Origin of the sequence: Tenacibaculum sp. E3R01 (assembly GCF_003318185.1) — a bacterium.
Classification (GTDB): domain Bacteria; phylum Bacteroidota; class Bacteroidia; order Flavobacteriales; family Flavobacteriaceae; genus Polaribacter; species Polaribacter halocynthiae.
On the sequence record NZ_QOCC01000019.1, the window covers coordinates 115,344 to 163,793 of the forward strand.

The window sequence follows — 48,450 nt, forward strand, 5'->3', positions numbered from 1 at the left end:
AGGCAAACAATAACATATTCCTTGAATTACCCCATAAACAGGAAGAAAAATTAACTTTTCAGTAGTTGTAAACTTATGAATATCAAAAGGCTCAGCAAAAAACAAGAAAACAAAAACCCAAAGACACAAAATTATCCCTAACAATAAATGATTTTTAATATTTTTATTTAAAGGATATTCTTTCTTCATTTTCTTTATTTATAATTTCAAAACTAACAATTAGATTATTTATTAAGATAACATCTGCCTATTTTTTATTTCATTATTTTTGCTTGACTCCATCAAAATTTAAAATTATACTCTTGATAAAATATATTACCTCTCGTTCAGAAATTTCAGAAAAATCAATTCAAAACACTATTGAACTATTAAATGAAGATTGCACTATTCCATTTATAGCAAGATATAGAAAAGAAAAAACAGGAAATTTAGATGAAGTTGAAATAGGTCAAATTGTTCAATTAAAAGAACAATATGAAACTTTAGAGAAAAGAAAAACTACAATACTAAAAGCTCTCGAAGAACAAGAGGTATTAACAAATGAGTTAAAGCTAAAAATTGAAAACACCGAGAGTCTTACCACTCTTGAAGATATTTATCTACCATATAAGAAAAAGCGTAAAACTAAAGCAGAAACTGCTCGTAAAAATGGATTAGAACCTTTGGCTAAAATGATTATGAGTCAACGTGTGAATGATTTAGAATTCACAGCATCAAAATACACTTCTAATGAAGTTGAAACCACTGAAGATGCTTTAGAAGGAGCACGCCATATTATTGCTGAATGGATAAACGAACGAAGTGATATTAGAAATAACATTCGTTACCAACTAGAGCGTTTTGCAATTATCTCAACTAAAATAATTAAATCTAAAAAAGACGAAGACGGTGCTCAAAAATTTAAAGATTATTTTTCTTGGGAAGAAAACCTAAGTCGTATCCCGTCTCATCGCTTATTAGCAATATTACGTGCAGAAAAAGAAGGCTTTATTCGTATAAAAATTGAAATAGATAACGACCGAGCACTTCAAAAAATAGAAGATCGAATAATTCGTTCTCATAATGAGTGTGCTCAACAAATAGAATTAGCAATCTCAGACTCTTATAAACGTTTATTGTTTCCTGCTCTTACTAATGAAACAATGAGTATAGCAAAAGAAAAAGCTGATGAAAATGCTATAAAAGTATTTGCTAAAAATTTACAGCAACTTTTACTTGGTTCCCCTTTAGGTGAAAAACGAATTTTAGCTATTGACCCAGGTTTTAGAACTGGATGTAAAATTGTTTGTTTAAATAAACAAGGTGATTTATTACACAACGAAACTATTTTCCCTCACGCTCCTCAAAATAAAGCTACCGAAGCTATAAAAAAAATTAGTACACTAGTAGATGCTTATAAAATAGAGGCTATAGCTATAGGAAATGGAACAGCTTCAAGAGAAAGTGAGCAATTAATAAAACGAATTCATTTTAAAAACAACATAGAAGTTTTTGTAGTAAGTGAAGCTGGTGCATCTATTTATTCTGCTTCAAAAATTGCTCGTGATGAGTTTCCTAATTACGATGTTACTGTTAGAGGGGCAATTTCTATTGGCCGTAGATTAGCAGACCCATTAGCTGAGTTAGTAAAAATTGACGCAAAATCAATTGGTGTAGGACAATATCAGCATGATGTTGACCAATCTAAACTTAACAAATCATTAGACACTATTGTGCAACATTGTGTTAATAAAGTTGGTGTAAATATAAACACAGCAAGTGCATCGTTATTAAGTTATGTATCTGGTATAGGTACCAAATTAGCAGAAAACATTGTAAACTATAGAAATGAAAATGGTGCATTTAGCAATAGAACTGCTATAAAAAAGGTACCTCGTTTAGGAGGGAAAGCTTTTGAACAATCTGCTGGATTTTTACGAATTAAAAATGGAGATAATGTTTTAGACGATTCAGCGGTTCACCCAGAACAATATTCTTTGGTTAAAAAAATAGCTAAAGATTCTGGAAATAATATAACAGAATTAATAGGAAATACTTCTGCATTAAAACAAATAAAATTACAACAGTACGTTACTGACTCTTTTGGGTTACCAACACTACAAGATATTATTAAAGAGTTAGAAAAACCGGGATTAGATCCAAGAAAAAAAGCTAAAGCTTTTAGCTTTAACGAATATATAAAAACTATTAATGACCTTAAAACAGGGCAAATTTTACCTGGTATTGTAAATAATATTACAAATTTTGGTTGCTTTGTAGATATAGGCATTAAAGAAAGTGGTTTAGTTCACGTATCAAACCTATCAAATACCTTTGTACAAGATATTAATGAGCATGTTAACTTACAACAACATGTTCAAGTTAAAGTTTTAGAAGTAGACATTCAAAGAAAACGTATTCAATTGAGCATGAATTTTTAGTAAAACTGTAAATCTTATTCTATAAATATATTTTTAATCAAAAAGTAAGACGCAACCTGTCTTACTTTTTGATTTACTTGCTCCTCTTTTTTTATCTAATCATTTAAAAATCTTCAAAATAACTGTAATGAAATTGATAAATTATATAATAATTTATTAAATTTAGTACTTAAGTTAAAAACCCCCATGTGTACATTAAAAATAATAGTTTAATAGTACCATTTTATTTACAAAAAAATGGATGAAAAGAAAATACAGTTATTAGAAGAATCTCTTGCACTTGAACGAAAAGCCCGTAAAGAGGCTGAAGCAATAATGAAGCAAAGATCATTAGATTTACATGATAAGAATCAAGAGTTAGAAGAAACTAACCAAACCCTTTCTAAAGTTATTAATGAAAAACAAATTGAGTTAAACAATTTGTTTAAAACAATTATTGATCCATACATTTTAATGGATTTGTATGGTAATGTTTTAAAAATGAACGATGCTTCTATCGATTTTTTTGGAATTGATAATGAAAAGAATCCTTTCAATGTAATGGACACCCTATATGAGGAAGACATTGAATATGCTATGAATTCATTTCAAGAATTTTTAGAAACTGGGATTTTTAGAAATTTTCAAGCAAGAATTTACAACAATCTAAAAGAAATAAAATGGGTGGATATTAATTGTAATGTAGTGTATGATACTGAAGGAAATCCAACTTTCGCTCAAGGAATAATTAGAGATATTACTCAACAAAAAATCCAACAACAAGTTTTTGACGAACAAAAAAATCAATTAAATGCTATTGTCGATTATTCTTCATTAGGTATTGTTTTAACAAAAAAAGGAGAAATTATAAAAAGCAATAGAGCTTTTCAAGAGTTACTAAATTATACTGAAGAAGAACTTTTAGCTTTATCTGTTGGTGATATTTCTTTAAAAGAAGACAAAGAAACATCTGAGTTATACATGAAAAAGCTTGATAACAATGAAATAGAACATTTTTCTATTAACAAACGTTATAGAACTAAACATGGCACTGTAATTTGGGCAAAAACAAATGTTTCAACTATAAAATCTAAACGAGAAAAAAACAGTTATCAAGTAGCTGTGGTTGAAGATATAACTGAAGAACTTCAAAATCAATCTCTCCTTAAAGCATTGAACAGCTTAATGTCTTCAATATTAGGAAAAACTGATATTTACGACATTGCATGGGAAATCTCTGAAAGAACAACTGAACTTTTAAATTTTGAAGATTTAGTAATTTACTTATTAGATTATAAAACTGGTAAATTAAAACAAATTGCTGCACACGGTGGTAAAGTTGAAAAAAGAAAAATTATACAAAACCAACTAGAAATTAGTATAGGAGAAGGAATTGCTGGTTATGTTGCCAAAACTGGTAAATCAGAAATTATTAGCGATACCTCTAAAGACAAAAGGTATTTAGTAGATGATAAAGTACGCCTTTCTGAAATTTCAGTTCCTATTATTGCAAACAACGAAATCATTGGGGTTATTGATTCTGAACACTCCAATAAAAACTTTTATACAGATTATCATTTAAAAACATTAGAAACCATAGCTAATTTAGCTGCTACTCAATTAAAAAACGCACTTAATTTACAACTTCGAATTGAGGCAGATATTGAAAATAAAGCATTGCTAAAAAGTTTAACTAAAAGCAACCAAGAATTAAAAGATTTTGCCCATGTAGTATCACATGATCTTAAATCACCTTTAAGGAGTATGAATGCTTTAGCTAGCTGGATTAAAGAAGAAAATGCTAAAACTACCAATCAAGTAATTGATGACGATATTAATTTACTTTTAAAGAAAATTGATAAAATGGAACATTTAATCAATGGTATTTTAAAATATGCTAGTATAGATCAAGTTAAATCTACCAAACAAAAAACAGACCTTCATAATCTAGTAAAAGATATCATAGATACTATTTACATACCTAAAAACATTAAAATAAATATTTTAAACAAGCTACCTAAATTAGAAGTTGAAAAGTTTAGAATATATCAATTATTTCAAAATTTAATAAGTAATGCTGTAAAGTATAACGATAAGCAAGAAGGAATAATAAACATTACTTGTAAAGAAGAAGAAGAAACCTGGTTATTTAGCGTTCAAGACAACGGAATTGGTATTTCTGACAAATACCATAAAAAAATATTTGAAATTTTTCAAACTTTAGAAAAAAGTGAAGATTCAACAGGAGTCGGACTATCTATTGTAAAGAAAATAGTAGATATTTATGAAGGGAAAATTTGGCTTACTTCAAAAATAAATGAAGGTACTGTGTTTTATTTTACACTGCCTAAATAGTTCTTTTTTCTATTTTTACCCCCTACCATTCTATTTAATTAATAGTTTTCTTCTATTTAATTTAATAAAAATTAAATTAAAACTTTCTCTTATCATTAAACACATGCATTTGAACGAAAGTTAACTTCTCTTCATCAATATAACTTATCTAGCTCAACCTTTTTTTTTAATTTCATTATTCACAACCCTTAACTATAAGAAAGCATTTTGATTCTAAAAGTTAGTAATATACTGTTATAAAAACCTGAAGAATGGATTATCATAAAATACGATTTTTAGAAGAATCTCTTGCTCAGAAAGATGCTGCTCTTAAAAAAGCACAAGAGGATATTAAAAAGATATCTTTAGATTTAGATTACAAAACCGAAGAACTTGAAACTACTAGACAAAACCTATCTTCAATTGTAAACAAAAAACAGCTTGAAATAAATAGTTTATTTAAAAGTATTATTGATCCATATATTTTAATGGATCTTTTTGGTAATGTTATTAAAATGAACAAAGCTTCAATTGATTTTTTTGGTGCGAATAATAACATCGAATCATTTAATGTAATGGATACTCTTTTTCATGATGATTATGAATATGCCATGAAATCTTTTTATCAATTAATTGAAAAAGGTACTTTTAGAAATTTTAGAACAAGAATTTATGACAAACATAAAAATCTTAAATGGGTTGATATTAACTGTAATATTGTATATGACCACAAAGGAAACCCTACTTTGGCTCAAGGAATTATTAGAGATATTACCAAACAAAAACTACAACAAGATATTTTTGATGAACAGAAAAAACAATTAGATGCAATTGTTGAACATTCTTCTATAGGAATTGTATTAACTCAAGAAGATAAAATCATTAAATCAAATAAAGCTATTCAAAAATTATTAGGTTATACCGAAGAAGAATTAACCACACTAAGTATGTCTAGTATTATAGAAAAAAAAGAAATTGACAATGAAGAAGTTAGTAATACCTCCACTAATAAATGTTATCGTTCAAAAAGTGGAAAAACAATTTGGGCAAAAACAAACACCTCAGTTATAAAAACAACTCACAAAAACAACTATCAAGTAGCCTTAATTGATGACATTACAGAAGAATTACAAAACCAGTCTTTACTTTTAGGTTTAAATAGTTTAATGTCTTCTATTTTAGGAAAAACAAACATTCACGAAATTGCATGGGAAATAACAGCAACTTCTGCAAAGTTATTAGGTTTTGAAGATTGTGTTATTTATTTATTAAACTATAAAACGGGTAAGCTAGAACAAATTGCTGCTTTTGAAAATAAAATTGACGCTAACAACATCATAACAAATCAATTAGAAATATCAATTGGTGAAGGCATTGTTGGTAGTGTAGCAAAAGAAGGCAAATCAGAAATTATAAACGACACCTCTAAAGATAAAAGATACATTGTAGATGATAAAATTCGTTTATCCGAAATTTCTGTTCCAATAATTGCAAACAATGAAGTTATTGGTGTTATAGACTCTGAACATTCAACTAGAAATTATTTTACAACATATCATTTAAAAACATTAGAAACCATTGCTAATTTAGCTTCTTCTCAGTTAAAAAATGCTCTTAATTTACAGCTTCGAATTGAAACTGATAAAAAGAACAAAGCATTATTAAAAAACTTAACTTCAAGAAATAAAGAGTTAAAAGATTTTGCACATGTAGTATCACACGACCTTAAATCGCCTTTAAGAAGTATAAATGCTTTAGCAAATTGGATTAAAGAAGAAAACACTATTCATCCGAATAAAATCATAGATGAGAATACGAAATTACTTTTAAAAAAGGTTGACAAAATGGAATATTTAATCAACGGTATTTTAAAGTACACAAGTATTGATCAGGTAAACTCTAAAAAACAAAAAACTGATTTAAATGGCTTAGTTAAGGATATTATTGATACTATTTATGTTCCAAAAAATTTTACCGTCAACATTTTAAATAAATTACCAAAATTAAACGTAGAAAAATTTAGAGTATATCAATTATTCCAAAATTTAATAAGCAATGCTGTAAAATATAACGATAAGCAAACTGGTATCATAAATGTGAAATGTAAAGAGGAGCAATCTCATTGGCAATTTAGTATTGAAGATAATGGTATTGGTATTTCAGATAAATACCACAAAAAAATATTTGAAATCTTTCAAACTTTAGAAAACAATGAAAATTCAACAGGAGTTGGACTCTCCATAGTAAAGAAAATAATAGATATTTGTGAGGGGAAAATTTGGCTAACCTCAAAAGTTAATGAAGGTACCATCTTTTATTTTACGTTACCTAAATAAAAAAGAAACTATAAAAGCCCACAGGTATCTGTGAGCTATTTATTTACTGAAAAAATTTCTTTTAATTGTTTTACCATGTTTCCATTTCCTGAAACAGTAATCTCTCCTATTTTATCTGCTATTTTTTCTACATATTCCATTTCTTTCAACTTGTATAACATCTCATTATCTTCCATTAATTTGGCAGTGTTTAATAAACTTCTAGTAGAAGCTGTCTCTTCACGTCTTGTAATAATATTAGCTTGCGCTTTTTTCTGCGCTACTAGAACTTGATTCATAATTTCTTTCATATCACCTGGTAAAATAACATCTCTAATTCCACAATAAATCAATGTTACTCCTAAAGCCTTTGTGTTTTTAGAAACTTCCTCAAATACAGCATCACCAATATCTTCTTTTTTCTCTAATAACTCATCTAAAGTATATCTACCTACATAAGACCTTAAAGCTAGTTGCATTAAAACATACAATTGCTTTTCAAACTCCTTATTTGCTAACAATGCTTTTTCGATATCTATAATTTTATACTGTGTATAAAAATTGATTCTAATATTCGCTTTATCCTTAGTTAACAATTCTTGTCCAGAAACCTCTAATTGCAATTGTCTTGTATCAACTTTAGCTATTTTAATAGAAATATCATTTCTCCAAAATCTATATACACCACCAGTTATGGTTTTAGTATATACATCATCTATTAACAACACTGCTTTCTCATACGCAGCTACTTCAAATACTCTTATGTATTTATTTACAGCATAATTTTTAAACAACGCTTTATCTAAATTTTCAGTGATATAAATTTTACTAATATCAATGGTTTGAAAAGTTCTTTTTACTAAACCTTTCCAAAATGTATATCTCCCAGCTTCTAAAGCACGCTTAAAATTATTATTTTCATATACAAAAACTAACTCATTATCTTTTACTTCAATAACCTCTAACATCGCAACCAGCTCTTCATCTTTTAATAAAACTTCTAATGCTAGTGAAATATTAAAATCTTTAGTTAAATCATATGTATTTACATATTGATTAAAACCTAACCAATGCAAGCCACTAGTAATTACTTTTTGATAGTCTCCATTTTTAAAAACTAAGCCTACATTTCCTTGATTAATTCTTACTCTTTTCATTTTTTCTTTTGTTTTTAATTCAACTTCTTTTATAACAATTCATTCCAATAAAGGAGAAACTTGTTCTTTTTTAATGAAAAGTATTGAGTACTCATGCTTATAAAAACACGGAAACAATAATTTTAAAAAAGTCCATATTTTAATTTAACAAATGGATTACAGTTTATACTCAACAATAATTGACTTACTAAATATGAATACTTCACTTATTTAAAAGTTATTCTTTCAAGTACGTTTACAAGTGTTTATTTAAAAACTTCATTAAACACTCAATACTTTTACTTTTTCATCAGTTTTATAAGATGATGAGCTTCCTAAAAAACCTACATTATGAGTGTAGTGCTCTAACCAACTGAGCTACAAAGCCTTTTTTTTAGTGGCCTTGACAGGAATCGAACCTGTGCTAAAACAGATAGTGAAAGTATCTGAATTCACTAGAACCGAAATCTAGCGCGTCTACCGTTCCGCCATCATATATGAAATATGAGTGGGATTCGAACCCACATGAATTTTGGAGATTATTTTTTGGCTAATAATCAAACCTTCAAGTCAAGTTACACATACAAACTCAATACAAAACTGTAAAATTGTATACAATGGTGCTATACAGAAACACGCAACAAGACTTACTTGATATTTTAATGTCATTAAAATGAAGTAATGAAGAAGTTCTTTAACAGGTTACTTCATTTCACTTCGTTACATTCGTAATGACCTTTTCATTTTAATATGTTAATGAACTTCTTTAATTTGCCTCATCATACTCCATGTTATGATGAGGTCTATCATCTTTTTTCTTTTGCAATTCTCCCACTTTTAACGGCGTTCTTTTTCAATTACTATGCAAATATTTAACACAGCTACGTAGTCTTTTTGCGTAATTAAAATATTTTTGATTTTTTGTAGGAATAGCAAGATTCGAACTTGCATCTTTAGAATCGTACTCTAAAATTTTATCCAATTAAACTATACCCCCTTTTTTAATAATTACTATTTTGATTAATATTCAAATTTTGTAAACCTGATAGGATTTGAACCTATACAACAAGAATCAAAATCTTGTATGCTAACCATTACATCACAGGTTTCTCTTCTAGAGAAAGAAATAAATCTTTATTCTTTATTAGTACGGGAAGAGAGACTCGAACTCTCACATCTTTCGATACTAGATTCTAAATCTAGCGTGTTTACAAATTTCACCATTCCCGCATTTAATTTTGTCTGAGAAGTAGGGCTCGAACCTACAGCCTCCTGCATCCAAAGCAGGTAAACAACCAATCGTTATCTTCCCAGTTTTGCAGTACTGACGGGATTTGAACCCGCAACTTTCCGAGAGACAGTCGGACACACTAGCCATTGTGCTACAGTACTATTTATATAAGTGATAGAATCCAAATCTAATAAGTTGTCTAATTACTCCACACTTTCTTTTATTAAGTCATTGCGAATGAAATGAAGCTATCTTTTAATAGATTCCTTCTTCGTTCCTCATCGGAATGACACATTTTATTATTTGATCAATTCTCAAACAAGTTTCAATTACTTCAATCATCGAGACAAGGATGAGATTACTTCGTATTCTCATCTAATCTAGAATTGGATTTCCGTAATTCTCAAACAAGTTTGGATTACCTCAATCATAGAGACAAGGATGAGATTCGAACTCATAAAAAACGGAGTTGCAGTCCGCTGCCTTTGCCATTCAGCCACCTTGTCGTTTTATTCCATAAAAAAAGCATCTCCTTAACCGGAGATGCTTTACAATTATGTATGAATGTATAATTAGCTTATATCATCATAATATATCTCCTTTTTAAAATTGAACTCCTGATCATCACATAGTATACATAGGCTACTCGGTAAGCGAAACTCGAAGTAGTTTTGTTTTATATGTTGTGAATACTGTTTCATTTTATGTTCTTATTTTTATTTTTAATAGTATATCTAGTCAATATCAAAACAATAATTTCTCTTGTTTTGATGTTGCAAATATGTAACACATTTTTTAATTACACAAGGAAAAAATAAACTTAAACCACTGATCTACAAGTGTTTAATTTGATCTTATCCACTAGGAATCCTGTCCGTTATTTAACGGATAATAAACTTTCACACAATAGTCTGTCTCTCAATTGTTTGTTACTTTTTATTATTTGATTTTCTTAACTAAAACATTTTTATTTTTTTTCATAAAAAAAGCGTCCAATTGTTAATTGGACGCTTTGTATTGTTCTGTGATTAATTTAAAAGTATTAAATCACTGTTTATTTTTACATACATAACATCCTTTTCGCCAAATACTCGGGCGAAAATCAAATGAACAAAGCTGTATTTGCTCTTTAGTATGTATATATTTTAATTCCATTTCTTAATTATTACTGCAATATTACTCTTTTTTAGTTTATGATAGACCAAACCAACTCTAATTTAGCACCAAAATAAATAAGATTTCATAAAAAATGATAAACATTTTTTTGTTTCTAAACGATTGTTTAGATTTGTAATGTATTAAAACTTAATGTCTAGAAAAAAGCAATATATAGAAGAAGAGGTTATAGACAAAGCAATGCGATTGTTTTGGAGGAACGGTTATGAAAATACTTCTATGCAAATGCTTGAAAAAGAAATGGGGATAAATAAATTTTCTATTTACTCTAGTTTTGGTAATAAACATGGTGTTTTTATTAAAAGTATAGAGTTATACAAACGTAAAACAAACAAAATGTTTACTAAGTTAAAAGAGGAGAATAATGGAATAAACGACATTAAAACGTTTTTTTATGATTCTGTTGATGTTTGTTATCAAGAAGGTAATCATAAAGGTTGTTTAATGACTAACACTTACAATGAATTTTCAAATAATACTGATTCTGAAATAAACAAGTTAATTAACTTTTTTATGAATTCATTAAAAGAGATATTTATTCAAAAATTAAAAGATGAATCAAAAAGTAGTGATATTATTTTGAAAGAAGCTAATTTTTTACTCTTGGCAAAACATGGGTTAGCTGCTGCTACAAGAGTTAACAATAAAAAAGAGATATCTGATTATATTGAAATGATATTTAAAAATATTTAGACATTTTTTTTACAACAAAACTAAACGATCGTTTAGTTTTATAATTAAAAACCAATAATTATGAGTACATTAAAAATTCACACCATTGAAACAGCTCCTGAAGGAAGCATAAAACTATTAAATAAATCATTAAAAGCTTTTGGTATGGTACCCGGATTACATGGCGTATTAGCCGATTCACCAGAAACATTAGATGCCTATCAAAAACTACATGAATTATTTTCAAACTCCTCTTTTAATAATGAGGAACTAACTGTAGTTTGGCAAACCATAAATGTAGAACACGGATGTCATTATTGTGTTCCTGCACATACTGGAATAGCTCATATGATGAAAGTTGATAAAAATTTAACTGATGCGTTAAGAAACAAAACTGCTATTGCCAATGAAAAATTAGAAATACTAAGAAATACAACTTTAGCTATAGTTAGAAATAGAGGTAGAATTTCTGATGCAGATTTGAAAGCATTCTTTGATGCTGGCTATCGTCAACAGCAAGTCTTAGAAATCATTTTAGGCTTAGCACAAAAAACAATTAGTAATTACACTAATCATATTGCTAACACCCCTATAGATAAACCTTTTAAAAAGTTCGCTTGGGAAAATGAAATGCAAAAATAACACGAATAAAAAACCACATTAAAATAAATAATGTGGTTTTTAGTTTTAAATCATTTCTTCTTTTTCTTAGATTTTTTATCTTTTTTCTTAGATTTTACTTTCTTCTTTTTGGGCAATTTCCCCTTAATACGCTTTTCTTCTTCATCAATAGTATATGAAAATTCACTATTAAAACTGTGCTCTCTAGCTTTAATAACGCTTTTTAACGCCTTTTTGTATTTCTTTTTGGTCTCAAATAAAACTGCTTTTTTTAAATACAACACCGCTTTATCTGATCCCTTTACCCCCAAAGCAAAATCTATTAGCTTTTCTGCCTCTTCAAAATCTTCATTCCATAATAGCACATTGATGTAATTAGGATAAATATTAAATGCATGAATGTTTTCAGCTAAAGCCTCTGCATAATATTCTTTTGCTTTGTGATAATTGTATAATGCTTCGGCATGAATTCTCCCCATTAAACATAAGGCAATCGTGTTTTTTTCATCATATGCTAAAGCATATGTTAAAGCTTCAATTGCTTCCTCTAAATCATACGGATAAGCATCTAATGCTTTAAATATGTAATTGTTTGCTAATGTTCCCATATTATTTTCTTGTTTGTCATTTTGAAGAATCATCTAAATTTGTTAATCTATAGAGAGATTACTTCTTTACCCTTCGCTACAATCGCAATGACGTTTTATATTGTTATTCTAATTGTTTTCTTAAATCAGTTTTTAGTTGATTCCGTTTTGTTTTAAAAGATTTCAATTTCTTTTGTTGTTTAAAATCTGAACCTGTAAATGTTCTAGTAGGATTTCCTCGTTCTAAACTTAAATGATTTTCCCATTCGTTCTTTACCGATTCTTTTAACTGACCGATATTATGATCTGCTATTTTTTCTTTTAATCGTTGTATTGCAGTCTTCTTATTTTGATGTTGTGAACGACCATCAGAGACCAATACTTGAACTCCTGTTGGTATATGTTTTGCTCTAACAGCAGAACTTACCTTGTTTACATGTTGCCCACCAGCTCCTGAACTTCGAATTGCTTGAAATTGAATATCGTTTTCGTTAATTGTTTTTTCTTTATGTTGATTCAATTCATAACAACCAATAAACCAGTTTTTACGTTTATGATATTTTCTAAAAGTTGAAGTTCCAATCCATTGAATAGATCCTAACCAGTTTTTTAAAAAATCAGAAAGTAGTTTTCCTTTTAACTCAACAGTTACAGATTGTACTGTTCCATTTTCAATTCCATTAACTTTATGCAACACTGTATATTCAATGTTAGCTTCTATTAATTCTTTTAAAAATATTTTTAAAATTTTTGCAACTACCCACGCACATTCTGATGGGCCTTTAGCTGCTGTTATTTGTATTATTTTTGTGTCCATTATTTCTTATTATTTATACTAATCCCTTTATTACAATGCTTGCGTTAGGGATTGAAGCGGCATCCTTTTTATAGCTTACATAAATTAGCGCCATTGCGAGGGACGAAGCAATCTGTTTATTAATTATAAGATTGCCACAGTTTACAAAACAGTAAACTTCGCAATGACAGCTATAAAAAGATATAGCGTAAAGCGCGACCTTAAGGTAACGCTCAAAGAATGCTATTTATCCATTCTTACAATTTTCGGCGTAAAGGTTCCTAACACTTCAACCAGTTCTTGTTGATTTGCCATTACTTTTTTAATGTTTTTATATGCCATTGGTGCTTCATCTACTCCACCTCCAATAAGACTTACTCCATTCATTTTTAATTGGTGTTTGATATCGCTTTTTGTAAATTTCTCTTTACACTTTCTTCGAGAATGTTTTCTACCAGCTCCATGAGAAGCAGAATTTAAACTTTCAGTATTTCCCAAGCCACGTACTATGTACCCAGGAGCTGTCATGGAACCGGGAATGATACCTAACTCACCTTTGTTAGCGGGAGTTGCTCCTTTTCTATGAACAATTAATTCTTGTCCATTCACCTTTTCTTTCCAAGCAAAATTATGGTGATTCTCAATTTTTGCAATTGCTTTTGCTCCTAGTAATTTACCAATTCGTTTATGAATATTATCGTGACATGCTTTTGCATAATCACCCGCTAAATTCATTGCTAACCAATATTCTTGTCCGTCATGAGTATTCAAATCTAACCACGCTAAATGTTGTACATTTTTTGGTAAAGGACATTGTTTCGTTGCTAAATACGTATAATGTTTTGCAATGTTTGCTCCCAATCCACGACTTCCACTATGCGTTAATAATCCTATATATTCTCCAATAGGCAAATAAAATTCATTATTTTCATCTGTAATAGTTACCACTCCAAACTCTACAAAATGATTTCCTCCACCTGAGGTTCCTAGTTGATTATATGCTTTAATTTTTAACCGCTTTAACAACGGTATATCTTGAAACTCGGTACGTTCAAATATTTCATGATCATGCTTCATTTTGTGCGTTTCATACATTCCGAATTTAGTATGCTCAGACAATATATTTTCCAACTGATGAACTTTCCCTTTTAAATAAGATGCTTTTACTGGATATACTGTTAAACACATTCTACAACCAATATCAACTCCTACTCCATAAGGAATCACGGCATTTTCTGTGGCCAATACACCACCTATTGGTAAACCATATCCTGCATGCGCATCTGGCATTAAAGCTCCTTGTACAGCAACTGGTAATTTTAAAGCGTCATACAATTGGTATTTTGCTAAATCGTCAATTTCATTTTCTCCATAAATACTAAATGGAACCCTAGTGTTTCGTAATTTGTGCATTTGTACCTCAACAGGTTTTACCAAACCTTCTGCAACTTTACCCCAAATAGCATTTCCCTGATATTTTTCTGGTGCTAACAATACTTGCTTTGCTTCCTCTAAAATGCGTTCTTTCTTTTCTCTTTTACGATATCTATTAATTTGCCCTAAGGCTATATTTATACTATTATTTTTTGGAAACCCTAATTTTATTAAGTCCTTTCCTTTTAATTTATTTCCCATGATATGTTGTCATTTATAATATCCTGTAAAGGATACTTTTTAAGAGCATTCAACTGTTTAGTTACTTGAAATTTTTGCTTGTGTTCTTGAGGAGTTCTCCAATAATTTTTCCAATAACTCTCTTGCCAAATTTCATAATAACCACTTTTATACAATTGTTGTTCTAAAAGATCTAACTCACTTTCAAGTTGAGGATCAATTCTTTTAGAGTGTGTTATATATGCTCTTGTATATTTAATTTTATAAGCTCCTTTTGGAATTCTTATATAAAATCGTTTTTTTATTTTTTTGTTTTCGTTTCTAAAAGAGAATACCGTACACATAGCTTGCGCCTTATATGTTAATCGATTAAATTGTTTTTTAGATATGGTTGGAAATTCTTTATATATTAAGTGTTTTGAGATTTTATGAAACCACTGTTTATCAGCTTTTTCTTTTGTTCTACCCCAAAAACTTTTTTCTATACAATCGTACAACTCTAAAATAGCCGCCTTGTTTTTATAGCGTTCTACATTTTCTGTTATTACAATTTCTTTAAACCAACCATGTCGTATAGGTTCTTTTAATTTTATGTACCCTAATTCTTTAATTTTTTGATAAATCTCTCTTTGCCTCTTTCTTATAATTCGAATGGCTTTCTGTCTTTGTTCTTTGATGTGTTTTGGTTTCAATGAACATATATTTAACTATTTATCACCTATCGGAAATAATTATTAACTCGTATGTTATTTGAAAAAGAGCATAAAAAAATCCGAAACTTTTTGGCTTCGGACTTTTCATATATAGGATAATTCTTATCTATGTGTGAAGAAAGTCGCGAAGCATGTGCACACAAGAACCTGGTTCTATTAGTGTACTTATGTTTAATTGGTATTTGAACATGTTACTTCGTTTTATAATTGTTTTGTTGCATAATTGCGATGCAAACTTAGAATCTATTTTTGAGTTACACAAATAAAATTAATACTTATTTTACTAATTGTCAGATAGTTACACCTAAGTTTAAGAAATGAAAATCCTGTCCGCTCTTTGCAGATTATTTAATGAACTGATACTTTGTTATGTACATTTTGTACTACACGATTCAAAGTGGGTTTCAGGTTTTAAAATTTTTTATAAAAAAAAAGCGTCCAAAAATTAATTTTGGACGCTTTTGCTTTTATACTGTGAATTTCTACCTAAAATACAACTCACGAAGTCGCTTATTTGCGTCCTGATATGTGAATTTTAGTATTGTCATAGGTTTAAATTTATGTTTTATTCTTTAATTTATAAAATATATAAGAGAATTTTAACTCTTAGTAATCTTGTTTTTTCTAGGAATGCCTATGGCATTGTAAGTATTTCTACTACTTTTCCATACACATTTTTAGTCCATCCGTTAATTCTACCATGATTGTTACCTATTTGTAACCCTCTTTTATCATTTTTACCTTTTACAAGATGTGTAAAGCAGTTTCCACGAACTTTACAATAAACGATATCTCCAACTTCACATTGTTCCCAATTAATAGGTTTCAATTTTACTGGTTGTTTAGATTTTAAAAGAGGTAACATAGAATTACCTGGTTCTTTAGAAATAATGGTTTCACCATTAGTTAATTTTTGAATTTTCCAATTCATATTATTATATTTTATAAATTATGTAACGCATTATTGTGTTACATATCTCATAAAATGATATAAGAACCTGTCAATGAACTGATGCAAAGATGCAATAAATTTTAATAAGCTAAAAATTTAATTTAAAAACGGCTCTACAAAACCAATAAATTCTAAATTTTCTTTTTTCCAACGAGCTCCATGTCCTGACGCTATTCTTATCTCATATACTATTTCATGTTTGTAATGATAATAAACATTCCACCATGTTTTATTTTTTAACATCCCAGCTAATAAATCTCTTACTTTTTCTTCTTTTTCAGCAGGATTTCCAATAGCCTTTCCCCAAAAACTATTTGTGGTTCTTTCTGAATGCTTTTCAAAAGCTCTCACTGCTTTTGAAATCTGTGTATTATAAAACTTAAAGCTTGCATTGTACACTTCCTTGTTTATTGGCGGAATTGCTTTTTCATCTTTAATTGTTGCTGATGTAATTCTTTGCCCTAAAACTATAAGGAAATCTTTAATTTTTACTTCCTCTAATTTTTGAATTAATTCAGGTATATTCTTTTCTTCTATTAAAAACTGAAATTTATTAAAGACCAAGATTCTATCAATTTTTATTTCTTCTTCAAAGTAGGGCTGCTCATATTTTTCGAGAAAACATTCTTGAGAAAAATAATTCACAATATTTGATGCTATCGTTTCAATATGCTCATCCTTACATTTCAATAGGTAATGTTCTTCGTTTTCGCACAAAAACAACCTTTGTATTTCTTTTAACTTATATAATACATTTTCTTTTTCCATTTTTTTTTACTAATAGGTGATCAAAAAAGAATAATTTACAGGAATTAAAACATCAATAATATTAGTCCAGGATTTTGTTTTATCTAAAATCCAAGCATCAGAACTTACCCCAATAAAATTGCTGTTTACTAAGAATTTATCGGGATTGTTCTCTTGTATCACTTCCCAATTATACCCTTTTTCATTTGCATATTCCGTTAACTTTGTTTTCATGCGTCCACTATTAGAAACTGGAGCATCAAATACCCAAACAACTTTTAAAACGCTATACTTTTTAAAGAACTCAGCAAAAACTTCAATGGCTTTTTCAGTTTGACGTACACTTTTATAGGTTCCATATAAATTCGATAGATCTCTATACGCTCCATCTCTTCCTTTAAACACATAGGCTTCTGATAGTATACTTTCTAATAATATTAACTGATTAAATCCGTCAATAATTAATGTAGTTCCTTCTAAATTTTCAACGGATATTTTAGTCTTTTCTCGATGCACAACAGCATTTTCACTTGCCGCCATTCCTTTTATTGCTTGTTGTTGTCTTTTATTCAACTTATAACGATTTCCTACTAATTCACAGGAAGAAGATTCACCATAACCACGTTCTAATAAAAAAGACATGTCAAGTACCGCTTCTTTTATTTTTCGTTGCATAAATACTTTTCCAAATAAATAATCGTCTCTTCCTTCTTTTCCTCTATTTTTTGACATTAAGTGTATAGTATTTTAATTAAAAATTGAAGAAGCAAAGTCTCAAACTCTGCTTCCCCATTTTACTATAAATAAGATCTTAATATTCCCACCAAAGTGTTTTTCTATACAGTGGAAATTCTATTTCATAGCCTTCAACTTGTTTTCTTAAAACAGTTTTACATTTTGTTCTGAATTGTTGTCTCAAGAACCTTCTGTACTCCCAACTATTACTTTTCCAATAAATTTTAGCTGATTTTGTACGTTTTTTTCTCTTATGATATCTTTTGAAATTGTAATACTTCTTGTTTGTGTACGATTTCATTTTGTATTAAGTTATTAATTAAAACTTAATACAGTGTTCCTTTTTTAATTTGCATATTTGTTTATTAGATTGAATAATTTCTACAAGATTTACTTTCTAACTTTGGATTATGTTTTCTACACATTACTTCTAGATGATATTCGATGTTTTTTTTATAATTAACTTTAATACTACACAGTAAAGGGGTTAATTTATAATTATCACTATCGATTTTTTCTTTTTTATGTAGAAGAATATATACACTCGAAATTTCATTTACACATAAATCTATTTTAGCTATTTTATTTTTAAATTTTTTATTAAAACGAGTAATTAAAGGAGTAAACTTAGCATTTTCTGGTATCATTGTTTTTGCTAATAAATCAATTTTTATTTCAAAACAGTTATTTTGTATCATTAAACTATATAATTTACCGATTCCCCAATATCCATTTACATCGTTATTTCTACTTATAAAAGAGTTTAATAATCCACTTGCTATGTTTTTAAGTTTTTTTTCCATTTTTTCTAAATTCTTCTATTTGATAAATAAACTCTTTAAGTTTTATATCAAATTTTCTTTTACTCATGCTTAGTGAACTAATAATCTCATTATTGTTTAATTCTTTTTTTGCTATAACTTCCCATATCTTTGAAGCATCCATTGGATCAATCAAAAACTGAATATAAATTTCAAGCCCTTGTGAATGTTTCCATTGCATCTTCCAGTGTTCATCTTCCCACCATTCGTTTAAAGAATCGATGAGTATAATATTCCAAGTCTTAATATTTAATTGCTTTTCTACTTGTACTTTAAAGCTCATCTCTTATTATTTTGTCTTCTTTTATTCTTCCAAGGTGCATTTTTTTGCCAGTCTCCTGCCATAATACCCCCATAAGGCACCACCTCATCAATAACTTCACCTAAACCAAATTCTTCCATTTGGTTACGCACACTCTCTGCATTTTTATAAGCAGAAGGTAATTCCGTAATATCAATTTCATTAGAAAAAAAACGAGCATCTATACCTTTGGTTTCTTCTTTAAAAATTTCTTCATAAGTTCCTATTTTACTCTTTCTATGCTGTGTTCTACTAACATTTCGTCCAGCTCCATGCGGTGCAAATCCTAAATTACTTTTAGTCGTTTTTCCTTCCACAATCAATACTGGTTCACTCATGTTTAATGGAATTAAACGTGGCCCTGTAATATCTGGCATAAACTTAGCATCTAACGGAGTTGCTCCCTTTGCATGGTAAAACAAATCGCCTTCTTTAAATACAAAATTATGTTCATTCCAATACCTGTTTTCTTTTTCAATTCCTAATTTTTCTAAAGTTGCATCATGTAAAACTTCATGATTTAACTTTGTCCACTTTCTTATAATTTGTAATGCTTCCCAGTAGTTTTCTCCTTCTTCAGTATCAAACGGAATCCATGCATTTTGTTTTAATGTTTGTGGAGACAATTCTTTTCTAAATTGTTCTGCAACTTGCATCCCTCTTGCATACAAATTCGCTCCAAAACCTCTACTTCCATGATGTGTTACCATCATTGTATTTCCTGTTTTTTTAGAAGTACCAATAAATAGAAAGTGATTTCCATCTCCTTGTGTTCCTAAATGGCTTCTTGCAGCAGAAATACATTTTTGAGTATTCAAAAAAGGGTTTGCTTCTATTTCAGCTAATAAATCCATCGGAAAACGGAACTGCGTATTTCTATCTCTACCTCCTGGTCCAAAATGTGTGCTACTATGTGCAGCATCTAACACTTCTTTCGGATCAGCTTTTCCAAAGTCAGTTAACATAACAGAACAACAAATATCAGCACTATGCATTCCTGGATGAATGGCATTATTAGCTACTACTACTCCACCTACAGGGATCGTTCCTGCTGGTCCAGTAGGACAAGCATCTGGCATTATTGATCCATCAACAATCGTTGGAGTTTTCATTAATACTTCCATCGAAGTGATTACTTTATGTACATTCTCTTCTTCTAACTCATTTTCAGCCTTAATATTAATATTAAAACTCGCTGGATTTTCTAACAATGGAATTTCAGGTCCTGAACGAAATTGCTCTAAGTATTCTAATGTTTCTTTTTCTGACAACTCATTTGAGTTTATATATTCCATCGCTTCTGGAAACCATTTTCCTGATTTGAATCCCATTTCAATTAATTCTTTTCCTGTAATTTTAGTTTTATTTTCCATCATTTTAATTTTTTAAGCTCCACAAACTCCTTGTTTTGTGGAGCAATTACTATTGAAAGTTATTTACTTTCTTATGATTCCGGCACAAATATTACATACCATTACGCAATCTTTTTGCGTAGATAAAATTATTTGTTATTTTTATAAAAAAATTAGCCTTGGACTTAAAAAATCGTTTTAAAAACCTTGTTTCAGCTTATACTTCTAATAAAGACTTAATAGATTCTCTATGGAATACTCTTGAAAACAACTACACTGAAAAACATAGAGTTTATCATAATTTTTCTCATTTAGAAGAACTATTTACTTATTTTGACACCTATAAAGTTGAATTAAAGAATGCTGATATAGTTTCTTTTTCTATTTTTTATCATGATATAATCTATAACATTTGGAAAAAAGATAATGAAGAAAAAAGTGCTCTTACTGCTTTAGACCAACTATCAAAGATTAATTTATCATCTGATTTCAGAAAGAGTATTCAGCAACAAATAATTGCCACAAAAACACATGATGCTTTAGATAATGATGCAAAATGGATGATAGATTTTGATTTAGCTATTTTAGGTACATCTTCTGAAGTTTATTCTAACTATTCTAAATTAATTAGAAACGAATATAAACTTGTTCCTAATCTTCTTTATAAAAAAGGTCGTAAAAAAGTTTTACAACATTTTATTAATAAACCTTTTATTTATGCTACTAATGAATTTAGACGCTTATACGAAAATCAAGCAAAACTTAATCTTACGAATGAACTAAATGCTTTATAAATGGCTTCAAATAAAAATGCATTAATCCGCTATAAAACTATTGATCAATGCTTACGAAATACCATGCGAACTTGGACTTTAGATAATTTAATTGAAGCCTGTTCTGATGCATTGTATGAATATGAAGGAAAAGATGTATACGTAAGTAAGCGTACTATTCAGTTAGACATTCAGCATATGCGCAGTGATAAGTTAGGATATAATGCTCCTATTGAAGTATATCAACGGAAGTATTATAGATATTCTAAAGATGATTATAGCATAAAAAACATTCCTGTTACTGATGCTGATGTAAAGGTTATGAATGAAGCCATAGAAATGTTACGTCAGTTTAAAGACTTCTCTTTGTTTAAAGAAATGGATGGTGTTTTACAACGACTGGAAGATTCAGTCTATTCTTCCAATAAAAGTAACAGAGCCATTATTCATTTAGACAAAAATGAGCAGTTAAAAGGTTTAGAGTTTATAGATCCTATATACGATGCTATAAAAAACAAAAATGTAATAAAGATAACTTACCAATCCTTTAAAGCACGACAAGCTAGTGACATGGTTCTACATCCTCAGTTATTAAAAGAATATAATAATAGATGGTTTTTATTAGCTACCCATAAAAATAATTATATAACATTAGCATTAGATAGAATTTCTAACATTGCTATTGAAGAAAATATAGAGTTAAACGATTTACAAATTGATGGCGATATTTTTTATAAAGATGTAGTTGGAGCAACCGTTACTAATTCAAGACCACAACGTATTCAATTTTGGATTGAAAAAAGACATGCTCCATACGTAATTACTAAGCCACTTCATAAATCACAACGTTTAATAAAACGTGTAGAAGATGGTGTAATATTTAACATATTTGTGAAAACTAATTTTGAACTCGAACGTTTGTTATTAGGATATGGAGATTCTATAGAAATACTAAAACCTGAAAAACTAAGAAACCAAATACTTCATAAACTAAAAAACACTATTAACAGATACTCTAATTCTGAAAACAATGAAGGTGACTAAAAAAACTTATTATAATTTTTATATATTTGTAATAGAGGAATTCATGTAACTCTTGTTACAAACTTATTTTCTATCATAAGGAAGACATTGGGAAAATAGGTTTTATTTCTTACGGAAACTCCGTATACCTTAATTAGTAGTAACTAATTGGTGTACGGAGTTTTTTTTACACCAATTTTAAAAACATATAAAATGAAAAAAATTATTAAAAAAAGTCTCATTGGACTATTAACAATTGGTGTTTTAACTGTAATTCTAGTTTTCCTTTTCCCTCAAGTATTATACGTTTCTGCATTTGGACAAAAAATGCTTATGAAAATGGAAGGTGAACAAGTTGCCGAATTCTATTTTAAGGAAAACCAAACAAGTAAAGACACTCTTTACATGAAAGGAATTATATATAGTAATACACTTACTGATATAAAAAAAGTATTAGATAACAATCCGCAAGTAACAACAATTACTATGGTTAATGTTGGTGGATCTATTGATGATGAAGTTAACTTGGTAGCATCTCAAGAAATTAGAAAACGTAATATAAATACCTATCTTCCAAAAAATGGAATGGTAGCTTCTGGAGGAACAGATATGTTTTTAGCTGGAACTAAAAGACAAGTACATCCAACAGCTAAGCTAGGAGTTCATTCTTGGTCAGGTGGAGATAAAGTTGCTTTAGATTTTCCTAAAGAGCATGAAGAACATAAAAAGTATTTAAACTACTATAAAGAAATGGAAATCCCTACTGATTTCTATTGGTACACTCTTAAAGCTGCTCCTGCTGATGGTATTCACTGGATGACTTCAGAAGAAATTATTAATTATAATATTACAACAGATACGAAATCAGAATTACTGAGTTTACAAGAAAAACTCTCTTCTAATGAATTTAAAGGTAGAGGGACAGGAAACAATCAACTAGCTCAAGATTTAATTACTACTTACTTTGAAAATGTTGGGTTAAAGAAATTTAACAACACCTATAATTCTCCTTTCACCTTCATTAATAAAAAAACGACTAAGAAACGAGAAGGGACAAACATCATTGGGTACATAAAAGGAAAAAAATATCCAAACAAATATATTGTTATTGGTGCTCATTATGATCATTTAGGTATTGTTAACGATACTATTTATAATGGAGCTGATGATAATGCATCGGGTACTGCTGCATTATTAGTTTTGGCAAAACACTTCAAAAGTCATCAGCCAGAACATTCTATCATTTTTGCAGCTTTTGATGCTGAAGAATTAGGATTACATGGCTCTAAGTTTTTTGTTGAAAATCCACCAATACCTTTAGAAGATATTCAATTGAATTTTAATTTTGATATGATTAGTCGTAATCCAAAAAACGAAATTTATGTTGTAGGTACTTATCCATATCAACAATTTAAATCTTTGGTTGAAAAAGTAGCAAAAACAAGTTCTTTAAAAGTGTCTTACGGACATGATAATCCTAATGATAAAACGAAAGATTATTGGATGTTCTCATCAGATAATGGTCCATTTCATAAAAAAGGAATTCCAAACATCACTTTTAGTGAAGAAGATCATCCTAGTTATCATAAACCAACAGATGATTTTGAAAATATAAATCCTACGTTTTATAAAAATGTTGTGAAACTAATTCAAAAGGCCATTGAAAATATAGATCAAAATTTCCCAACTAAATAATTCATCAAAGTGGTACATAAAAAAGATATTGAGATCGCTTATAAAAATATTAAAGATGATATTTTAAAAACACCTTTAGTACACTCTCCAAAATTGAGTGCTATTTCTGGCGCGAATGTGTATTTAAAAATGGAACATTTACAGATAACAGATTCATTTAAAATACGAGGTGTGCTAACGAAATTAAAGAGTATTAACAAAAAGGACTTTAACAAAACCTTTGTAGCAGCTTCAACAGGAAATCACGCAGCAGCATTTGGATATGCTTCAGATAAATTTGGATTTAAAGGGAAGTTATTTTTACCAAAAAACATTAGAGAAGAAAAATTAACAGGAATTTCTAAATATGCTTTTGAAACCGTTTTGTACGGAAATTCTAGTATGGAAACTGAGCGGAAAGCAAGAGAATATGCTAAAGAAATTGATGGAGTTTTGATTCACCCATATAATGATCCAGAAATTATAAAAGGGCAAGGAACAATTGCTATTGAAATAGCAGAACAATTTCCTGAAGTAGATACGGTTATAGTTCCTATTGGTGGTGGTGGACTTATTTCTGGAATTTGTTCTTATTTTTCAGAAAACAAAAATGTAACTATTGTAGGTAGTCAACCAATAAATGCTTCAGAAATGGAACAATCTATAAAAATAAATAAAATTGTTTCTCCAAGTAAATATAGTACGATTGCTGATGCTGCTGCAGGAGGAATAGAAGAGAACTCCTTAACATTTATTATTTGTAAAAAACACCTTTCTCATGTTGAAACAATTAAAGAAGAAGATATAAAAAAAGCAGTAGCCTTTTTATATAAATTTCATGAAACAACAGTAGAACCTACTGCTGCATTACCAGTTGCAGCATTATTAAATGGAGATAAATATCGCAATAAAAATGTGGTAGTAGTTTTAACAGGAAAAAAAATAAACAAACAATTATTAACTGAAATAAACAAAAATTATGGCGACTGTTATTAATTTAGAAGAAATAAAATCCATACTAAAAAACATAGATATAATAGCTGCTATGGAAGAAGGATTCATTCAATATAGTAATGGAAATACAGTAGTTCCTCCTGTTGGAGAATTATTATTTGAAAAACCTAAAGGAGATGCACATATCAAATACGGATATATTAAAAATGATGACTATTATGTAATTAAAGTTGCATCTGGATTTTATGATAATGTAAAATTAGGAATTGCTTCTAGTCAAGGATTAATGTTATTATTCGATCAAAAAACAGGAGTTCCAAAAGCTATTTTATTAGATGAAGGGCATTTGACTGATATTCGTACAGCAGCAGCAGGTGCTTTAGCGGCAAGGTATTTTGCTCCAAAAAAAATAAAAGCAATCGGAATTATTGGAACTGGAATACAAGCAAAATTACAATTACAATATCTTCAAAAACATACACCTTGTTCTTCTGTTTGGGTTTGGGGAAGAAACAAAGAGAATGTAAAAAAGTTTGTTCAAGAACTTGGTACTGATTTTAATATTCAAATTGCAGAATCACCTTCTGAAATCGCAAAAAACTGTACCCTTATAGTAACTACTACACCTTCTGAAATAGCTTTATTAAAAGCAGAAGATATTCAAAAAGGTACTCATATCACTGCAGTTGGTTCAGATACTGAACATAAACAAGAGTTAGAAAGTGAATTACTAAAAAAGGCAGACATTGTTATTGCTGATAGTATTCCACAGAGTAAAAGTAGAGGAGAAATTTATAAAGCTGTTAGTGATGGTAAAATTTCAGAAAATACAGTCATTGAATTAGGAACTGCAGTTCAAGATTTAAAATTACAACGAACAAGTGAAGATCAAATTACAATTGTTGATTTAACTGGAGTAGCTGTACAAGATATTATGATAACTAAAGCGGTGTATAACGGCTACTTAAAAAATAAATAAAATGCTTCAATTTATTAGTAATAAAGGAGGTGGAAAACCTGTTGATTTTGAAACAGCAATATTAGATGGTTTTGCTGTTGATGGAGGATTATATGTTCCTGAAATATTGCCAGAAATTACAGAAGAGCAATTAAAAGAATGGAAAGATTTAAGTTATGTAGAATTAGCTTTCGAAATCCTTTCTTTATTCATAGATCGCTCTATTATTTCCGAAAATGAATTAAAAGGCATACTGCAAACGGCCTATGCTCCTTTCGAAAAGAAAGAGATTATTCCATTATATAAAATAAAATCTAGAAAAGATACCTATATTATGGAGTTGTTTCATGGTCCAACAATTTCATTTAAAGATGTAGGGTTGGCTTTTTTAGTGAATTTGGTTAACTTTTTTTTAGAACGAAAAAAAGAGCACCTTACTATTGTTGTAGCTACCACAGGTGATACCGGTCCAGCCACAGCATATTTTGCAGCGGGAAAATCAAATATAGATGCCTGGGTGTTATACCCAAAAGGATTAATTACTGAAGAACAAGAACGTCAAATGACCACTTTACAGCAAGCGAATGTTCATCCTGTTGGTGTATCAAACTGTCCTGATGGTGGTGATGATTTAGATGCAGTAATAAGTAAGCTATATGCTAATAAACCATTTAAGGAAAAACTAAAATTATCAAGTGTTAACTCTATTAATTGGGGACGTGTGATGATGCAAACTGTTCATTATTTTTATGGATATCTGCAAGTTGTTGATACCGTTGGTGAACAAGTTAATATGTCAGTACCTTCTGGTGGATTTGGTAATTTATGCGCTGGTGGACTAGCCCGTAAAATGGGATTACCTATAAAATATTTAGTAGCTGCCAATAATAAAAATGCTTGTTTACATCGTATATTTTCAGAAGGAAGATTTACCAAAGAAGAAATCATTGAAACACCTTCTTCTGCAATAGATATTTTAATTCCGTTTAATTTTTGGAGGTATTTATATTTCTGTATAGATAAAGATACTGAAAGGATAAAAAAATGGATGGATGAGTTTAAAACTACTGGAAATGTAACATTCGATAAAGAAATTTTTGAAACCTATAAAAAAGGATTCCTTTCAAACAGTTCATCAGACCAGGAAACACTAAATATAATTAATGAAATTTACACTGCTGAATCTTATTTATTAGATCCACATGGGGCAGTATCATTAAATGCTACTGATGTTTTAAAAAATGTTTTAGGTAATGAGAAATTGATTTGTTTGGCTACTGCACATCCATCAAAATTTCCTGAGGTAATAAAAAAGGCACTATCCATTTCTGTTCTACCCAAAGCAGCTACCCATCAAAGTATAGAAAATGAAAAACGCCTTTGTGAAAAAGTTCATTTGTGCAATCATGAATATTTAGAAGAAGCTCTTATACATGCAATGGAAACAAATTGGGATTTAACAAAAGGAAAGTAATATGGCACAGTATACAGTTTTAAATGATGAAAGCATACAAACCATTTTAATTCATTATGATATTGATAAAGTAACTTCTTATAAAGTATTAAGTGGTGGTTCTGAGAATACTAATTATTTAATAAACACAATTGATAATGCCTTTGTATTAACAGTTTGTGAACAAAAGTCAGCTCAAGAAGCGGAAGAATTAGCTTCTTTATTAAACTATCTTGAACGTAATAATTTTAGTACTTCAAAATTAGTAAAGACAAAAACAGGAAAACTTACTGTAACATTTAGTAATAAACCTATTATACTAAAAGAATTTATTGAAGGTGATATAATTCAGGATTTTCCTGATAATTTACTAGTTTATTTAAGTGAAGAGTTAGCTAAGCTACATCAAATAAAAGTGCCTAATTATGTTCCAAAAACTTTAAACTATGGAAGTATAGATCGTTTTGATGAAGTACAGGTTTACGCACCAGAATCTTCTTTTTATAAATGGTTAAAAGAAGTAAAAACCTATATCAAAAAACACATGCATCCAGAACTACCAAAATCCCTGATACATAGCGATATTTTTTATAGTAATATTATTGTTAGTGATGACCTAAAAACTGGTACTATTATGGATTTTGAAGAAGCCTGTTACTACTATCGTGTATTCGATATTGGAATGATGATTGTTGGAACTTGCTGTCAAGAAGAAACAATAAACCTACATAAAGCAAAAAAATTACTTAAAGGATACCAGCAAAACATAAAGTTAAAAGAAGTAGAAATTGAAGCACTACAAGCTTTTACAGTTTACGGAGCAACTGCAACTGCTTTTTGGAGGCATCAAAATTTCAATTATATAAATGTTACTCCAACAATGAAAAACCATTATGTTTCAATGAAAAACTTGGCTGATTCAATATTAAGTATTTCTATTAATGAATTTAAAACTGTATTTAATAAATAACTTGCCTAAAACACAAAAAAGAGACTGTCATAGCTTTTGAAACAGTCTCTTTTATTCTTTTCTTTTTCAGTTTTGAAGTTATAAAAACTTCAATTTTGTACCTTTATTGTACTTGGTTTAATAGCAAATTCCCCACTTATTTGTTTCCTAACATTAATAATTCATTACAAACTACCTCTGTTACATATCGTTTATTACCTTCTTTATCATCAAAAGAACGTGATGTTAATTTCCCTTCAATAACCACTTCGTTTCCTTTTTCTAAATATTTTTCAATGATTTCTGCTGTTTTGTTCCAAGCTACAATATTGTGCCATTGTGTGTCAGTTACCTTTTCCCCTGTAGAGTTCTTGTACGTTTCATTAGTTGCTATTGAAAATTTAGCTAGTTTTTTACCACTTTCTAAAGTGATAATTTCTGGATCATTTCCTAAGTTTCCAATTAACTGTACTCTGTTTTTTAGTGCGTTCATATTATTATTTTTTTCGTTAAACAGTTAAGATTTTGTCATTCATTTGAATTGACTCTGCAAAGATGCAATACAAACCAAATCATAATAGGTTAGTAAACATTTGTTTTCGTTTGTAAATGAATGTAATCATTTAATTATTTTTAATATATTTGTTTTCAAACAATTAAAAATGAGTTCAAAAAAATGTTTAGAGTGTAATGAAAAAGTAATTGGACGAATTGATAAAAAGTTTTGTTCTGATTATTGTAGAAATGCATATAACAACAAAGTAAATAAAGAAAGTAAAAATCTAATTCGAAATACCAACAACCGGTTACGAAAAAACTATAAAATTCTTTCTGAACTTAATACTTCAGGAAAAACAAAAACAACTAGACGAAAATTATTTGATAAAGGTTTTGAATTCAAATTTATCACCTCTATATATACTACAAAAAAAGGAAGTATTTATTTTTATGTATATGATCAAGGTTATTTAGAGTTAGAAAACGAATGGTTTTTGTTAGTTAAACAAGAATAACTGAAAACCGTATTTTACAAATTCAACTTATTATTAATAAATTTAAATTATTCTTTATGCCTTTATTAGGAAGCTCACCTATGATTATCTTAATAATTCTTTCATTTGCCATAATAGTTTTCTTGTTTATTTATTACAGTAAAAAACAAATAATAATAAGAACACTAAAAAAAATACCCTTTACAAGAATTGGCAATATACAGACCAATCGATTAACTAAAACAACTGGTAAAGCCCAAGCTATAGAAGAACCACTTATTGCCCCATATAGCAAAAGAAATTGTGTTTTTTATACTATAAAAATTGAGCAAGACAAAGGAGATGATGAAGGTTCTAGTTGGGAAACTTTAGTTTATGACGAAAAAATTCAATCATTTTTTATAGAAAAAGATAGCGATTTAATTATGATTAACCCTACACAAAATCCAAAAAACTATAAAAGCTATTTAGTTGTTGACAAAAAAGTAACTTCTGGAACCTTTAATGACGCTTCTCCTAAGTTTGAATCTATATTAAAACAATATGATATTGAAAGTACTGGACTCTTTGGTTTTAATAAAACATTACGTTACACAGAGGCTATCATTGAATTAGGCGAAGAAATAACTGTAGCTGGAATAGCTGAATGGAAAAATTTAGATAAACCAATACCTGGTTATTCTTATTCAAAAATTGCAGCACTTATCAGTAATCAGAAACAAAAATTAATTATTACTGATTTACCAAAAGAAAAAGTTTCAAAAACATCCTAGTTACTTCCAGGTATTTCCTTTAAGTTTCATCGCCGCTTTTAATATATCTTTCTGACTTATTTGTCCTACCAATTTTCCATTTTCAACAATAGGAAACCTTCTACGTTTAGACTCTAAAAATTTATTAACTGCATCAAAAACATTCATATTACCATCAATTGTTTCTACTTCTTTAATCATTGCCTTACCTACAGTATTATTTTTATCCATTGGTAAATTATAATACCTACTTTCAGATATTTGTTTCATACAATCTCCCTCCGAAATAATTCCTATTAGTTCATTGTTTTCATTTACAACAGGACCACCAGATATTTTATTCTCAATTAAGGTTTGTATTACGTTCTCAATTGGCTCAGATTCTTTAAATGAAATAATTGTAGTTGTCATATAATCAGAAACCAAAATTGGTTCAGTTTCTTTTTTTTCAGCGTTAGTTCGTTTCCCTTGAAAGTTAATTATCCCCATAATAGTTATTTAAATTTACTAAATATACTGATTTTTAATAACTTACGTTTATTTCTAGAAAAGGTATTATTTAACTAAATTTATAACATAAAAATCCTCTATGAGATCAACAAATAAATTTTGGGCTATTTTAATAATAGCATTCACTATTTTTTGGGCTTTTAATGATAGTATTCCAACAGTGTCATCAAAAGTAACCACAGATAAAACTAAGTTTTCGTTAGATAATGCATTATATCATTTAAAAAACATTTCTAAGAGACCACATTATACAGGAAGTAATGAACATAAAGAGGTTCAGAATTATATTATAAATGAATTAAAAAAACTTGGCTTAAGTTCAGAAATTCAAAGTCAAACTGCTATAAATAAAAAGTGGAAAGCTAGTACCACTACTGAAAATATAATAACCAGGATTAAAGGTTCAGAAAATGGTAAAGCTTTATTATTATTAACTCACTATGATTCTAATCCCCACTCATCAATTGGAGCAAGCGATGCTGGATCTGGTGTAGTAACAATATTAGAAGGAGTTAGAGCTTTTTTAGCAAAAAAAGAGAAAGTAAAGAATGATATTATTATTTTATTTTCTGATGCTGAAGAGCTAGGTTTATTAGGAGCACAAGCATTTGTTGAAAATCATCCTTGGTCCAAAGATATTGGATTAGTATTGAATTTCGAAGCTAGAGGTAGTGGAGGTTCTAGCTATATGTTAATGGAAACAAATGGTAAAAACAAGAATCTTTTATCTGAATTCATAAAATCAAATCCAAATTACCCAGCTGCAAACTCATTAATGTATAGTGTTTATAAAAAATTACCTAATGATACTGATCTAACTGTTTTTAGAGAAAATGGAAATATCAATGGTTTTAACTTTGCTTTTATTGATGATCATTTTGATTATCATACTGAGCAAGATTCTTACGAACGATTAAACAAAGAAAGTCTTTTACATCAAGCAGATTATTTTACAAGTTCACTTAATCATTTTTCAAATATTGATTTAACACTTTTAGATAGTAATGAAGATTTTGTTTTTGTCAATTTTCCTTTAATCAAAATGTTATCATATCCTTTTTCATGGGTTCTTCCAATGCTTGTTTTTGCTTGCTTACTTTTCGTTGGTGTATTTATTGTTGGAGTTAATCGTAAAAAAATAACGTATAAGGGCACTTTGAAAGGCTTTATACCCTTTTTATTAGCTTTAATTATTTCTAGTGTAACTAGCTTCTTATTATGGAAATTATTAGTGTTTATAAACCCTCAATATAATGATATGCTACATGGGTTTACCTATAATGGATATCAATACATAGGAGCATTTAGTTTTTTAACTTTATGGATACTTTTCAAAATATATAGTTATTTTAAAAATGAAAAGGCTATAGATTTATTAATTGCTCCAATAGTAGTAGGCTTAATTATAAATATTTTCATATTTCAAAACTTACAAGGTGCTGCCTTTTTAATTATTCCTGTATATGCTTCTATTTTAATACTAAGTATTTTGGTTTTTATGAATGTTCGTAAAGAATCTAAAACAATTCTTTTTGCAATTATATCTATACCTACAATATATATAATTATACCAATGGTTCAATTATTCCCTGTTGGTTTAGGCTTAAAAATGCTATTTATTGCTTCAATATTAATAACATTAGTATTTGGTTTCTTACTTCCTATATTTATTCAAACAAAGAAAAAAAGTATACTCCAATTTTTAAGTGGTCTTACTGCTATTACTCTTTTTTTTATTACTACAGTTAATAATGGGTTTTCAATTGATAAAAAGAAGCCTAATAGTTTAGTTTTTATCCAAAATTCAGACAATAATACTTCGTATTGGGCTACATATAACACTGTGTTTGATAGTTATGTATCCCAAGTTTTCAATTTAGACTATACTGAAGGAAACATTCCTGAATCTGAAGGAAAAAGTAAATATAACACACGTTATACGCACTATAAGAAAACTGAGAATAAGAATATCCCTATATCAAAAATTGAAATAGATATTGATACTATTATAAATGAAAAAAGAGAAATAAGTTTTACCATATTTCCTTCAAGAAAAATTAATAAATATGAATTGTACAATACAACTCCTATTTCCATTTATAGCTTTTGTATAAATGGTGTTTTATATAATCAAGGAAAGTCTTTTGAGGCTAATAAAGGAACACTTTTAATATATCAAATGGCAAACTCAGATAAAGAATTATCAATCTCTTTAACATTAGAAAAAGATTCAAAACCTGCTATTATTTTAAACGAAGTTTCCTATGATTTGCTATCAAACCCTAAGTTTAATTTAAAGCCCAGGAATGAAACTATGATGCCAATGCCCTTTGTTACAAATGATGCTATTATTACTTCTAAAAAAATAAAGTTGTAATACATAAAATGGCTTGATAAATTTAGATTTATCAAGCCATTTTATGTATTTGTACTATGAAATTCTATATTCTATTAATCAATTTGCGAAACACGTAATGTGTTTACCATTCCTTTTGCTTTTACAGGCATAGATGATAAATTAATCATAAAGTCACCTGCTTTAACAAATCCTTTCTCTTTAGCTATTTCATTAATATCTTCTACGGTATCATCAGTACTTAAATTTCTATCGTAATGATAAGCCCTAACACCCCATAAAAGATTCAACTTTCCTAAAATTCTTTTTTCAGATGAAAACGCTAACACATGAGATTTTGGTCTCCATGCAGAAATTTGAAAAGCAGTATACCCGCTATTTGTTAATGTAGTTATTGCTGAAGCTTTTATATCATCAGCCATTAAAGCCGCATGATGACATACCGATTTTGTAATAAAACGATTTGTTCTAATATGTGGTGGAGCTTGTGGAACTTCAATAAGATCAGAAAATTCAACACTTTTTATAATTTCACTCATTTTTTGAATAACTCTTATAGGGTGTTTTCCTACAGAAGTTTCTCCTGAAAGCATTACTGCATCTGCACCGTCCATAATAGAATTTGCAACATCATTAACCTCTGCTCTTGTAGGAACAGAGTTATCTATCATAGTTTCCATCATCTGAGTAGCAATAATAACTGGTATTCTTGCTTGCTTAGCTCTTCTTACCAAGCTTTTTTGAATCAATGGTACATCTTGCATTGGAACTTCAACCCCTAAATCACCACGCGCAACCATAAGTCCGTCACAGTAAGGTATCAAAGCATCGATATTTTCAACAGCTTCTGGTTTTTCTATTTTAGCTATTACAGGAACTCTATAACGAGATTTTTGCTTTATTAAATCGCGTAAAATTCTTAAATCTTCAGGTGTTCTAACAAAAGAAAGTGCTACCCAGTCAACTTCTTGATCTAAAGCAAAAACAACATCTTTTTTATCTTTTTCAGTAAGAGCTGGTAAAGATATTTTTGTGTTTGGTAAATTAACTCCTTTTTTAGATTTCAAAGGTCCACCAACAATTACTTTAGTTTCTACACTTTTATTTTTATCTGTTGAAACTACTTCGAACAACAATTTTCCATCATCCACTAAAATTTGTTCACCTTCTTTAACATCTTTAGGAAAACGTTGATATGTCATATAAGCCTTTTCTTGTGTACCTATACATTCTTCAGTTGTAAACGTAAAAGCATCTCCTGCCTTTACCTCTACTCCTTCCTCCATTATACCAACACGAAGTTTTGGGCCTTGTAAATCAGCTAATATGGCTACATTATACCCTCTTTCTTCATTAATTTCTCTAATTTGTCTAATGCGCTCTTTTACTGTATCATAATCTGCATGTGAAAAATTTACTCTAAATACATTCACACCCTTTTCAGCCATTTCTGCTAAAATTTCTTTAGTATTTGTTGCTGGTCCTAAGGTTGCTACAATTTTGGTTTTTTTGTTATGTGGCATATGCTAAAAAATTAAAAAATCTTTAGATTTTAACGTATCAACTTCTATTTGATATGATGTTATTACTTGAGGTATTTGCTTTATTTTGTTTATAGCATTTTCTATAAACGTGCATTCAAAATCCCCCTCTATTTTTATAAAATAATCAACTTTTTTCTTTTCAGGAACAAGGTAATTTGTCACAGTATTTTCTGTAAACAGTCCTATTTCTTCTGATTTTATTTTATGTTTACTTACATTATTTATTAAAAACCAATTATGATCTGACTTTAAGTTTAAATATTCATATACAGAAAATGATGTTTTCACATCATTTTTACTTTTAATATCTAGGCAATAATTCGCTTTTTTAAATAAGCTATTTAAAATACCATTTAAAAGATATGCTAATTTATAATCATTTAAAGTAGTATGGATTCCAATTAATATATACTCATTAGTATCAAAGTCATTAAAATCCAGCTCATAAACAGGCATAAAACACCGATTAGTTTTTTGCTAAGTTAGTAAATGTATCTATATTACAATGTGAAATTAACGAAAAGCTTTTCGTTGAAAAGTTAAGCACTCTACATTTTATCTTGCATGGTATAATATACTCTCTTAGCTGCAATTTCTTCAGCTTTTTTCTTTGAAGTAGCCCTTCCTTTAGCAACCATTACTCCATCGATACTTATCCTAACACTAAAATGTTTTTTACTTTGATTACCTGTATCTTCGTATGAGTCAAAACTATATTTCTTTTTATTTTTTTGACACCATTCTATTATATAACCCTTATAGCTAGATATTTTACCTTCTAACCTTTCAATATCTACATAAGGTAATATTACCTGCTCATAGATGAATTGATCGCAGTAATTATATCCTCTATCAAGGTATATGGCACCAATTAATGCTTCAAAAATATTTCCATGAATATTATTACTAACTTGATTATTAGCAATATTACTTTTTACGAATCTAATAAGGTCTAAATCTTTACCTAATGTGTTTAGATGTTCTCTACTAACAACTTTCGATCTCATTTGAGTAAGATAACCTTCATCACCTTTAGGTACTTTCTTATATAAATAAGAAGCTATAACTGTACCTAAAATAGCATCTCCTAAAAATTCAAGACGCTCATAATTTATAGGATTACCTTTCTTATCTACCATTTTTAAAGACCTATGAGTAAACGCTTTTTTATAATGCGATAACTTTATAGGTTTAAAATTAAGCAGTTCTTTTAATTCGTAGTAAAAGTCTTCATCCTCTTTATTCTGGGGTTTAACTATTCTACGAAGAAAATTCATATGAGATTAATCTAGTTTTTTGAAAACAACACAAGCATTATGCCCTCCAAATCCAAAAGTATTACTCATTGCTACTTTAACATCTCTTTTTTGAGCCTTATTCAAAGTTAAGTTTAACTCTGAATTAATATTCTCATCTACATTATTATGGTTAATTGTAGGAGGAATAACTCCATGCTCCATAGCTAAAATTGAAGCTATAGCTTCAATAGCACCAGCAGCACCTAACAAGTGACCAGTCATAGATTTTGTTGAATTAATGTTAATGTTTTTAGCATGATCTCCAAATACTTCAGAAATAGCCTTTAATTCAGCTACATCACCCAACGGAGTAGAAGTACCGTGAGTGTTTATATGATCTACATCTTCAGGTTTTAAACCTGCATTTTCAAGGCAATTTTTCATTACAGCAATTACACCAATACCTTCAGGATGTGGTGCTGTCATATGATGTGCATCAGAAGATAAACCACCACCTACAACTTCAGCGTAAATTTTAGCACCTCTTGCTTTAGCATGCTCATATTCTTCTAAAATAATAGCACCTGCTCCTTCCCCTAAAACAAAACCATCACGTTCAGCATCAAAAGGTCTTGATGCAGATTCTGGAGTTTCATTTCTTGTTGATAAAGCATGCATTGCATTAAAACCTCCCATTCCTGCAATAGTTACCGCGGCTTCACTACCACCAGTAACAATAACATCACAATGTCCAAGTCTTATGTAATTTAACGCATCAATCATAGCATTAGCTGATGATGCACATGCAGATACTGTTGTATAATTAGGCCCCATAAATCCATTTTTAATAGATATATTTCCTGGAGCGATATCTGCAATCATTTTTGGGATAAAGAATGGATTGAATTTAGGGGTTCCATCACCTTTAGCATAATTGAATGCTTCGTTCTGAAAAGTTTCTAAACCACCTATTCCTGCTCCCCATATAACGCCAACTCTTAACTTATTAACGTCATCTAGATTTAACTTTGCATCAGCTATGGCTTCATCTGAAGCTACCATAGCATATTGTGTAAATCTATCCATTTTACGAGCATCTTTCCTATTCATGAAGTCAGTCACCGTAAAATTCTTTAACTCACATGCAAAACGAGTTTTGAACTTGGCAGCATCAAAATACGTTATAGGTGCTGCTCCGCTAACTCCGTTAACTAAGCTATTCCAATACTCATTTTTATTGTTTCCTATTGGCGTTAATGCGCCAAGTCCAGTTACTACAACTCGCTTTAATTGCATATAATTCTTATTTTTTTGCGTCTTCTATATAGCTAACCGCTTGACCTACCGTTCCGATGTTCTCAGCTTGATCATCTGGAATTTGAATATCAAATTCTTTTTCGAATTCCATAATTAACTCAACAGTATCTAATGAATCTGCTCCTAAATCGTTTGTGAAGCTTGCTTCGTTAGTTACTTCGTTATCGTCTACTCCTAATTTATCTACGATAATTGCTTTTACTCTTGATGCAATGTCTGACATAATTTTATAAGTTTTAAAATTTAAAATCGGGGCAAAAATACAAATCTTAAGTTTTAATTCTAATTTTTGTCCAAATAATGTGATGTCTAAAATAAAAAAAATACTTGAATCTTTTATTATATAGCTCATCATTGTTAATAATTATTCTTTTTTTTGCAGTAACAATACAACTTAATCAGTATGAAACGTATCGTAATTTTTGCTTCTGGATCTGGTACCAACGCCGAAAACATTATTAAATATTTTCAAACTTCTAAACATGCAGTAGTTACTCATGTGCTTTCTAACAATGAACATGCCAAAGTTTTTGAACGTTGTGAACGGCTTGATATCGATGCTTCATTGTTTGATAAAGAGAGCTTTACAAAAGATGACACTGTGCTTAATTTTTTACAGGTTGAAGCTGACATTATTGTTTTGGCAGGTTTTTTAAGAAAAATACCGTCTAAAATTGTAGAAGCTTTTCCTAATAAAATAATAAATATACATCCTGCTTTACTTCCTAAATATGGTGGAAAAGGAATGTATGGCATGAATGTTCATGAAGCTGTCAAAAAAAATAATGATTCTGAAACTGGTATCACAATTCATTATGTAAATGAAAATTATGATGAAGGAGCTATCATTTTTCAAGCAAAAACAGAGTTAAATAGTAAAGATACACCTGAATCTATAGCAAAAAAAGTTCATATTTTAGAATATGAGCACTTCCCAAAGGTAATTGAAAGCGTAATTTTAAAAAATGGGTAAAAAAAAATATTATGTTGTTTGGAAAGGCAAGAAAACTGGGATTTTTTCTTCTTGGTCAGAATGTAAGAAGCAAATCCATTCATACGACGGTGCCCAATACAAAGCTTTTATAGATAAAAAAGAAGCTGAAATAGCATTTAAAAAAAGCTATAGTGACTACAAAGGTTTAAACACCAAGAAAAAAGTTTTATCAAACAGTGAGAAAGAGAAATATGGAACACCTATTTTAGAAAGTATTTCGGTAGATGCTGCGTGTGCAGGAAACCCAGGTATAATGGAATACAGAGGTGTTTTGACACATAATAAAAAAGAAATTTTTAAAATGGGGCCTTTTAAAAACGGCACAAATAATATTGGTGAGTTTTTAGCATTAGTTCATGGAATAGCTTTACTAAAAAAAAAAAAAAAAAAAAATATTCCTATTTATTCAGATTCAAAAATTGCTATTGGTTGGGTTAAAAAAAAACAATGTAAAACAAACGTTCAATTTAATAATACCAATAAAGATATTTTAGAGTTAATAAAACGAGCAGAAAGTTGGTTACATAAAAACCCTGTAGAAGTAACTATTTTAAAATGGGAAACGAAAGTATGGGGAGAAATTCCAGCTGATTTTGGTAGAAAATAAAAATCCGAGTACATATATACTCGGATTTTTTATCTATTTGAAATAAATTAAGTACTATTTAACTGCAATCTTAGTATCATCTTTCCAATTCTGAACACTAGCTATTGCATTGTTTTCATAATCAATCTCTTTTAATCCATCCTTTTGCCACATAAACCACTTTCCAACTTTTTTACCAGCTTTATAGTGAGCTATTGCAGTTTTATTACCTTCTTTACTAAAAGTAATCCAAGTGCCAGTTAATTTCTTATCTTTAAAAAAACCTTGTTCTTTAACCTTTCCATCTTTATAAAAATAAGTAGCTTTAACTAAATCTCCTGCTTTCTCAAACTTAGGTCCTACCTGTGCTTGTAATACTGAAACAGCTAAGATACAAGCTAAAATAATTATTTTTTTCATGTCTATCATTTTAATCATTAACACTAACATTACAAATATATATATAATTTTACACTTAAACAACAATTACGTAACATTAAATTAACATTAGGTCTTTTTCCCTATTTTTTGTACTTTTACAAGTAAGTATTAATCATAAAAAAAATTATTATGGCTGTAATGAAAGTTATTGAGATTTTAGCTAACTCTGACAAAAGTTGGGAAGAAGCAACAAGAAAAGCAATTAAACAGGCTTCTAAATCTGTTAAAAACATTAAATCTGCTTTTGTACAATCTCAAAGTGTTGTGGTAAATGATGATGAAGTAAGTGAATTTAGAGTAAACTTAAAAGTTACTTTTGAAGTAAAGTAACTACATAAATACTAACTACTATTGGTGCGATTTTGTATTTACAAGGTCGCATTTTTTTGTTACGAAGAATTTAATCTAGCTATTTGACTTCATAAATAAGTAAGCTCATAATATTTCTCTGACAAATATTATATAGAAATACAACTCAAAGTAATATCTCAATTTTTAAAAAACGTAACAAAATAACAAATGCTTTATGTATGTTTGTATAAGCAGTACTTACAAGGTTTTCTTCCTGAAAATAAAAAAAGCAACTATTTTAAATTAAAAACAATTAAAAATGAACTATTTATCACTCTTCTTAGTTGGCTTTATCGCCGTAATTCATATTTACATAGTAATACTAGAAATGGTATTATGGACAAAACCTAAAGGTATAAAGGCTTTCGGTTTAAAAAACAAAGAGTTTGCAGAAGAAACTAAAGTTTTAGCAGCAAATCAAGGTTTATACAATGGTTTTCTTGCTGGTGGTTTAATATGGTCTATAGTTTCTCAGAAAACAGACGTCGCTATTTATTTTATAATTTGTGTTTTTATTGCTGGAGTTTATGGAGCATATTCTACTAAAAAATCAAAAATATTTTTTATACAATCAATACCAGCTTTAATTGCTCTTTTAAGCATATTTATCTAAATTTTGAATATTACCTAACTACTACTATTCAATAAATATTATTTAAACTTAATTATTAAATTTATTAAAGAAAATGGAACAGTATACTGAAAAATTTAAAGAACTGTTAATTAACTACACTCCGAAACTTTTAACAGCACTAGCAATCTTAATTGTTGGACTTTTTGCTATAAAAATAATTGTAAAAGGGAGTAAAAAAATAATGAAGAAGCAAGATGTTGACATAACGCTTCAAAAATTTTTAGGCGACTTATTTAGTTGGGCTTTAAAAGCTTTACTTTTTGTTACAGTTATTTCAAAGTTAGGAGTAGCAACAACATCATTTGCAGCAATTATTGGTGCGGCTGGTTTAGCGATTGGTTTAGCTTTACAAGGATCTTTATCTAATTTTGCTGGTGGTGCCTTAATAATGATTTTTAGGCCATTTAAGGTTGGTGACTTAATAGAAGCTCAAGGCATTGTTGGTGTTGTAAAAGAAATTCAAATTTTTACAACTCACATTAATACTCCAGGTAATAAATTAGCTATTATACCTAACGGTTCATTATCAAACGGAAATATCATAAATTATACAGCTGAGGGAAAACTTCGTGTTGATTTAACTTTTGGTGTTTCTTATGATGCAGACATTAAAAAGACAAAAGATATTTTAATGGACGTGTTAATTTCAAATCCAAAAACATTAAAAGATCCTGCTCCTACGGTAAATGTATCTGAATTAGCTGATAGCTCAGTTAACTTTGCTGTGCGCCCATGGGCTAACACAGCTGATTATTGGGATGTATATTTTGAAACTACTGAAAACGTTAAAATCGCATTAGATAAAGCAGGTATAGAGATACCATATCCACATGCTGTTGAGATACAGAAAAAAGATTAGCGCTTTTTTTCTGGTATGGCAACAAAATCTTTTAAATAAAAAGGTTCAAAATAAGCGACATCTTCGATGTCGTTTTTTTTATGCTTTTCAAAACTCAATAGTGCCATTTCTTTTGCTGAAGGGAACTTTTCATCAATAAAAATTGCATTTCTATGAGTTATGATATTTTTACATTTTTCTGAACCGTCTCCTAAAAAATAAACTTTATTGTCTGTTAACAATTCTTCGAATGAATTTTCATCAATAATTTCAGCCCTTATTTCACGTACTTGATTGTAATTTTTATCATAAATAGCAGAATATACTTCCATTCTTCTTGCATCAATCATGGGTACAATTAAGCCTTCATCTATATTAGCATTCATAGAAAGAGATTTTAATGTATCTATTGCAATAAGTGGTACATCAAAAGAAAAACATAAACCTTTAGTAGCAGAAACTCCAATTCTTAATCCAGTATATGACCCCGGGCCTTTACTTACTGCTACAGCATCTATTTCATCTATACTTATTGAAGCCTCATTTAAAACATCTTGAATAAAGGGGTGTAATTTTTCAGCATGAGAATAATTTCCATTATTTAATTCTTTACTTGCTAAAACATCTCCATTTTTTGCTATACTAACTGAGCAATTTTTTGTTGCTGTTTCTATGTTTAAGATTATTGACACGATAAAAAAATATTTTCAACAAAGATACATTATAATGAAAAACCTTACCAAATTGGTAAGGTTCTATATCAATAATAAATTATCCCCTGATATTAATCTAGAATTGATTCTCCAAAATAAAATTTTAACACTTTTGTTTTAAATACATAATCGTATTTAGCTCTTATCATGGCTCCTTCGGCATTTACTAATCTATTTCTTACTTGATCAAAATCAAACTGTGTCATAGAACCATAATCGTAACTTACTTGTGCGTTTTTAAAAGCTTCATTCTGTGCTTCTAAAGATATATTAGCTGCTTCATATGTTTTTGCTGCTGCTTTAGCATCTAAATAAGATTTTTCTATCTCTTGTTGTAATTGCAACTTCTGACTTTCTAATGCTATTTCTGAAATCTCTTTATTGATAACAGATTTAGCTACTCTATTTTTTGTTTGAAAACGATTAAATATTGGAATATTAAGTGATAAACCAGCGCTATAACTAATTCTATCGTTTATTTGTCTTAAAAAGTAATCATTAGGACGGATTAAATTATTAAACTGGTGAAAAAATGAACTACTAACACCTAATGAATAAGTTAAAGTAGGTAAGTACGCACCTTTAGCTAATTGTAAACTTATTAAAGAATTTTCTACATTTAATTTAGCTCTTTCAATTTCTGGTCTATTAGTCAATGCTTTTTCATAAACTGCATTTGAAGAATTATATAATAAACTAAGAGATGGTGAGTCAATATTAATTTTTTCAACATCAAAGTTATCTGATGATATTTGAAGTAACTGAGCAAGTCTAAGCAATGCTAAATTCAATGTGTTTTCTTGTAAAACAACGTTTTGCGCATCATTTGATGCCGTTGATTGTACATTTAACAAATCACCTTTAGGAATTGCACCTGCATCAAATTGAGCCTTTGCCCTTGCTATTTGTTTTTTACTAATTTCAGCTTGAACAACCGCTACTGCCAAATTTTCTTTTGCAAATAACACATTTAAATATGTATTTACAACATTTAATGAAATGTCATTTTCAATTTTAGCTAAATCTAATTCATTTCCTTTAACCCCAAGTACAGCTTGTTTTTTAGAATTAATATTTCTAAACCCATTAAAAATTGTACCTCCACTTGATAAAGAAAACGATGAGTTAAAGTTTTGAGTATTCTGAAGTATTCCATTTCTATCTTGAGAAAGTCCTGATGAAAAATTTCCTCTTGAAGATCCATTTAAATCTGGTAAAAAATTTCCTTTAGCTATGTCAACATCTTTTTCAGCAAGTTTTACATTTAATTTATTTTGCTTAATTGTGATGTTGTTTTCTAATGCATAATTAACACACTCTTTAAGTGTCCATTTCTTTTGAGAATAACCTCCCAATGCTGATAATAAAGTAATTAATAATACAATTTTAGTTTTCAAGACGTTTATTTTTTATGTTCAATTAGTTATATTCAATTGGTATTCCAATTAATTAAGAAACAATAAATACCTGAATAACAAATACCTATAATTTAATTAATTAAAAAAACTAAAAAAAACGAACACAACATGTTTGATTATGAACAGTATTTTTTAAAGCTTCCTCGTATATGACGACTAAAATTAAAATATGTTACAAGAAAATAATCTTATTGAAGTGTTAATTTTTATTTTTTTTTCTATGTCTATAAATAAAATAGAATAATACCCCAACTAAGATATAAGGAAACACCATTAAATAGGTAATACCATTATTAACACCTTCAGCCATACTTACATCACCACCTTCAACAACAGCCTTACACATAGCACATTGTGAAAATGACTTCTTTCCTGTAAAAATAATTACTAAGAATGAAATTAATATCTTTTTATACATAATAAGGTGAAATCATTAAATACACTATTACTCCAGTTATCGCAACATATAACCATAATGGAAATGTAATTTTTGCAATTTTTTTATGTTCAGGAAAATTACCTAATCTAGCTCTCATAAATGTTATTAATACAAATGGTATAATAACAATCGATAATAATATGTGCGTTATTAAAATAAAAAAATACAGGTATTTAATAACTCCTTCTCCTCCAAACTTAGTAGAATTAGATGTCATGTGATAAGCTACATACATTACTAGGAAAAGTGCAGAGCAAATGATTGCAGTTGTATTTAATTGTTCGTGCAACTTTTTATTTCCTTTTTTTATAGCAACTATAGAAGCAACTAGTAAAACAGCCGTAATTCCATTAATACTTGCATATATAGGGGGTAAGAATGACAAAGGTTCTACATTAGGAATTTTTATTCCAAATAAAGCTGCTACTGCCAAAGGAATTACCACAGATACTATTGTAATTAACCTTTTATATTTTTTTTCTTCTAAATTATTAACCTTACTCATTTAATAATAATTTAATATCTTGTTTTAATTCTTGTATTTGATTTGAAAAACCGTGTTCATCTAAAGCTCGATAATACATAATTGGATTTCCATGCTCATCGTATCTTGAACGAATATTTCCATCTTTATCAACTAAAGCAAATAACCCTGAGTGTTCAAAACCACCATGACTATCTTCCCCTTTACCTACAAATAATTTAAATCCTTCGTTAGATAAATCATACACAACACTCTCATCTTTACCTGTTAGTAAATGCCAATTTTTATGATTTATTCCATGTATTGCAGCATAATCTTTTAATTTTCTAGGAGTGTCAATTTCTGGAGTAATAGTAAATGAAGCAATTCCAAAATTAGGATTCCCCATAAATTCATTTTGTATATCAACCATTCTTCTATTCATAATTGGACAAATGGTAGGACAAGTAGCAAAGAAAAATTCTACTACATAAACCTTTCCTTTGAAATCATCATTTGTGATGGTTTTCTTTTCTTGATTTACAAATTCAAAAGATGGAACTTTATTAAATTTATGCAAATCTGCAGTTTGAAAATGTTTTACAATCTTTGGAACCGCATAAATTCCAAAAAGTAATATAATAAACGAAATCCCTATATATGAATAATCCTTTTTTTTCATTTTTTAATTATTAAATTTCTCTATCGGCATTATTTTTTTTGAGAGCTAAACGATACTCAGCTAAAACAACTTTAACATCATCTTTCATTTTATTATTTAACTCACTAACAGATTTCATATTATAACCAAATAACTTTCCTCCTGCTGCATCTTTATCATCATCTCTTCCTCTTAAACTGATATCTTTATCTATAATAAATGCTTTAGATGTATGCACATTAGAATCTAATGATTGATTCGTATTAAAACTTTCATACAATACCTTTATTTCAACCTCATCGGCAAAAATAAAATTCCATTTTATCATATTTGTAAAAGCTCCAATTTCTTTTTTAAGTTTTTCAACCTTTTGTTCTGTACCTTTTAAAGCAACAACAATCATTTGAAAATCTTTAAACCCATAAAATGGTTTGTATATTTTCTCAGTTAAATTAAATAACTCACCTTTTGCTAATTGAATATCACTACCTAAAAAAGTAACTATTGATATTTTCCTATCAAATGTAGCTTTTTTAGTAATAGCAGATATATCTGTTACATTTTTTGTTAAAACTGGTAGTTTAGCAAAGTTATTAATACCAAGTGACAAGAATATATAAAATAATAAAGGCACTATAAAAAGTGCAAACAATACTATAAACTTTTGTTTTTTACTCATAACAGTTCGTTCTTTTTAGAGATAAAAAAAGGTGGTTAAACACCACCTCTTTTTTAATTTTATAAAATTACCATTTTACTAATGGTGCTAATGTATCGTATAAATAGCCTCCTTCAATTAATATTAACGCTATAAGGTAGCATATTAAAAAGGTAGCTGTCCAAACTATAGATCGTCTAAACCATGTTTTCTCACCTTCTAAGTGCATAAATGCCCATGCTATATAGTATGCTTTTACAATTGTTAAAATGATAAACATCCAGTTTAACCAACTAGTTCCTATACCATGTAAATGTAAAGCATCTGGCTTAATAATACCAAAAGCTACTTCTACTGTTGTTACTATAGTTAAGATTGCTAAAACAATCCAAATTCTTTTTGTATTTGATTCGTGTGCGTGACCTGCCATTTTTTTAATACTTTAAAATTATACTAAGTAGAAGAATGTGAAAACAAATACCCATACTAAATCTACAAAGTGCCAATATAAACCTACTTTTTCAACCATTTCATAATGTCCTCTTCTTTCATAAGTACCTAATACGACATTAAAGAAAATAATAATGTTTATTAATATACCTGAAACTACGTGAAAACCATGAAAACCTGTAATAAAGAAAAAGAAATCTGCAAAAATAGGATTCCCATATTCATTTACATGCAAATTAGCTCCTTCAACCACCATACTAGCTTTGGCTAATTGAGCTAAACTTTCTTCTCTAGATAATACGATTTTTTGCTTTGTTTCAAGATTAATCTTTTCTGTTCTTATTAGTAAAGAAGGATTATTCTTAAATGCTTCCTGAACTTGTGCTACAGAATATTCAGAAATTGTTCCCTCTTTTTCAAACCATAATCCATTTTCTTTCGCATGCTGAACCCTACCGTCTTTCCTGTCATTATGTACAAAATCTGCTAAAGCTATTTGATGACCATCTTTTACAAACTGTAAAATATGGTTGTCAGTAGTTTTAACAGCTCCATAAGAACCGTTAATAAAGTTTTTCCATTCCCAAGCTTGCGATCCTACAAAAATAATTCCAAAAATTATAGTTGCAAACATATACCAAGCTACCTTTTTCTTTTTCATTTGATGACCAGCATCAACTGCTAATACCATCGTTACTGATGATATAATTAAGATAAAGGTCATTAAAGCTACATAATACATTGGTGCATGTACCCCATGTAACCCAGGAAAGTGTGTAAAAACTTCATCGGCAATTGGCCATGAGTCAATAAATTTAAAACGTGTTAAACCGTACGCAGCTAAAAACCCAGTAAAGGTTAATGCATCAGACACGATGAAAAACCACATCATCATTTTACCATAACTAGCTCCAAATGGCTTTTCGCCACCTCCGCTCCAGGTTTCTTTTTTGTCAGAATTTACAGCAATATTTGCTTCCATAAATACTATTTAGTTAATTTTTGTTAAAACAGTGCGCCAAAATTAAGCATTTCTCATCATTTAATAAAATAGAAAAAGAAAAATAGATAAATCCACAAAACATCTACAAAGTGCCAAAAGATTGCACCTAGTTCAAACCCAAGCATATCAGTAGATGAATACTTCTTTTTAAAATGATTATAAATAACGACTAATAACACGACAACCCCTGCTAACAGGTGCAATACGTGCATAAATGTAATTCCTATAATAAAAGATGTAGAAACTGTACTTTCTGGTCCAGTAAAATATAACCCTACTTCTTTTAGTTGATTAAACCCTACATATTGATACCAAATAAAACCTAAACCAAGTATAAATGTTACCAATAAAAGCATAAAAGAGGCTTTTAAATTATCTTTTTTAAGAGTTTTATGTGATAAAAACAGTGTAATACTACTCAAAATGATTAAAATAGTACTTATATAAAACGCTTGAGGCAAATCAAAAGTAACCCAATCTTCACGATTCATACTAACAACATAAGCACTTGTTAACCCTGCAAAAAACATAACCATACTTATCATGGAAATCCACAACATTGGTTTTGCAGATTTTCTTTTAGCTGTTTTTAATTCTTCTTGTAATGTTTGTGTTTGTTCACTCATTAATGTAAAAATTTATCTACTACATATATTATTGGCACAATTGTAATATAAAAAACACTTGCCAACATTAATTTTCTTGCATCAATATTCTCTTCTGACTTATATAATTTAATACCATAAAACAACATTAAGATACCTAATAGTAAAATTATAACAGCAGTAAGTGGGTATATATAAAAGTTTCCTGTTACTTTTAATACAGGAGCTATAGACATTAAAATCATTACACAAGTATAAAAAATTATCTGTACTACTGCACCTTTGTCTTTTTTATCCATTGGCAACATATGCAAGCCTGCTTTATTATACTCTTCAAATTGCAACCAACCTATTGCCCAAAAATGAGGAAATTGCCAAAAAAACTGAATCATAAATAAAAATCCTGCTTCGACACCAAACTGTCCCGTTGCAGCAACCCAACCTAACATGAATGGAATTGCTCCTGGAATAGCACCAACAAAAACTGCTAAAGGAGTAATTGCTTTTAATGGAGTGTAAGCACTTGTATATAAAAAAATAGATACCGCTCCAAATAAAGCACATTTAGGATTTATTGCATATAAAATTGCAATTCCAGCAATTGTAAATAATATTGCAATAACCATTGCTGTAGTTACAGACATTCTTTTGGAAGGTAATGGACGATTTTTAGTTCGCTGCATTAACGCATCTATATCCTTTTCTATTATTTGATTAAAAGCATTTGAAGCTCCTACCATAAAAAAACCTCCGATAGCTAAAAGTAATATAGTAGTATAATTAATTTTATCAGCACCTAATAGATATCCTGTAATTGAAGTAAAAACTACACTTACAGACAGTCCTACTTTAGTAATCTGTTTAAAATCAGAAAATAATACCTTTATAGATGTTTTATCTTGTATTGTTGAAACAGTACTCACCTTGTTATTTAAAAATTTCTGCAAAGATATTTCTTTCTTATAGAACCACCATACTTTTTAAAATTAATTAAAAAAAATTAAAAACTTTTTTTGTAATTCAAAAAAGGGTGTTATATTTGCACCCGCATTCAGAGTAATGCACGTTCTTTAAAATAATTTTTGACTACGCGAAAGTAGCTCAGGGGTAGAGCATCACCTTGCCAAGGTGGGGGTCGCGGGTTCAAATCCCGTCTTTCGCTCTTAACCTTTTAAAAGAGATTATGCTGAAGTGGTGGAAT

Annotated in this window: 50 protein-coding genes and 8 tRNA genes (1 of these 58 cut by a window edge); 21 read left to right on the forward strand and 37 right to left on the reverse strand. The window is 29.0% G+C overall.

The annotated features are described in order from the left end of the window. Positions 1-189: the start of a LytTR family DNA-binding domain-containing protein gene (locus DS884_RS05630; RefSeq protein WP_113786084.1), read on the reverse strand. 609 nt of this gene lie to the left of the window's left edge; only the first 189 of its 798 coding nucleotides appear in the window; the start codon lies at positions 187-189; the stop codon falls past the left edge of the window. Positions 190-296: 107 nt separating this feature from the next. On the opposite strand from DS884_RS05630, the gene DS884_RS05635 reads away from it, so the two are divergent. The 3 genes from DS884_RS05635 (at position 297) to DS884_RS05645 (ending at position 7,069) form a co-directional block, all read left to right on the forward strand. Continuing rightward, positions 297-2,420: a Tex family protein gene (locus tag DS884_RS05635; RefSeq protein ID WP_113786520.1), complete on the forward strand. Its 2,124-nt coding sequence runs from the start codon at positions 297-299 to the stop codon at positions 2,418-2,420. A gap of 237 nt (positions 2,421-2,657) precedes the next feature. After that, positions 2,658-4,754, forward strand: a complete 2,097-nt coding sequence (locus DS884_RS05640) for a PAS domain S-box protein (protein ID WP_113786085.1) — start codon at positions 2,658-2,660, stop codon at positions 4,752-4,754. Positions 4,755-5,005: 251 nt separating this feature from the next. Then, positions 5,006-7,069: a PAS domain S-box protein gene (locus DS884_RS05645; protein WP_113786086.1), complete on the forward strand. Its 2,064-nt coding sequence runs from the start codon at positions 5,006-5,008 to the stop codon at positions 7,067-7,069. Positions 7,070-7,104: 35 nt separating this feature from the next. Here the strand turns inward: DS884_RS05645 and DS884_RS05650 are convergent, their stop codons facing one another. The 8 genes from DS884_RS05650 to DS884_RS05675 form a co-directional block, all read right to left on the reverse strand. Next, a complete protein-coding gene (locus DS884_RS05650) occupies positions 7,105-8,205 on the reverse strand; it encodes a slipin family protein (protein ID WP_113786087.1) in 1,101 nt (366 codons plus the stop codon). Between the two features lie 377 nt (positions 8,206-8,582). Next, positions 8,583-8,674: transfer RNA gene (locus DS884_RS18400), tRNA-Arg, on the reverse strand. Positions 8,675-9,108: 434 nt separating this feature from the next. After that, a tRNA-Arg gene (locus DS884_RS05655) sits at positions 9,109-9,181 on the reverse strand. 40 nt (positions 9,182-9,221) lie between these two features. Continuing rightward, positions 9,222-9,293 (reverse strand) — tRNA-Gln (locus tag DS884_RS05660). A gap of 39 nt (positions 9,294-9,332) precedes the next feature. After that, a tRNA-Leu gene (locus DS884_RS05665) sits at positions 9,333-9,414 on the reverse strand. Positions 9,415-9,425: 11 nt separating this feature from the next. Further along, a tRNA-Pro gene (locus tag DS884_RS18405) sits at positions 9,426-9,498 on the reverse strand. Positions 9,499-9,503: 5 nt separating this feature from the next. After that, positions 9,504-9,576: transfer RNA gene (locus DS884_RS05670), tRNA-Asp, on the reverse strand. Between the two features lie 272 nt (positions 9,577-9,848). Further along, a tRNA-Cys gene (locus tag DS884_RS05675) sits at positions 9,849-9,921 on the reverse strand. A gap of 802 nt (positions 9,922-10,723) precedes the next feature. Between DS884_RS05675 and DS884_RS05680 the strand changes: the two genes are divergently transcribed. Together DS884_RS05680 and DS884_RS05685 are read left to right on the forward strand one after the other, a co-directional pair. Beyond that, a complete protein-coding gene (locus tag DS884_RS05680; RefSeq protein ID WP_113786088.1) occupies positions 10,724-11,284 on the forward strand; it encodes a TetR/AcrR family transcriptional regulator in 561 nt (186 codons plus the stop codon). Between the two features lie 60 nt (positions 11,285-11,344). Next, complete coding sequence (locus DS884_RS05685; RefSeq protein WP_093869816.1) at positions 11,345-11,905, forward strand: carboxymuconolactone decarboxylase family protein; 561 nt, start codon at positions 11,345-11,347, stop codon at positions 11,903-11,905. 50 nt (positions 11,906-11,955) lie between these two features. Here DS884_RS05685 and DS884_RS05690 read toward each other — a convergent pair whose 3' ends face one another. The 10 genes from DS884_RS05690 to DS884_RS05740 form a co-directional block, all read right to left on the reverse strand. Beyond that, on the reverse strand, positions 11,956-12,525 hold the full coding sequence (locus DS884_RS05690) for a hypothetical protein (RefSeq protein WP_233487116.1): 570 nt from the start codon (positions 12,523-12,525) through the stop codon (positions 11,956-11,958). 70 nt (positions 12,526-12,595) lie between these two features. Further along, positions 12,596-13,288, reverse strand: coding sequence for a peptide chain release factor H (gene prfH, locus DS884_RS05695; RefSeq protein ID WP_113786089.1), 693 nt, complete (start codon positions 13,286-13,288; stop codon positions 12,596-12,598). A 222-nt stretch (positions 13,289-13,510) separates the two neighbouring features. Then, the gene (locus tag DS884_RS05700) at positions 13,511-14,902 is read right to left on the reverse strand and encodes an RtcB family protein (protein WP_113786090.1); all 1,392 of its coding nucleotides are present in this window, start codon (positions 14,900-14,902) and stop codon (positions 13,511-13,513) included. Then, on the reverse strand, positions 14,887-15,573 hold the full coding sequence (locus DS884_RS05705) for a hypothetical protein (protein ID WP_093869813.1): 687 nt from the start codon (positions 15,571-15,573) through the stop codon (positions 14,887-14,889). Before DS884_RS05705 ends, DS884_RS05700 begins: the two co-directional genes overlap by 16 nt. A gap of 655 nt (positions 15,574-16,228) precedes the next feature. Next, on the reverse strand, positions 16,229-16,525 hold the full coding sequence (locus DS884_RS05710; protein WP_113786091.1) for a phage repressor protein: 297 nt from the start codon (positions 16,523-16,525) through the stop codon (positions 16,229-16,231). Positions 16,526-16,642: 117 nt separating this feature from the next. Continuing rightward, positions 16,643-17,314, reverse strand: coding sequence for a hypothetical protein (locus DS884_RS05715; RefSeq protein ID WP_113786092.1), 672 nt, complete (start codon positions 17,312-17,314; stop codon positions 16,643-16,645). Between the two features lie 9 nt (positions 17,315-17,323). Further along, entirely contained in the window at positions 17,324-18,025 is a 702-nt protein-coding gene (locus DS884_RS05720; protein WP_113786093.1) for a DUF434 domain-containing protein, read from the reverse strand. A gap of 368 nt (positions 18,026-18,393) precedes the next feature. Then, positions 18,394-18,831 carry a hypothetical protein gene (locus DS884_RS05730; RefSeq protein WP_113786095.1) on the reverse strand — a complete coding sequence of 146 codons (438 nt, stop codon included), beginning with the start codon at positions 18,829-18,831 and terminating at the stop codon, positions 18,394-18,396. Further along, the gene (locus tag DS884_RS05735; RefSeq protein WP_113786096.1) at positions 18,815-19,132 is read right to left on the reverse strand and encodes a hypothetical protein; all 318 of its coding nucleotides are present in this window, start codon (positions 19,130-19,132) and stop codon (positions 18,815-18,817) included. Before DS884_RS05735 ends, DS884_RS05730 begins: the two co-directional genes overlap by 17 nt. After that, a complete protein-coding gene (locus DS884_RS05740; protein WP_410529726.1) occupies positions 19,129-20,526 on the reverse strand; it encodes an RtcB family protein in 1,398 nt (465 codons plus the stop codon). The genes DS884_RS05735 and DS884_RS05740 overlap by 4 nt, the downstream gene beginning before the upstream one ends. Positions 20,527-20,681: 155 nt before the next feature. Here DS884_RS05740 and DS884_RS05745 point away from each other — a divergent pair, with 155 nt between their 5' ends. From DS884_RS05745 to DS884_RS05775, 7 genes are all read left to right on the forward strand, one after another. Further along, on the forward strand, positions 20,682-21,296 hold the full coding sequence (locus DS884_RS05745) for a hypothetical protein (RefSeq protein WP_113786098.1): 615 nt from the start codon (positions 20,682-20,684) through the stop codon (positions 21,294-21,296). After that, positions 21,297-22,319 carry a helix-turn-helix transcriptional regulator gene (locus tag DS884_RS05750; protein WP_113786099.1) on the forward strand — a complete coding sequence of 341 codons (1,023 nt, stop codon included), beginning with the start codon at positions 21,297-21,299 and terminating at the stop codon, positions 22,317-22,319. A gap of 192 nt (positions 22,320-22,511) precedes the next feature. After that, entirely contained in the window at positions 22,512-23,993 is a 1,482-nt protein-coding gene (locus DS884_RS05755) for a M20/M25/M40 family metallo-hydrolase (RefSeq protein ID WP_113786100.1), read from the forward strand. Positions 23,994-24,002: 9 nt separating this feature from the next. Further along, complete coding sequence (locus tag DS884_RS05760) at positions 24,003-24,968, forward strand: pyridoxal-phosphate dependent enzyme (RefSeq protein ID WP_158530819.1); 966 nt, start codon at positions 24,003-24,005, stop codon at positions 24,966-24,968. Next, complete coding sequence (locus DS884_RS05765) at positions 24,952-25,905, forward strand: NAD(P)-binding domain-containing protein (protein WP_113786101.1); 954 nt, start codon at positions 24,952-24,954, stop codon at positions 25,903-25,905. Before DS884_RS05760 ends, DS884_RS05765 begins: the two co-directional genes overlap by 17 nt. 1 nt (position 25,906) lies before the next feature. Beyond that, a complete protein-coding gene (gene thrC / locus DS884_RS05770) occupies positions 25,907-27,358 on the forward strand; it encodes a threonine synthase (RefSeq protein WP_113786102.1) in 1,452 nt (483 codons plus the stop codon). A gap of 1 nt (position 27,359) precedes the next feature. Next, positions 27,360-28,307, forward strand: a complete 948-nt coding sequence (locus DS884_RS05775) for a phosphotransferase (protein ID WP_113786103.1) — start codon at positions 27,360-27,362, stop codon at positions 28,305-28,307. A gap of 136 nt (positions 28,308-28,443) precedes the next feature. Here DS884_RS05775 and DS884_RS05780 read toward each other — a convergent pair whose 3' ends face one another. Then, positions 28,444-28,779 (reverse strand): single-stranded DNA-binding protein, encoded by a 336-nt coding sequence (locus DS884_RS05780; protein WP_093869796.1) that lies wholly within the window; start codon positions 28,777-28,779, stop codon positions 28,444-28,446. A 169-nt stretch (positions 28,780-28,948) separates the two neighbouring features. On the opposite strand from DS884_RS05780, the gene DS884_RS05785 reads away from it, so the two are divergent. Further along, on the forward strand, positions 28,949-29,299 hold the full coding sequence (locus DS884_RS05785; RefSeq protein ID WP_093869791.1) for a hypothetical protein: 351 nt from the start codon (positions 28,949-28,951) through the stop codon (positions 29,297-29,299). 56 nt (positions 29,300-29,355) lie between these two features. Next, entirely contained in the window at positions 29,356-30,051 is a 696-nt protein-coding gene (locus DS884_RS05790) for a hypothetical protein (RefSeq protein WP_113786104.1), read from the forward strand. Here the strand turns inward: DS884_RS05790 and DS884_RS05795 are convergent, their stop codons facing one another. Then, positions 30,052-30,519, reverse strand: coding sequence for a CBS domain-containing protein (locus tag DS884_RS05795; protein WP_113786105.1), 468 nt, complete (start codon positions 30,517-30,519; stop codon positions 30,052-30,054). Between the two features lie 100 nt (positions 30,520-30,619). On the opposite strand from DS884_RS05795, the gene DS884_RS05800 reads away from it, so the two are divergent. Then, positions 30,620-32,917, forward strand: coding sequence for a M20/M25/M40 family metallo-hydrolase (locus DS884_RS05800; RefSeq protein WP_113786106.1), 2,298 nt, complete (start codon positions 30,620-30,622; stop codon positions 32,915-32,917). Positions 32,918-32,991: 74 nt separating this feature from the next. Here the strand turns inward: DS884_RS05800 and pyk are convergent, their stop codons facing one another. The 5 genes from pyk to DS884_RS05825 all read right to left on the reverse strand — a co-directional run bounded on the left by pyk (position 32,992) and on the right by DS884_RS05825 (position 37,218). After that, a complete protein-coding gene (pyk, locus tag DS884_RS05805) occupies positions 32,992-34,419 on the reverse strand; it encodes a pyruvate kinase (RefSeq protein ID WP_113786107.1) in 1,428 nt (475 codons plus the stop codon). Between the two features lie 3 nt (positions 34,420-34,422). Beyond that, a complete protein-coding gene (locus tag DS884_RS05810; RefSeq protein ID WP_113786108.1) occupies positions 34,423-34,896 on the reverse strand; it encodes an IPExxxVDY family protein in 474 nt (157 codons plus the stop codon). Positions 34,897-34,988: 92 nt separating this feature from the next. After that, the gene (rnc, locus tag DS884_RS05815) at positions 34,989-35,717 is read right to left on the reverse strand and encodes a ribonuclease III (protein WP_093869785.1); all 729 of its coding nucleotides are present in this window, start codon (positions 35,715-35,717) and stop codon (positions 34,989-34,991) included. 6 nt (positions 35,718-35,723) lie between these two features. Next, positions 35,724-36,974, reverse strand: coding sequence for a beta-ketoacyl-ACP synthase II (fabF, locus tag DS884_RS05820; RefSeq protein WP_093869784.1), 1,251 nt, complete (start codon positions 36,972-36,974; stop codon positions 35,724-35,726). Between the two features lie 7 nt (positions 36,975-36,981). Further along, positions 36,982-37,218, reverse strand: a complete 237-nt coding sequence (locus tag DS884_RS05825) for an acyl carrier protein (protein WP_093871978.1) — start codon at positions 37,216-37,218, stop codon at positions 36,982-36,984. Between the two features lie 180 nt (positions 37,219-37,398). Here DS884_RS05825 and DS884_RS05830 point away from each other — a divergent pair, with 180 nt between their 5' ends. Together DS884_RS05830 and DS884_RS05835 are read left to right on the forward strand one after the other, a co-directional pair. Continuing rightward, positions 37,399-37,968: a phosphoribosylglycinamide formyltransferase gene (locus tag DS884_RS05830; protein WP_113786109.1), complete on the forward strand. Its 570-nt coding sequence runs from the start codon at positions 37,399-37,401 to the stop codon at positions 37,966-37,968. Continuing rightward, positions 37,961-38,596, forward strand: a complete 636-nt coding sequence (locus tag DS884_RS05835) for a viroplasmin family protein (RefSeq protein ID WP_113786110.1) — start codon at positions 37,961-37,963, stop codon at positions 38,594-38,596. Before DS884_RS05830 ends, DS884_RS05835 begins: the two co-directional genes overlap by 8 nt. A 54-nt stretch (positions 38,597-38,650) precedes the next feature. On the opposite strand, the gene DS884_RS05840 is transcribed toward DS884_RS05835, so the two are convergent. Then, positions 38,651-38,995 carry a toxin-antitoxin system YwqK family antitoxin gene (locus DS884_RS05840; RefSeq protein WP_113786111.1) on the reverse strand — a complete coding sequence of 115 codons (345 nt, stop codon included), beginning with the start codon at positions 38,993-38,995 and terminating at the stop codon, positions 38,651-38,653. 150 nt (positions 38,996-39,145) lie between these two features. Between DS884_RS05840 and DS884_RS05845 the strand changes: the two genes are divergently transcribed. From DS884_RS05845 to DS884_RS05855, 3 genes are all read left to right on the forward strand, one after another. Further along, complete coding sequence (locus DS884_RS05845; protein WP_093869781.1) at positions 39,146-39,346, forward strand: dodecin family protein; 201 nt, start codon at positions 39,146-39,148, stop codon at positions 39,344-39,346. Positions 39,347-39,626: 280 nt separating this feature from the next. Further along, entirely contained in the window at positions 39,627-39,980 is a 354-nt protein-coding gene (locus DS884_RS05850) for a DUF1304 domain-containing protein (protein ID WP_093869780.1), read from the forward strand. A gap of 73 nt (positions 39,981-40,053) precedes the next feature. Further along, positions 40,054-40,860, forward strand: coding sequence for a mechanosensitive ion channel family protein (locus tag DS884_RS05855; RefSeq protein WP_113786112.1), 807 nt, complete (start codon positions 40,054-40,056; stop codon positions 40,858-40,860). On the opposite strand, the gene tsaB is transcribed toward DS884_RS05855, so the two are convergent. The 10 genes from tsaB to cyoE all read right to left on the reverse strand — a co-directional run bounded on the left by tsaB (position 40,857) and on the right by cyoE (position 48,172). Next, positions 40,857-41,531 (reverse strand): tRNA (adenosine(37)-N6)-threonylcarbamoyltransferase complex dimerization subunit type 1 TsaB, encoded by a 675-nt coding sequence (tsaB, locus tag DS884_RS05860; RefSeq protein WP_113786113.1) that lies wholly within the window; start codon positions 41,529-41,531, stop codon positions 40,857-40,859. The genes DS884_RS05855 and tsaB overlap by 4 nt on opposite strands. Positions 41,532-41,623: 92 nt before the next feature. Beyond that, on the reverse strand, positions 41,624-42,949 hold the full coding sequence (locus tag DS884_RS05865) for a TolC family protein (protein ID WP_093869777.1): 1,326 nt from the start codon (positions 42,947-42,949) through the stop codon (positions 41,624-41,626). A 220-nt stretch (positions 42,950-43,169) separates the two neighbouring features. After that, entirely contained in the window at positions 43,170-43,388 is a 219-nt protein-coding gene (locus DS884_RS05870) for a hypothetical protein (protein ID WP_093869776.1), read from the reverse strand. Next, positions 43,381-43,914 carry a DUF420 domain-containing protein gene (locus DS884_RS05875; RefSeq protein ID WP_093869775.1) on the reverse strand — a complete coding sequence of 178 codons (534 nt, stop codon included), beginning with the start codon at positions 43,912-43,914 and terminating at the stop codon, positions 43,381-43,383. Before DS884_RS05875 ends, DS884_RS05870 begins: the two co-directional genes overlap by 8 nt. Then, positions 43,907-44,554, reverse strand: coding sequence for an SCO family protein (locus DS884_RS05880; protein WP_113786114.1), 648 nt, complete (start codon positions 44,552-44,554; stop codon positions 43,907-43,909). Before DS884_RS05880 ends, DS884_RS05875 begins: the two co-directional genes overlap by 8 nt. 10 nt (positions 44,555-44,564) lie before the next feature. Beyond that, positions 44,565-45,212: a hypothetical protein gene (locus DS884_RS05885; protein ID WP_093869773.1), complete on the reverse strand. Its 648-nt coding sequence runs from the start codon at positions 45,210-45,212 to the stop codon at positions 44,565-44,567. 67 nt (positions 45,213-45,279) lie between these two features. Then, positions 45,280-45,621, reverse strand: coding sequence for a cytochrome C oxidase subunit IV family protein (locus DS884_RS05890; protein ID WP_093869772.1), 342 nt, complete (start codon positions 45,619-45,621; stop codon positions 45,280-45,282). Positions 45,622-45,639: 18 nt separating this feature from the next. Further along, positions 45,640-46,623 (reverse strand): cytochrome c oxidase subunit 3, encoded by a 984-nt coding sequence (locus tag DS884_RS05895; RefSeq protein ID WP_113786115.1) that lies wholly within the window; start codon positions 46,621-46,623, stop codon positions 45,640-45,642. Between the two features lie 56 nt (positions 46,624-46,679). Further along, positions 46,680-47,270 carry a heme-copper oxidase subunit III gene (locus DS884_RS05900; RefSeq protein WP_093869770.1) on the reverse strand — a complete coding sequence of 197 codons (591 nt, stop codon included), beginning with the start codon at positions 47,268-47,270 and terminating at the stop codon, positions 46,680-46,682. Beyond that, the gene (gene cyoE, locus DS884_RS05905) at positions 47,270-48,172 is read right to left on the reverse strand and encodes a heme o synthase (protein ID WP_093869769.1); all 903 of its coding nucleotides are present in this window, start codon (positions 48,170-48,172) and stop codon (positions 47,270-47,272) included. The genes DS884_RS05900 and cyoE overlap by 1 nt, the downstream gene beginning before the upstream one ends. Positions 48,173-48,339: 167 nt before the next feature. On the opposite strand from cyoE, the gene DS884_RS05910 reads away from it, so the two are divergent. Continuing rightward, a tRNA-Gly gene (locus tag DS884_RS05910) sits at positions 48,340-48,411 on the forward strand. The last annotated feature ends 39 nt before the right edge of the window (positions 48,412-48,450 follow it).

What these genes read in the sequence shown, in the direction of transcription:
- DS884_RS05875 (WP_093869775.1), bottom strand. Translation starts at nt 43,914, where the DNA reads ATGAGTAAGGTTAATAATTTAGAAGAAAAAAAATATAAAAGGTTAATT.
- DS884_RS05740 (WP_410529726.1), bottom strand. Translation starts at nt 20,526, where the DNA reads ATGATGGAAAATAAAACTAAAATTACAGGAAAAGAATTAATTGAAATG.
- DS884_RS05850 (WP_093869780.1), top strand. Translation starts at nt 39,627, where the DNA reads ATGAACTATTTATCACTCTTCTTAGTTGGCTTTATCGCCGTAATTCAT.
- DS884_RS05880 (WP_113786114.1), bottom strand. Translation starts at nt 44,554, where the DNA reads ATGAAAAAAAAGGATTATTCATATATAGGGATTTCGTTTATTATATTA.
- DS884_RS05650 (WP_113786087.1), bottom strand. Translation starts at nt 8,205, where the DNA reads ATGAAAAGAGTAAGAATTAATCAAGGAAATGTAGGCTTAGTTTTTAAA.
- thrC (WP_113786102.1), top strand. Translation starts at nt 25,907, where the DNA reads ATGCTTCAATTTATTAGTAATAAAGGAGGTGGAAAACCTGTTGATTTT.
- DS884_RS05810 (WP_113786108.1), bottom strand. Translation starts at nt 34,896, where the DNA reads ATGCCTGTTTATGAGCTGGATTTTAATGACTTTGATACTAATGAGTAT.
- DS884_RS05895 (WP_113786115.1), bottom strand. Translation starts at nt 46,623, where the DNA reads ATGGAAGCAAATATTGCTGTAAATTCTGACAAAAAAGAAACCTGGAGC.
- DS884_RS05680 (WP_113786088.1), top strand. Translation starts at nt 10,724, where the DNA reads ATGTCTAGAAAAAAGCAATATATAGAAGAAGAGGTTATAGACAAAGCA.
- DS884_RS05830 (WP_113786109.1), top strand. Translation starts at nt 37,399, where the DNA reads ATGAAACGTATCGTAATTTTTGCTTCTGGATCTGGTACCAACGCCGAA.
- DS884_RS05775 (WP_113786103.1), top strand. Translation starts at nt 27,360, where the DNA reads ATGGCACAGTATACAGTTTTAAATGATGAAAGCATACAAACCATTTTA.
- DS884_RS05855 (WP_113786112.1), top strand. Translation starts at nt 40,054, where the DNA reads ATGGAACAGTATACTGAAAAATTTAAAGAACTGTTAATTAACTACACT.
- DS884_RS05870 (WP_093869776.1), bottom strand. Translation starts at nt 43,388, where the DNA reads ATGTATAAAAAGATATTAATTTCATTCTTAGTAATTATTTTTACAGGA.
- DS884_RS05835 (WP_113786110.1), top strand. Translation starts at nt 37,961, where the DNA reads ATGGGTAAAAAAAAATATTATGTTGTTTGGAAAGGCAAGAAAACTGGG.
- DS884_RS05765 (WP_113786101.1), top strand. Translation starts at nt 24,952, where the DNA reads ATGGCGACTGTTATTAATTTAGAAGAAATAAAATCCATACTAAAAAAC.
- DS884_RS05795 (WP_113786105.1), bottom strand. Translation starts at nt 30,519, where the DNA reads ATGGGGATAATTAACTTTCAAGGGAAACGAACTAACGCTGAAAAAAAA.
- DS884_RS05755 (WP_113786100.1), top strand. Translation starts at nt 22,512, where the DNA reads ATGAAAAAAATTATTAAAAAAAGTCTCATTGGACTATTAACAATTGGT.
- DS884_RS05800 (WP_113786106.1), top strand. Translation starts at nt 30,620, where the DNA reads ATGAGATCAACAAATAAATTTTGGGCTATTTTAATAATAGCATTCACT.
- DS884_RS05900 (WP_093869770.1), bottom strand. Translation starts at nt 47,270, where the DNA reads ATGAGTGAACAAACACAAACATTACAAGAAGAATTAAAAACAGCTAAA.
- DS884_RS05750 (WP_113786099.1), top strand. Translation starts at nt 21,297, where the DNA reads ATGGCTTCAAATAAAAATGCATTAATCCGCTATAAAACTATTGATCAA.
- rnc (WP_093869785.1), bottom strand. Translation starts at nt 35,717, where the DNA reads ATGAATTTTCTTCGTAGAATAGTTAAACCCCAGAATAAAGAGGATGAA.
- DS884_RS05700 (WP_113786090.1), bottom strand. Translation starts at nt 14,902, where the DNA reads ATGGGAAATAAATTAAAAGGAAAGGACTTAATAAAATTAGGGTTTCCA.
- DS884_RS05885 (WP_093869773.1), bottom strand. Translation starts at nt 45,212, where the DNA reads ATGAGTAAAAAACAAAAGTTTATAGTATTGTTTGCACTTTTTATAGTG.
- DS884_RS05720 (WP_113786093.1), bottom strand. Translation starts at nt 18,025, where the DNA reads ATGTCAAAAAATAGAGGAAAAGAAGGAAGAGACGATTATTTATTTGGA.
- DS884_RS05780 (WP_093869796.1), bottom strand. Translation starts at nt 28,779, where the DNA reads ATGAACGCACTAAAAAACAGAGTACAGTTAATTGGAAACTTAGGAAAT.
- pyk (WP_113786107.1), bottom strand. Translation starts at nt 34,419, where the DNA reads ATGCCACATAACAAAAAAACCAAAATTGTAGCAACCTTAGGACCAGCA.
- DS884_RS05825 (WP_093871978.1), bottom strand. Translation starts at nt 37,218, where the DNA reads ATGTCAGACATTGCATCAAGAGTAAAAGCAATTATCGTAGATAAATTA.
- DS884_RS05715 (WP_113786092.1), bottom strand. Translation starts at nt 17,314, where the DNA reads ATGGAAAAAGAAAATGTATTATATAAGTTAAAAGAAATACAAAGGTTG.
- DS884_RS05735 (WP_113786096.1), bottom strand. Translation starts at nt 19,132, where the DNA reads ATGAGCTTTAAAGTACAAGTAGAAAAGCAATTAAATATTAAGACTTGG.
- DS884_RS05845 (WP_093869781.1), top strand. Translation starts at nt 39,146, where the DNA reads ATGGCTGTAATGAAAGTTATTGAGATTTTAGCTAACTCTGACAAAAGT.
- DS884_RS05730 (WP_113786095.1), bottom strand. Translation starts at nt 18,831, where the DNA reads ATGGAAAAAAAACTTAAAAACATAGCAAGTGGATTATTAAACTCTTTT.
- DS884_RS05710 (WP_113786091.1), bottom strand. Translation starts at nt 16,525, where the DNA reads ATGAATTGGAAAATTCAAAAATTAACTAATGGTGAAACCATTATTTCT.
- DS884_RS05840 (WP_113786111.1), bottom strand. Translation starts at nt 38,995, where the DNA reads ATGAAAAAAATAATTATTTTAGCTTGTATCTTAGCTGTTTCAGTATTA.
- DS884_RS05890 (WP_093869772.1), bottom strand. Translation starts at nt 45,621, where the DNA reads ATGGCAGGTCACGCACACGAATCAAATACAAAAAGAATTTGGATTGTT.
- prfH (WP_113786089.1), bottom strand. Translation starts at nt 13,288, where the DNA reads ATGGACACAAAAATAATACAAATAACAGCAGCTAAAGGCCCATCAGAA.
- DS884_RS05785 (WP_093869791.1), top strand. Translation starts at nt 28,949, where the DNA reads ATGAGTTCAAAAAAATGTTTAGAGTGTAATGAAAAAGTAATTGGACGA.
- DS884_RS05685 (WP_093869816.1), top strand. Translation starts at nt 11,345, where the DNA reads ATGAGTACATTAAAAATTCACACCATTGAAACAGCTCCTGAAGGAAGC.
- DS884_RS05790 (WP_113786104.1), top strand. Translation starts at nt 29,356, where the DNA reads ATGCCTTTATTAGGAAGCTCACCTATGATTATCTTAATAATTCTTTCA.
- DS884_RS05645 (WP_113786086.1), top strand. Translation starts at nt 5,006, where the DNA reads ATGGATTATCATAAAATACGATTTTTAGAAGAATCTCTTGCTCAGAAA.
- fabF (WP_093869784.1), bottom strand. Translation starts at nt 36,974, where the DNA reads ATGCAATTAAAGCGAGTTGTAGTAACTGGACTTGGCGCATTAACGCCA.
- DS884_RS05640 (WP_113786085.1), top strand. Translation starts at nt 2,658, where the DNA reads ATGGATGAAAAGAAAATACAGTTATTAGAAGAATCTCTTGCACTTGAA.
- DS884_RS05690 (WP_233487116.1), bottom strand. Translation starts at nt 12,525, where the DNA reads ATGATTCTTCAAAATGACAAACAAGAAAATAATATGGGAACATTAGCA.